The 55,754-nt window shown below is 68.1% G+C and carries 57 protein-coding genes (2 of these 57 only partly in view); 40 read left to right on the forward strand and 17 right to left on the reverse strand.

Going from position 1 to position 55,754, the window contains the following annotated elements:
* A protein-coding gene (pyrF, locus tag ACFTS5_RS03245; RefSeq protein ID WP_378628310.1) for an orotidine-5'-phosphate decarboxylase crosses the window boundary here: on the forward strand, positions 1–424 show its 3' portion. Its footprint begins 398 nt before the window's first position; 424 of the gene's 822 nt are visible here — the last part of the coding sequence; the start codon falls outside the window, past its left edge; the stop codon is at positions 422–424.
* Positions 425–505: 81 nt separating this feature from the next.
* Here pyrF and ACFTS5_RS03250 read toward each other — a convergent pair whose 3' ends face one another.
* Positions 506–1,573, reverse strand: a complete 1,068-nt coding sequence (locus tag ACFTS5_RS03250; protein WP_378627023.1) for a serine hydrolase domain-containing protein — start codon at positions 1,571–1,573, stop codon at positions 506–508.
* A 191-nt stretch (positions 1,574–1,764) separates the two neighbouring features.
* Here ACFTS5_RS03250 and ACFTS5_RS03255 point away from each other — a divergent pair, with 191 nt between their 5' ends.
* The 3 genes from ACFTS5_RS03255 to ACFTS5_RS03265 are packed head-to-tail and all read left to right on the forward strand — an operon-like array spanning position 1,765 to position 4,183.
* Positions 1,765–2,415, forward strand: a complete 651-nt coding sequence (locus tag ACFTS5_RS03255; protein WP_378627024.1) for a DedA family protein — start codon at positions 1,765–1,767, stop codon at positions 2,413–2,415.
* A complete protein-coding gene (locus tag ACFTS5_RS03260; RefSeq protein ID WP_378627025.1) occupies positions 2,412–3,536 on the forward strand; it encodes a sensor histidine kinase in 1,125 nt (374 codons plus the stop codon). The genes ACFTS5_RS03255 and ACFTS5_RS03260 overlap by 4 nt, the downstream gene beginning before the upstream one ends.
* Positions 3,527–4,183, forward strand: coding sequence for a response regulator (locus ACFTS5_RS03265; protein WP_378627026.1), 657 nt, complete (start codon positions 3,527–3,529; stop codon positions 4,181–4,183). Before ACFTS5_RS03260 ends, ACFTS5_RS03265 begins: the two co-directional genes overlap by 10 nt.
* A gap of 4 nt (positions 4,184–4,187) precedes the next feature.
* Here the strand turns inward: ACFTS5_RS03265 and ACFTS5_RS03270 are convergent, their stop codons facing one another.
* Positions 4,188–4,532, reverse strand: a complete 345-nt coding sequence (locus tag ACFTS5_RS03270; RefSeq protein ID WP_378627027.1) for a DUF6463 family protein — start codon at positions 4,530–4,532, stop codon at positions 4,188–4,190.
* 30 nt (positions 4,533–4,562) lie between these two features.
* Between ACFTS5_RS03270 and ACFTS5_RS03275 the strand changes: the two genes are divergently transcribed.
* The 7 genes from ACFTS5_RS03275 to ACFTS5_RS03305 all read left to right on the forward strand — a co-directional run bounded on the left by ACFTS5_RS03275 (position 4,563) and on the right by ACFTS5_RS03305 (position 11,628).
* Complete coding sequence (locus tag ACFTS5_RS03275; protein ID WP_378627029.1) at positions 4,563–5,153, forward strand: TetR/AcrR family transcriptional regulator; 591 nt, start codon at positions 4,563–4,565, stop codon at positions 5,151–5,153.
* A 348-nt stretch (positions 5,154–5,501) separates the two neighbouring features.
* Entirely contained in the window at positions 5,502–5,822 is a 321-nt protein-coding gene (mihF, locus tag ACFTS5_RS03280; protein ID WP_056815410.1) for an integration host factor, actinobacterial type, read from the forward strand.
* 6 nt (positions 5,823–5,828) lie between these two features.
* Positions 5,829–6,413, forward strand: coding sequence for a guanylate kinase (gene gmk / locus ACFTS5_RS03285; protein WP_056810544.1), 585 nt, complete (start codon positions 5,829–5,831; stop codon positions 6,411–6,413).
* Between the two features lie 27 nt (positions 6,414–6,440).
* Positions 6,441–6,719: a DNA-directed RNA polymerase subunit omega gene (rpoZ, locus tag ACFTS5_RS03290; protein ID WP_056810542.1), complete on the forward strand. Its 279-nt coding sequence runs from the start codon at positions 6,441–6,443 to the stop codon at positions 6,717–6,719.
* A 28-nt stretch (positions 6,720–6,747) separates the two neighbouring features.
* On the forward strand, positions 6,748–7,965 hold the full coding sequence (gene coaBC / locus ACFTS5_RS03295) for a bifunctional phosphopantothenoylcysteine decarboxylase/phosphopantothenate--cysteine ligase CoaBC (RefSeq protein WP_378627030.1): 1,218 nt from the start codon (positions 6,748–6,750) through the stop codon (positions 7,963–7,965).
* 214 nt (positions 7,966–8,179) lie between these two features.
* On the forward strand, positions 8,180–9,391 hold the full coding sequence (gene metK / locus ACFTS5_RS03300; protein WP_101467096.1) for a methionine adenosyltransferase: 1,212 nt from the start codon (positions 8,180–8,182) through the stop codon (positions 9,389–9,391).
* 14 nt (positions 9,392–9,405) lie between these two features.
* On the forward strand, positions 9,406–11,628 hold the full coding sequence (locus tag ACFTS5_RS03305) for a primosomal protein N' (protein ID WP_378627031.1): 2,223 nt from the start codon (positions 9,406–9,408) through the stop codon (positions 11,626–11,628).
* 21 nt (positions 11,629–11,649) lie between these two features.
* On the opposite strand, the gene ACFTS5_RS03310 is transcribed toward ACFTS5_RS03305, so the two are convergent.
* Positions 11,650–12,495 carry an SDR family oxidoreductase gene (locus tag ACFTS5_RS03310; RefSeq protein WP_378627033.1) on the reverse strand — a complete coding sequence of 282 codons (846 nt, stop codon included), beginning with the start codon at positions 12,493–12,495 and terminating at the stop codon, positions 11,650–11,652.
* Between the two features lie 84 nt (positions 12,496–12,579).
* On the opposite strand from ACFTS5_RS03310, the gene ACFTS5_RS03315 reads away from it, so the two are divergent.
* A complete protein-coding gene (locus tag ACFTS5_RS03315) occupies positions 12,580–13,173 on the forward strand; it encodes a TetR/AcrR family transcriptional regulator (protein ID WP_378627034.1) in 594 nt (197 codons plus the stop codon).
* Between the two features lie 54 nt (positions 13,174–13,227).
* On the opposite strand, the gene ACFTS5_RS03320 is transcribed toward ACFTS5_RS03315, so the two are convergent.
* Both ACFTS5_RS03320 and ACFTS5_RS03325 read right to left on the reverse strand, forming a co-directional pair.
* On the reverse strand, positions 13,228–13,620 hold the full coding sequence (locus ACFTS5_RS03320) for a nuclear transport factor 2 family protein (protein ID WP_378627036.1): 393 nt from the start codon (positions 13,618–13,620) through the stop codon (positions 13,228–13,230).
* A gap of 42 nt (positions 13,621–13,662) precedes the next feature.
* Positions 13,663–15,240 (reverse strand): HD domain-containing phosphohydrolase, encoded by a 1,578-nt coding sequence (locus tag ACFTS5_RS03325; protein WP_378627038.1) that lies wholly within the window; start codon positions 15,238–15,240, stop codon positions 13,663–13,665.
* Between the two features lie 86 nt (positions 15,241–15,326).
* Between ACFTS5_RS03325 and ACFTS5_RS03330 the strand changes: the two genes are divergently transcribed.
* The 6 genes from ACFTS5_RS03330 (at position 15,327) to ACFTS5_RS03355 (ending at position 21,113) form a co-directional block, all read left to right on the forward strand.
* A complete protein-coding gene (locus ACFTS5_RS03330) occupies positions 15,327–16,004 on the forward strand; it encodes a PadR family transcriptional regulator (RefSeq protein ID WP_378627039.1) in 678 nt (225 codons plus the stop codon).
* Between the two features lie 116 nt (positions 16,005–16,120).
* Positions 16,121–17,086, forward strand: a complete 966-nt coding sequence (locus ACFTS5_RS03335; RefSeq protein ID WP_378628311.1) for an esterase/lipase family protein — start codon at positions 16,121–16,123, stop codon at positions 17,084–17,086.
* A gap of 76 nt (positions 17,087–17,162) precedes the next feature.
* Positions 17,163–17,702 carry a peptide deformylase gene (gene def / locus ACFTS5_RS03340; RefSeq protein WP_378627041.1) on the forward strand — a complete coding sequence of 180 codons (540 nt, stop codon included), beginning with the start codon at positions 17,163–17,165 and terminating at the stop codon, positions 17,700–17,702.
* Positions 17,702–18,625, forward strand: a complete 924-nt coding sequence (fmt, locus tag ACFTS5_RS03345; RefSeq protein WP_378627042.1) for a methionyl-tRNA formyltransferase — start codon at positions 17,702–17,704, stop codon at positions 18,623–18,625. The genes def and fmt overlap by 1 nt, the downstream gene beginning before the upstream one ends.
* A 692-nt stretch (positions 18,626–19,317) precedes the next feature.
* Positions 19,318–20,676, forward strand: coding sequence for an RsmB/NOP family class I SAM-dependent RNA methyltransferase (locus ACFTS5_RS03350; RefSeq protein WP_378628312.1), 1,359 nt, complete (start codon positions 19,318–19,320; stop codon positions 20,674–20,676).
* 92 nt (positions 20,677–20,768) lie between these two features.
* Positions 20,769–21,113, forward strand: a complete 345-nt coding sequence (locus ACFTS5_RS03355; protein ID WP_378627044.1) for an MmcQ/YjbR family DNA-binding protein — start codon at positions 20,769–20,771, stop codon at positions 21,111–21,113.
* A 28-nt stretch (positions 21,114–21,141) separates the two neighbouring features.
* Here the strand turns inward: ACFTS5_RS03355 and ACFTS5_RS03360 are convergent, their stop codons facing one another.
* Positions 21,142–21,897 (reverse strand): RNA polymerase sigma factor SigF, encoded by a 756-nt coding sequence (locus tag ACFTS5_RS03360; RefSeq protein ID WP_266295523.1) that lies wholly within the window; start codon positions 21,895–21,897, stop codon positions 21,142–21,144.
* A gap of 152 nt (positions 21,898–22,049) precedes the next feature.
* On the reverse strand, positions 22,050–22,418 hold the full coding sequence (locus ACFTS5_RS03365) for an anti-sigma factor (protein ID WP_378627045.1): 369 nt from the start codon (positions 22,416–22,418) through the stop codon (positions 22,050–22,052).
* A gap of 153 nt (positions 22,419–22,571) precedes the next feature.
* Here ACFTS5_RS03365 and rpe point away from each other — a divergent pair, with 153 nt between their 5' ends.
* Positions 22,572–23,228: a ribulose-phosphate 3-epimerase gene (rpe, locus tag ACFTS5_RS03370; RefSeq protein ID WP_378628313.1), complete on the forward strand. Its 657-nt coding sequence runs from the start codon at positions 22,572–22,574 to the stop codon at positions 23,226–23,228.
* Here the strand turns inward: rpe and ACFTS5_RS03375 are convergent, their stop codons facing one another.
* Positions 23,229–23,699 (reverse strand): hypothetical protein, encoded by a 471-nt coding sequence (locus tag ACFTS5_RS03375; protein ID WP_378627047.1) that lies wholly within the window; start codon positions 23,697–23,699, stop codon positions 23,229–23,231.
* Between the two features lie 549 nt (positions 23,700–24,248).
* Here ACFTS5_RS03375 and ACFTS5_RS03380 point away from each other — a divergent pair.
* From ACFTS5_RS03380 to ACFTS5_RS03395, 4 genes are all read left to right on the forward strand, one after another.
* Positions 24,249–24,872 (forward strand): riboflavin synthase, encoded by a 624-nt coding sequence (locus ACFTS5_RS03380; RefSeq protein ID WP_378627048.1) that lies wholly within the window; start codon positions 24,249–24,251, stop codon positions 24,870–24,872.
* A 207-nt stretch (positions 24,873–25,079) separates the two neighbouring features.
* Positions 25,080–26,324: a bifunctional 3,4-dihydroxy-2-butanone-4-phosphate synthase/GTP cyclohydrolase II gene (locus ACFTS5_RS03385; RefSeq protein ID WP_378627050.1), complete on the forward strand. Its 1,245-nt coding sequence runs from the start codon at positions 25,080–25,082 to the stop codon at positions 26,322–26,324.
* 25 nt (positions 26,325–26,349) lie between these two features.
* Complete coding sequence (ribH, locus tag ACFTS5_RS03390) at positions 26,350–26,826, forward strand: 6,7-dimethyl-8-ribityllumazine synthase (protein ID WP_378627052.1); 477 nt, start codon at positions 26,350–26,352, stop codon at positions 26,824–26,826.
* Between the two features lie 2 nt (positions 26,827–26,828).
* Complete coding sequence (locus tag ACFTS5_RS03395) at positions 26,829–27,314, forward strand: PH domain-containing protein (RefSeq protein WP_378627053.1); 486 nt, start codon at positions 26,829–26,831, stop codon at positions 27,312–27,314.
* Between the two features lie 90 nt (positions 27,315–27,404).
* Here ACFTS5_RS03395 and ggt read toward each other — a convergent pair whose 3' ends face one another.
* Entirely contained in the window at positions 27,405–29,357 is a 1,953-nt protein-coding gene (ggt, locus tag ACFTS5_RS03400; protein WP_378627054.1) for a gamma-glutamyltransferase, read from the reverse strand.
* Positions 29,358–29,525: 168 nt separating this feature from the next.
* Between ggt and ACFTS5_RS03405 the strand changes: the two genes are divergently transcribed.
* Positions 29,526–30,218 (forward strand): HAD family hydrolase, encoded by a 693-nt coding sequence (locus tag ACFTS5_RS03405; RefSeq protein ID WP_378627056.1) that lies wholly within the window; start codon positions 29,526–29,528, stop codon positions 30,216–30,218.
* A gap of 10 nt (positions 30,219–30,228) precedes the next feature.
* On the opposite strand, the gene ACFTS5_RS03410 is transcribed toward ACFTS5_RS03405, so the two are convergent.
* Complete coding sequence (locus ACFTS5_RS03410) at positions 30,229–30,642, reverse strand: hypothetical protein (RefSeq protein WP_378627058.1); 414 nt, start codon at positions 30,640–30,642, stop codon at positions 30,229–30,231.
* A 234-nt stretch (positions 30,643–30,876) separates the two neighbouring features.
* On the opposite strand from ACFTS5_RS03410, the gene uvrC reads away from it, so the two are divergent.
* The 7 genes from uvrC (at position 30,877) to tpiA (ending at position 39,219) form a co-directional block, all read left to right on the forward strand.
* Entirely contained in the window at positions 30,877–32,862 is a 1,986-nt protein-coding gene (uvrC, locus tag ACFTS5_RS03415; protein ID WP_378627060.1) for an excinuclease ABC subunit UvrC, read from the forward strand.
* A 120-nt stretch (positions 32,863–32,982) separates the two neighbouring features.
* Positions 32,983–33,939 carry an RNase adapter RapZ gene (gene rapZ / locus ACFTS5_RS03420; protein WP_358062678.1) on the forward strand — a complete coding sequence of 319 codons (957 nt, stop codon included), beginning with the start codon at positions 32,983–32,985 and terminating at the stop codon, positions 33,937–33,939.
* Positions 33,936–35,000, forward strand: a complete 1,065-nt coding sequence (gene yvcK, locus ACFTS5_RS03425) for a uridine diphosphate-N-acetylglucosamine-binding protein YvcK (protein ID WP_378627062.1) — start codon at positions 33,936–33,938, stop codon at positions 34,998–35,000. The genes rapZ and yvcK overlap by 4 nt, the downstream gene beginning before the upstream one ends.
* The gene (gene whiA / locus ACFTS5_RS03430; protein ID WP_056810477.1) at positions 34,991–35,974 is read left to right on the forward strand and encodes a DNA-binding protein WhiA; all 984 of its coding nucleotides are present in this window, start codon (positions 34,991–34,993) and stop codon (positions 35,972–35,974) included. Before yvcK ends, whiA begins: the two co-directional genes overlap by 10 nt.
* Positions 35,975–36,190: 216 nt before the next feature.
* Positions 36,191–37,207, forward strand: coding sequence for a type I glyceraldehyde-3-phosphate dehydrogenase (gene gap / locus ACFTS5_RS03435; protein WP_378627065.1), 1,017 nt, complete (start codon positions 36,191–36,193; stop codon positions 37,205–37,207).
* 5 nt (positions 37,208–37,212) lie between these two features.
* Positions 37,213–38,427 (forward strand): phosphoglycerate kinase, encoded by a 1,215-nt coding sequence (locus ACFTS5_RS03440; protein WP_378627067.1) that lies wholly within the window; start codon positions 37,213–37,215, stop codon positions 38,425–38,427.
* Between the two features lie 3 nt (positions 38,428–38,430).
* Positions 38,431–39,219 carry a triose-phosphate isomerase gene (gene tpiA, locus ACFTS5_RS03445; protein ID WP_378627069.1) on the forward strand — a complete coding sequence of 263 codons (789 nt, stop codon included), beginning with the start codon at positions 38,431–38,433 and terminating at the stop codon, positions 39,217–39,219.
* Positions 39,220–39,291: 72 nt separating this feature from the next.
* Here the strand turns inward: tpiA and ACFTS5_RS03450 are convergent, their stop codons facing one another.
* Together ACFTS5_RS03450 and ACFTS5_RS03455 are read right to left on the reverse strand one after the other, a co-directional pair.
* Positions 39,292–40,077 (reverse strand): META domain-containing protein, encoded by a 786-nt coding sequence (locus tag ACFTS5_RS03450; RefSeq protein WP_378627071.1) that lies wholly within the window; start codon positions 40,075–40,077, stop codon positions 39,292–39,294.
* Positions 40,078–40,148: 71 nt separating this feature from the next.
* Positions 40,149–40,679 (reverse strand): MmpS family transport accessory protein, encoded by a 531-nt coding sequence (locus ACFTS5_RS03455; protein WP_378627072.1) that lies wholly within the window; start codon positions 40,677–40,679, stop codon positions 40,149–40,151.
* 236 nt (positions 40,680–40,915) lie between these two features.
* Between ACFTS5_RS03455 and ACFTS5_RS03460 the strand changes: the two genes are divergently transcribed.
* A complete protein-coding gene (locus tag ACFTS5_RS03460) occupies positions 40,916–42,511 on the forward strand; it encodes an MFS transporter (RefSeq protein WP_378627074.1) in 1,596 nt (531 codons plus the stop codon).
* A 34-nt stretch (positions 42,512–42,545) separates the two neighbouring features.
* Positions 42,546–42,779: a preprotein translocase subunit SecG gene (gene secG, locus ACFTS5_RS03465; RefSeq protein WP_101468684.1), complete on the forward strand. Its 234-nt coding sequence runs from the start codon at positions 42,546–42,548 to the stop codon at positions 42,777–42,779.
* A gap of 4 nt (positions 42,780–42,783) precedes the next feature.
* Here secG and ACFTS5_RS03470 read toward each other — a convergent pair whose 3' ends face one another.
* On the reverse strand, positions 42,784–44,907 hold the full coding sequence (locus ACFTS5_RS03470; protein ID WP_378628315.1) for a thiamine pyrophosphate-dependent enzyme: 2,124 nt from the start codon (positions 44,905–44,907) through the stop codon (positions 42,784–42,786).
* A 248-nt stretch (positions 44,908–45,155) separates the two neighbouring features.
* On the opposite strand from ACFTS5_RS03470, the gene ACFTS5_RS03475 reads away from it, so the two are divergent.
* From ACFTS5_RS03475 to ACFTS5_RS03490, 4 genes are all read left to right on the forward strand, one after another.
* Positions 45,156–45,872, forward strand: a complete 717-nt coding sequence (locus tag ACFTS5_RS03475; RefSeq protein ID WP_378627076.1) for a hypothetical protein — start codon at positions 45,156–45,158, stop codon at positions 45,870–45,872.
* Between the two features lie 173 nt (positions 45,873–46,045).
* Complete coding sequence (locus tag ACFTS5_RS03480; protein ID WP_378627078.1) at positions 46,046–47,011, forward strand: alpha/beta hydrolase fold domain-containing protein; 966 nt, start codon at positions 46,046–46,048, stop codon at positions 47,009–47,011.
* Positions 47,012–47,049: 38 nt separating this feature from the next.
* Positions 47,050–48,780, forward strand: coding sequence for an ABC transporter ATP-binding protein (locus ACFTS5_RS03485; protein WP_378627079.1), 1,731 nt, complete (start codon positions 47,050–47,052; stop codon positions 48,778–48,780).
* Positions 48,777–50,486, forward strand: coding sequence for an ABC transporter ATP-binding protein (locus ACFTS5_RS03490; protein ID WP_378627081.1), 1,710 nt, complete (start codon positions 48,777–48,779; stop codon positions 50,484–50,486). Before ACFTS5_RS03485 ends, ACFTS5_RS03490 begins: the two co-directional genes overlap by 4 nt.
* A gap of 20 nt (positions 50,487–50,506) precedes the next feature.
* Here ACFTS5_RS03490 and ACFTS5_RS03495 read toward each other — a convergent pair whose 3' ends face one another.
* Complete coding sequence (locus ACFTS5_RS03495) at positions 50,507–51,409, reverse strand: hypothetical protein (protein ID WP_378627082.1); 903 nt, start codon at positions 51,407–51,409, stop codon at positions 50,507–50,509.
* 130 nt (positions 51,410–51,539) lie between these two features.
* Here ACFTS5_RS03495 and ACFTS5_RS03500 point away from each other — a divergent pair, with 130 nt between their 5' ends.
* From ACFTS5_RS03500 to ACFTS5_RS03510, 3 genes are read left to right on the forward strand one after another with little or no spacing between them, the layout of a single operon-like run.
* Positions 51,540–51,887 (forward strand): hypothetical protein, encoded by a 348-nt coding sequence (locus ACFTS5_RS03500; RefSeq protein ID WP_378627083.1) that lies wholly within the window; start codon positions 51,540–51,542, stop codon positions 51,885–51,887.
* Entirely contained in the window at positions 51,884–52,954 is a 1,071-nt protein-coding gene (locus ACFTS5_RS03505; protein WP_378627084.1) for a hypothetical protein, read from the forward strand. The genes ACFTS5_RS03500 and ACFTS5_RS03505 overlap by 4 nt, the downstream gene beginning before the upstream one ends.
* A 10-nt stretch (positions 52,955–52,964) precedes the next feature.
* Positions 52,965–53,219 (forward strand): hypothetical protein, encoded by a 255-nt coding sequence (locus ACFTS5_RS03510; RefSeq protein ID WP_378627085.1) that lies wholly within the window; start codon positions 52,965–52,967, stop codon positions 53,217–53,219.
* Between the two features lie 120 nt (positions 53,220–53,339).
* On the opposite strand, the gene pgl is transcribed toward ACFTS5_RS03510, so the two are convergent.
* The 3 genes in view from pgl to zwf are tightly spaced (each overlapping or abutting the next) and all read right to left on the reverse strand, a layout consistent with a single transcriptional unit that may run on beyond the window.
* Positions 53,340–54,125 carry a 6-phosphogluconolactonase gene (gene pgl / locus ACFTS5_RS03515; RefSeq protein WP_378627087.1) on the reverse strand — a complete coding sequence of 262 codons (786 nt, stop codon included), beginning with the start codon at positions 54,123–54,125 and terminating at the stop codon, positions 53,340–53,342.
* Complete coding sequence (opcA, locus tag ACFTS5_RS03520) at positions 54,118–55,026, reverse strand: glucose-6-phosphate dehydrogenase assembly protein OpcA (RefSeq protein WP_378628316.1); 909 nt, start codon at positions 55,024–55,026, stop codon at positions 54,118–54,120. The genes pgl and opcA overlap by 8 nt, the downstream gene beginning before the upstream one ends.
* Positions 55,023–55,754 carry the end of a glucose-6-phosphate dehydrogenase gene (gene zwf / locus ACFTS5_RS03525; protein ID WP_378627088.1) on the reverse strand. It continues 840 nt past the right edge of the window, so the window shows 732 of its 1,572 coding nt (coding positions 841–1,572); its start codon lies off the right edge, out of view; it ends in the stop codon at positions 55,023–55,025. Before zwf ends, opcA begins: the two co-directional genes overlap by 4 nt.

Consider the following 55,754-nt stretch of genomic DNA (forward strand, 5'->3'; position numbering starts at 1 on the left):
CCCGGCGCTGAGCCTGGCGAAGGACAATCACCGCGGGGTATTCGTGCTCGCGGCGACCTCGAATCCCGAAGGGGCGCAACTGCAGCGGATCACCGCCGCGGACGGGCGCACCATCGCGCAGACGATGGTCGACGAGGCCGCGGCCCGCAATGCCGGGTCCGGTTTCGGTTCCGTCGGCGTGGTCGTCGGTGCGACGCTCACCGAGGCGCCCGATCTGTCGGGCCTCAACGGCCCGATCCTGATGCCCGGTGTCGGCGCGCAGGGCGGGGGAGCGGACTCCATCCGCGCCCTGGTCACCGAGGCGAATTTCGCCGCCGCCGTGCCCGCGGTGTCGCGCGAGGTTCTCAACGCGGGTCCGTCGGTGACGGCGCTGTGCGACAAGACGGCTCAGTTGCAGGAGGAGTTCGCCTTCCTGCAGCGCTGATGAACGCCATGGCGGGCCGGGGTAGCGACACGCTGCCCCGGCCTCGTCGTCCTCGCGCCCCACTGTGAGGCGAGAACTCCGTCAGGCGAGGCAGTAGGTGGCGGTGACCGTGGCGAACAGCGACAGTGCGTCCGACGACGCCGCCGAGCCGAGAACCATCGTCAGCGACCGGCCGCCGGTCGAACGGAACGCGTACGAGACGTAGCCGAGCAGTTCACCGCCGTGTCCCCACAGGTCGGCGCCACACGGAGGTTCGAAACGCTGCAGGCCGAGGCCGTAGTGGAAACCCATGCCCATCGGGACCGTCTCCCGCATCCGGTCCAACGACGCGGGGCTCAGCAGGCGCCCACCGAGTAGCGCGGCGAAGAACGCGTCGAGATCGGCTGTGGTGGAGATCATTTCGCCTGCGGCCCAGTCCAGTGAGGGGTTCATCTCGGTCACATCCACGCGTCCGGCACCGTCGATGTCGCGGTGCGCGGTGAGGGCGGGCGCGGGGACGCGGGGGTCGTCGCCGGGCACGGTGGTGGCGGTCAACCGCAGCGGCGTGAGGACACGCTCGCGGATCTCGTCGCCGTAGCGGTGGCCGGTCACGTGCTCGATCAGCAGGCCGAGCGCGATGTAGTTGGTGTTCGAGTACCGGAAGCGGGCACCCGGTGCGAAATAGGGGTCGTGGCGCATCGCGGTGGCGAGCAGATCGCGCGGTGCGTGCGCGCGGAAGCGGTCGTCACCGCGCCACCGGTTCGTCGACATGCCCGGTTCCTTCATGTAGTCGTAGAGCCCGCTGGTGTGATTCATCAACTGCCGCACTGTGATCCGGTCACCGCCCGGAATCGGCTCCGGCAGCTGCGCGGCGATCGGGCCGTCGAGCTCGACTCTGCCCTCGTCGACCAGTTGCAGCACCACGGTGGCGACGAAGGTCTTGGTGATGCTGCCGATCCGGAACCTGCTGTGCGGTCCCGGCGTACCCGTCTGCCCGGCGGCGCTGCCTTCGTGGTGCCATTCGCGCTGCCGCTCGCCGTCGGAAACCCGCACCACCACGTCGGTGTCGTTCCAGCGCGCCGTGGCCTCGACCGCATCCCCGACGACCCGCCACCGTGCCGTCACGAGGACGAGAGCGGCCACCACCGTGGCCGTCACAACGGTGCCCACAACGACCACTGTGGCCCGAAAGAGTTTCTGTCGCATAGCTTTCGACGCTAAGTAGCTACTCGGACCGTATCGATGGTGCAGGCCCCGCGACGGGGGTGCGGAAAACCCCACCCTGCGACTGCGGTCGTACCGCGTCGACCGGGTGGTTGACGCTACTGATCACAGCGCCCGGGCTCCCTAGCGTCGAAAGCATGGATACGACAGGGAATTCGACCGAACTGACCGGCATCGCGGGCTGGGCCGTCCAGCTGATGGAACAGCTCGGAGGCTTCGGCGCCGGCCTCGCGATCGCACTCGAGAACCTCTTCCCTCCGCTGCCCAGCGAGGTGATCCTGCCACTGGCGGGCTTCACTGCCGGTCGCGGCCGATTCAGCCTGGCCGAGGTCCTGCTGTGGACCACTCTCGGCTCGGTGGCCGGCGCGCTCGCCCTCTACGGACTCGGCGCCGCGCTCGGGCGAGACCGCCTGCGCCGCATCGTCGACCGGCTACCCCTGGTCCGGCTGTCCGACCTGGACCGCACCGAGGACTGGTTCGCCCGCCACGGCGACAAAGCCGTCTTCTTCGGCCGGATGATCCCCATCTTCCGCAGCCTGATCTCGATTCCCGCCGGTGTCGAACGCATGCCCCTCGGCCGGTTCACGCTGCTGACCACGGCGGGCAGCCTGGTGTGGAACGCGATCTTCGTGTTCGCGGGCTACCTCCTCGGCGAGAACTGGCACGTCGTCGAGACCTATGCGGGCATCCTGCAGAAGGCGGTGATCGCCGCCGTCCTCGTGGCCGCGACCGTGTTCGTCGTGCGGCGCGTGCGTCAGCGGCAGGCGCACGCGAGAATTGGGCGATGAGCACCTCCCCGGCGCGGTCGAAACGCGTCGCCGCACCGGTCGCGGGATATCTGCTCGGCGTGCTCACTGTGCCGCTCGACCTGCTCGGTGTCCTCGCCGCGCCGATCGCGGCGGGCCTCACCGAGCGGATCGCCCGGGGCGAGCACCGGCGCCTCACCCGGTTGCTCGGCGTGCGGTCGAACGGCGTGCCGAGTGGACCGCGCGGCGCGGGGTACCTGGCTGTTCGCGCGCTGGTCGGCGTGCTCGGCGCGCTGGTGCTGGCCCTGTCGGGGTTGGGTGTGGTCGTCGTGGTGGCCCTGGTCTACGGCGCCTCCACCGGCGCCGCGGTGCCGATCATCGACGCGACCGAACCCGGGCAGGTCACTTGGGCGACGGTCACCGTGCTGGCGCTTCCCGGAGCGGTGCTCTGTTTCCTGGCCGTGCAGGGCTTGCTCGGAGTGGTGCGCGCCGAAGCCTGGTGTCTGCGGCGCAGTACGCGCCCAGGACAGGACGAACTGGCGCAGCGGGTCGCCCAGCTCACCACCACCCGCGCCGAGATGGTCGAGGTGATCGACGACGAACGCCGCCGGATCGAACGCGATCTGCACGACGGTGTGCAGCAGCGGGTGGTCGCGTTGTCGATCCTGCTCGGCCGGATGGACCGCGCGTCCGACGAGGACGGGCGCGCCGACCTGCGCCGGCGCGCGATCGCCGAGACCGGGCACATCCTCGACGAACTGCGCGAGGTCTCCTGGCGGATCTACCCGGCGATGCTCGCCCGCGACGGCCTGCGCGCCGCCCTCGAAGCTCTCGCCGACCGCACCCCGATTCCGACTCGACTGACCGTCGACCTCAGCGAACGCGCACCGCGCCCGGTCGAGTCGGCCTGCTACTTCACTGCCAGCGAGGCGATCACCAACGCCATCAAGCATTCCGGCGCCACGGCCGTCGAGGTCGGCGTTCACCGTGTGGGATCGATCGTGCGCCTGCGGGTACACGACGACGGGCAGGGCGGCGCCGACCCCACCGGACACGGCCTGACCGGCATCGCCACCCGCGTCACCGCACTGGACGGCACCATGACGGTGGCCAGCCCGCCGGGCGGCCCGACGATCATCACCGTGGAGGTTCCGTGCGGATAACCCTGGCCGAGGACTCCGCGCTACTGCGCGAGAGCCTGGCCCAGCTGCTCACCGCGGAGGGGCACGAGATCGTGGACTCCGTCGGCACCGGGACCGAACTGCTCGCCGCCGTGCGAGTGCGCCCGCCCGACCTGGTCATCGCCGACGTGCGGATGCCCCCCGACCACGTCGACGAGGGGATCAGAGCGGCCCTGGAAATCCGTCGCGACCAGCCGGGGGTCGCCGTCCTGGTGCTGTCGCAGTACGTCGAGCGCAGGCACGCGGCGGAGTTCCTCACCGGCACCGGCGGCATCGGCTACCTGCTCAAGGACCGGGTCGCCGCGATCGGCTCGTTTCTCGACGCCGTCGATCGGGTGGGTGCGGGCGGCACAGCCTTCGACCCGGAGGTGGTTCGTCAGCTCCTGCTGCACAATCGTGCCGACTCGCCACTGCACCGGCTCACCGAGCGCGAACGCGAGGTGCTCGAACTCATGGCGCAGGGTCTGAGCAACGCGGCGATCTGCGGACAGCTCTACGTCACCCGCAGCGCCGTCGAGAAACACATCAACGCGATCTTCACCAAGCTGGATCTGCCGGTCGGTGAGGCGCACAACCGGCGGGTACTCGCCATCCTGCAACACCTGCGGGCGGGTGCGGCGCAGGGCTGACCGCTCAGGCCGTGGCCCGCGCGTTCCTGGCCCGCCACCAGCCGAAGACGCCGACGCCGAGCGGCAGCAGCACCGTGATGAACCCCGACAGCGGCATGAACGCGAGACCGAACACCGTCGCGACGCCGAGCACGAGCAGCACTGTGCCGGGCACGTACCCCAGTGCGCGCTCCAGCGCGATCATCGCGAGGCCGAAACCGACGCTGACCACGCCGAACTCGGTGAACCAGAAGGTGAGCTCGACGTCCTGATCGCCGGCGGCGAACACAGCGACGCCGAGCGCGGTGTGCACCGTGCCGATGAATGTCAGGAGGGTTCCGGCGAGGGGAAATCTTGTTCTTGAATCCATATTCATAAACTGTGCCACTAGGCTGATCCGGTGGCAAGACCCCGCCTTTTCACCGATGAGCAGGTGCTCGACGCGGCGCGCGACCTGCTCGCCGACCCCGCCATCACCCGGCCCACCGTCACGGCGATCACCAGGGCCGCCGGCGTGCACGCCGGGTCGATCTATGTGCGTTTCGCCTCACGTGACGAACTGCTCGCCCGCCTGTGGCTGCGGTCGATCCGCCGATTCCACGAGGGCTTCATCACGGCACTGACCGGCCCCGCGCCGCTGCTGGCCGCGGCCACGTTTCTGCCGCGCTATTGTCGCGCGCACCCGACCGAGGCGCGGGCGATGAAGATGTTCCATCGCGACGAACTGCTCGAGGTCGGTGCCGAGGATCTGCGGGCCGCGATCGCCGGTGTCAACGACGAGATGAACGCCGCGCTGCTGACTGCCGTGGTGACCGAATTCGGGGTCGCCGACGACCGCTCGCTGGCCATCGCGGGCGCCGCGGTGAAGGCGATTCCGTACGGTCTGGTCCGTGATTACATCGCCCGTGCCGCCCCGATTCCGGACTGGATCGACGACGTCGTAGCGACCGCATCGGGCGCGGTTCTCGACCAGTTTCGGGCCCGATCGTGACGACACGCTGTGCGAAATCGGGCGACACGCGGGCTTTTTCAGGAAACCCGCTGGTCGCGCGCCACCGGGTTTGCCGGGGCGGCACCCGGCACTCACGCTACCTGGTGGCTATCATCGCCCATATCGGTATAACCGCAGGTGAGGGTATATTTTAGGAATTCGACTGTACGATCGGGACAGCGGAATCAGCCGTCACCGCATCGGGTCCGCGCGCGCCATACGGCATGCGTAATCCTGCCCTGACCTGGGGGTCGGGTTCGCAATCGGCGCGCACCGTGGGTACGGTCGCACAGACCGTCCGGGTAACCGGCGGTAGATCTGGCAATGAACGATGAGACGGAGGAACCCGTGGCCCTTCCCCAGCTGACTGATGAGCAGCGCGCCGCTGCTCTGGAGAAGGCGGCTGCCGCTCGCCGCGCTCGGGCAGAGCTCAAGGAGCGCCTGAAGCGCGGTGGAACGAACCTGAAGCAGGTCCTCACCGATGCCGAGTCCGATGAGATTCTCGGCAAGATGAAGGTTTCTGCGCTGCTCGAGGCTCTGCCGAAGGTGGGCAAGGTCAAGGCGGCGGAGATCATGACCGAGCTGGAGATCGCGCCTACGCGTCGTCTCCGTGGTCTCGGTGCCCGGCAGCGCGCAGCGCTGCTCACCCGCTTCGACTTCGACGCCTAAAGTCTGGTGGACAAAAACACGCGGAAGGGCCGGCTGGTAGTACTGGTCGGCCCCTCGGCCGTGGGTAAATCCACGGTCGTTCGGTGCGTGCGGGAACGCCTGCCCGAACTGGTTTTCAGTGTGTCGGCCACCACCAGGGACCCCCGTCCCGGCGAGGTCGACGGTCTCGATTACCGCTTCGTTTCCCGAGTCGAGTTCGACGCCATGATCGCGGCGGACGAACTGCTCGAATGGGCAGACATCCATGGGGGGTTGCAGCGATCGGGCACCCCCGCCGCCCCGGTGCGAGAAGCGCTGGCGAGCGGACTTTCAGTACTGATCGAAGTCGACCTGGCCGGTGCACGGTCGGTCCGGCAGGCGATGCCGGAAGCACTGCTGGTGTTTCTCGCGCCGCCCAGCTGGGAAGAACTGGTCTCGCGGTTGCGTTCGCGCGGCACCGAGACGCCCGAGGTGATCGAGCGCAGGCTCGAGACGGCTCGGGTCGAATTGGCGGCCTGTGACGAGTTCGACACGGTCATCGTGAACAGCGAGGTAACGACCGCTTGTGAGCAGTTGGTATCGTTGTTCGTTAGCACAAATTCGAGTTCTTGACCCACTAACCCGCAGGAGCCACCCCTAGTGAGCACGGACATCACCGCAGTACCCGCGTACGACACTCCGATCGGCCTCACCAACCCCCCGATCGACGAGCTGCTCGAGCGCACGTCCTCCAAGTACGCCCTGGTGATCTACGCGGCCAAGCGCGCCCGTCAGATCAACGATTACTACAACCAGCTCGGTGACGGCATCCTCGAGTACGTCGGCCCGCTCGTCGAGCCGGGTCTGCAGGAGAAGCCGCTGTCGGTCGCCATGCGCGAAATCCACTCCGACCTGCTCGAACACACCGAGGGCGAGTGACAATCTCTAGTCCGGAGGCGTAAAGACCATGCGGATCGTCGTCGGGGTCGGCGGGGGCATCGCCGCCTACAAGGCGTGTGCCCTCGTTCGCCGTTTCACCGAGACCGGACACCAGGTGCGGGTGATTCCCACCGAGTCGGCTCTCCAGTTCATCGGTAAGGCGACCTTCGAGGCGCTGTCCGGTCAGCCGGTGCACACCACGGTGTTCGCCGACGTGCCCGAGGTGCCGCATGTCCGGATCGGCCAGGAGGCCGATCTCGTCGTCATCGCCCCCGCCACCGCGGATCTGATGGCGCGCGCCGCACAGGGGCGCGCCGACGATCTGCTCACCGCCACCTTGCTGACGGCTCGATGTCCGGTGCTGTTCGCGCCCGCGATGCACACCGAGATGTGGGAGCATCCGGCGACGGTGGCCAATGTCGCGACGCTGCGCGCGCACGGCGCCAACGTGATGGAACCCGCGTCGGGCCGGCTCACCGGCACCGATACGGGTCCGGGACGGCTGCCCGAGCCGGAGGAGATCTTCGGTCTGGCCTCGCTGCTGCTCGAACGTGCCGACGCGCTGCCGCGCGACCTGACCGGTCGCCGCGTGGTGATCACCGCCGGCGGCACGAGGGAACCCCTCGACCCGGTGCGCTTCCTCGGCAACCGCAGCTCCGGCAAGCAGGGCTACGCCCTGGCCCGGGTCGCCGCCCAGCGCGGCGCCCAGGTGACGCTGATCGCGGGCAACACGATCGAGCTCGCGCCGCCCGCCGCGGTCGAACTCGTCCACATCACCACCGCCGACCAGCTCAAGACCGCGGTCGACAAGCACGCGCTCGGCGCGGACGCGGTGATCATGGCGGCCGCGGTCGCCGATTTCCGTCCGACCCACGTGGCCGCAGCGAAGATCAAGAAGGGCGCCGACGAACCCGACGTGATCCCGCTGACCAAGAACGAGGACATCCTCGCCGGCTTGGTCGACGCCCGCACCGAGGGACGGCTCGCCGGTACCGCGATCGTCGGCTTCGCCGCCGAGACCGGTGACGACAACGGCGACGTGCTCACCCACGCCCGCGCGAAACTGGCCCGCAAGGGCTGCGATCTGCTCGTGGTCAACGCGGTCGGGGAGGGCAAGGCGTTCGAGGTCGACACCAACGACGGCTGGTTGCTCGGTGCCGACGGCACCGAGGCTGCTCTCGATCACGGTTCGAAGGCGCTGCTGGCCAGCCGGGTGCTCGACGCGCTGGTACCGCTGCTGCGCTGACCGGGAGTTCGCGTCGATGTCGCGCGAAAACGGTTGCGCGGCAACGAGGGTCGTGCAGTCTACCGCGCGTGCAGGTGTTCGCGGTGTGGCTTGGTACTTACTCGCCACCATGTCGGTGGTTTGGAATAGTCTTGATGAGAAGGGTTGCGCGGTAGCACCGAGAAGTTACCGTCACAAGCCGAACGAGTAACCCGTTGAGGGAGAGGGAATAACTGTGCGTACGACAGGTAGTCGGCTATTCACCAGTGAGTCCGTGACCGAGGGGCATCCGGACAAGATCTGTGACGCGATCAGCGATTCCATCCTCGACGCCTTGCTCGCGGAGGACCCGAGCAGCCGGGTCGCGGTGGAAACCATGGTCACCACCGGGCAGGTCCATGTCGCGGGCGAGGTCACCACCTCCGCCTACGCCGACATCCCGCGGATCGTGCGCGAGAAGGTCCTCGAGATCGGATACGACTCCTCCGCAAAGGGATTCGACGGCAACTCCTGCGGTGTCAACATCGCGATCGGTGCCCAGTCGCCCGATATCGCCCAGGGTGTCGACACCTCGCACGAGGCGCGCGTCGGCGGTTCCGACGATGCGATCGAGCGCCAGGGCGCCGGCGACCAGGGCCTGATGTTCGGCTACGCGACGACCGACACGCCCGAGCTGATGCCGCTGCCGATCGCGCTCGCGCACCGGCTCTCGCGCAAGCTCACCGAGGTCCGCAAGTCGGGTGTGCTGCCCTACCTGCGTCCCGACGGCAAGACCCAGGTCACCATCGAATACGACGGCGACCGTCCGGTTCGCCTCGACACGGTGGTCATCTCCACCCAGCACGCCGCCGATATCGACCTGGACAACCTCCTGGCACCCGATATCCGCGAGAAGGTCGTCGACGCCGTCATCGGCGACCTGAACCTGCCCAGCCTCGACACCTCCGACATCCGCCTGCTGGTGAACCCCACCGGCAAGTTCGTCCTCGGTGGCCCGATGGGTGACGCGGGCCTGACCGGCCGCAAGATCATCGTCGACACCTACGGCGGCATGGCCCGCCACGGTGGCGGCGCGTTCTCCGGCAAGGATCCGTCGAAGGTCGACCGCTCGGCCGCCTACGCCATGCGCTGGGTCGCCAAGAACGTCGTGGCCGCCGGTCTGGCCGACCGTGTCGAGGTGCAGGTCGCGTACGCGATCGGCAAGTCGGCCCCGGTCGGTCTGTTCGTCGAGACCTTCGGCACCGAGAAGGTCGACCCGACCCGCATCTCCACCGCCATCTCCGAGGTCTTCGACCTGCGTCCGGGCGCGATCATCCGCGATCTCGACCTGCTGCGCCCGATCTACGCGCCGACCGCCGCCTACGGGCACTTCGGCCGCACCGATGTCGACCTGCCCTGGGAGCACACGGACCGCGCCGACAAGCTGCGCGCGGCCGTCGGCCTGTAATACCCACGGACCGCGTGGCAGCGGGCGAAACATCGACAGCAGCGGGACACCCCATCGCGAGGGTGCTCCCGCTGCTGTCGCCTGCCCACCTCGACCGCGACTTCGACTACCTCGTCCCCGCTGACCTGGACGAGATCGCGCAGCCCGGCGTGCGCGTGCGCGTGCGTTTCGCCGGTCGCCTCGTCGACGGATACCTGCTCGAACGTCTTCCGCGCAGCGACCACAACGGCAAGATGATGCCGCTCGAACGAGTGGTCTCCGCCGAACGCGTCCTCACCCCGGACATTCTGCGCCTGGCCACCGCTGTCGCCGCCCGCTATGCGGGAACTCGCGCTGATGTCCTGCGTCTTGCCATCCCGCCGCGCCACGCCCGCACCGAAACCGGCGGTGCGAAGAAGTCCGATGGCGTGAAGAAATCGACGCGTTCGGCGGCTGGAGCTGGTGACACCGCCGATGATTCGACGTCTCCGCCGGAAGACCCGCCCCTCGCCGAAGCGCAAGGTGCGGGTGCCGTGGGCGACTCGGCACCGGAAGCTGTTGATGGTGAGCATCTTTCGCGCTCGGCCGACACGGACAGCTCCACTGGTATGGACGGCTCCACCGGTGCGAACATCTCGGCCGCGGCGCAATCGCACATCGGGGTCGACGCGTCGGCCTGGGGCCGGTATGCGCACGGTTTGGGGTTCGTCGGCGCGCTGGCACAGGGGAAGGGTGTGCGGGCGGCGTGGCAGGCGTTGCCGGGGGAGGACTGGGCGGCGCGGCTGGCGGAATTGGCGGCGACGGTGGTGGCCGCCGGTCGCAGTGCGGTGCTGATGGTGCCGGACCAGCGGGACCTCGATCGGTTGCTGGCCGAATGTGTTGCGCTGGTGGGTGATTCGGCTGTCGGGCTGTCGGCCGGGCTGGGGCCTGCGGCGCGGTATCGGCGGTGGCTGGCGGTGTTGCGTGGGCAGGCGCGGATTGTGGTGGGGACCCGCGCGGCCGTCTTCGCGCCGGCACGTGACCTCGGGCTCATCGCGATCTGGGACGACGGCGACGACACCTACGCCGAGCCGCGTTCCCCGTATCCGCACGCTCGCGAAGTGGCGATGTTGCGGGCGCACGAGACAGGCGCCGCGTTCGTCGCCGCCGGTTTCGCGCGGACAGCCGAAATCCAGGCGGTGGTCGAATCCGGGTGGGCGCGTGACCTTCTCGCCGATCGTCAGACGCTGCGTGAGGTGACGCCCCGGATCAGCGCGCCCGGCGACAGTGACTACGCCCTGGAACGTGACGCGCTGGCCCGCTCGGTGCGGATGCCCGGCGTCGCGTTCGCGGCCGCCCGCTCCGCGATCAAGGAGAACGCGGCGGTGCTCGTCCAGGTGCCGCGGCGAGGATACGTTCCGTCGCTGGCCTGTGCGAAATGCCGTACCCCCGCGCGCTGCCGGCACTGCAACGGACCGTTGGCGTTACCGCATTCCGGCAATGGCGAAGCGGCGAGCCCGCAGTGCAAATGGTGTGGCATCACCGAAGCCGCGTTCCGCTGCCAGGCCTGCGGTGCGCGAGCGCTGCGGGCGACGGTGATCGGCGCGGCCCGCACCGCCGAAGAGCTCGGGCGTGCGTTCTCGGGCGTCCCGATCCGTGCTTCCGGTGGTGGGGAAGTGCTCGACACGGTCGAACCCGGCGCCCAGGTGGTCGTCGCCACCGTCGGAGCGGAACCCCTCGTTCGCGGTGGCTACGGCGTCGCGCTCTTGCTCGACGGCTGGGCGCTGCTCGGTCGCGCCGACCTGCGCGCGAGCGAGGACACCCTGCGCCGGTGGATGGGGGCGGCCGCCCTGGTCCGCCCCCGTGGCCAGGTCATCGTCATGGCCGAGCCGTCCCTCGCCACCGTCCAGGCGCTGGTCCGGTGGGACCCCGTCAACCATGCCGCCGCCGAGCTGGAGGCCCGCGCGGAGGTCGGCTTTCCGCCTGCGGTCCGGCTCGCCGCCATCGACGGCACCACCGCGTCGATCGCGGAATTACTCGACGCCACCACACTTCCCGACGGTACCGAGATCCTCGGTCCGGTACCGCTTCCGCCGACGGCCCGCAAACCGTTCTCCGGCACCGATTCTCCCGCCGAGGTCGAACGCATGCTGCTGCGGGTGGCCCGCTCGGACGGCGCTCCCTTGGCCCGCGCCCTCACCGCCGCCCAGGCCGTCCGCAGTTCGCACCGCTCCGACGCGCCCTTGCGGGTGCAGATCGACCCGGTCGATATCGGCTGACGAGGGCGCCCGGCGTTCCGGTCAGGCGTACATCGCCCGATGGCGCCTCGCCCACTGCGCATAGGTTGTGGCCGGTCGACCGAGTACCTCCTCGATATCAGGGCTGACCTGCTGTTCGTCCGCTGTGGGCATGCCCAGGATGGTGAGTGTGTGGTCGGCGACCGGCTCGGGCATGAAGCGCAGCATGTTCTGCTTGGCCTCGTCCACGGTGAGCTCGACGAAGGTGATCGGGGCGTCGATCGCTTCGGCCACCGCCGCGGCTTGGTCGCGCGGGGTGATCACGGCGGGCCCGGTCAGGGTGTAGGCGCGGCCGTGATGGCCCTCTTCGCGCAGTGCCACGGCGGCAACGGCGGCGATGTCGGCGGGGTCTACCGCCGGCAAACCGATGTCGCCGAACGGTGCGGGGACGACCCGCTGGGTGCGCACCGGTTCGATCCACGCGAAGGTGTTGGAGAAGAACGCACCAGGGCGCAGGGCCGTCCACTCCAGGCCGGATTCGGCGAGGGCCTGTTCGAACGCGATGGTCCGGGCGTAGCCGTCGGACTGTGGGCGGGTGACCGCGCCCTGCGAGGAGACGAAGACGACCCGGCGGATGCCGGCGTCCGCGGCGGTTTTCAGCAGCAGGGCCGGCTCGGGGCCGGTCATCAGCTGCTCGCCGGTGATCAGCAGGAACAGCGCGTCAGCGCCCTGTAGTGCGGGGGAGAGGCTGTCGAGATCGCCCAGGTCGGCGACCGTGTGCTCGACACCTGCCGGCAGGTCGGCGGGGCGCATGCCGCGGGATACCGCCCTGACCTGTGCTCCCGCGTCGACGAGTAGTCCGACCAGGGTGCTGCCGATATTGCCGGTTGCTCCGGTGACGACGATCATCTGAATCCTTAGTTAGTTAGTTGGCTGACTGGCTGCTGGACGCAAAGGTATCCCATCGACCGCGCTCTGTCTATAGTTAGTTGTATGACTAAATCGGACGCGCAGCTCAGCCCGAAGATCGGGAAGCGGGAACGCCTGGTGCAAGCGGCGATGCGCGTGTTCTACGAGCAGGGCATCGAGAAGACGACGATCGCCGATATCGCACGTGAGGCCGACGTCCCCGTCGGCAACGTCTACTACTACTTCAAGACCAAGGATCAGTTCATCGCCGCGGTCATCGAGTTGCACGCGCAGGTGCTGTCGGGCGCCGTCACCGAACTCGCCGAACTGCCGGGGCCTGCCGAGAAGCTGAAGGCCATGGTGCGCAGCTGGGTCGAACAACGTGAGATGGCGGCGCGTTTCGGCTGTCCGACCGGTTCACTCGCCGCCGAACTCGACAAGCGCGAGGACGCCTTCGGGGGACAGCCCGCACGCGTGATCGGGCTGCTGGTGGAGTGGGCGCGCGAACAGTTCGCCGGCCTCGGTCGCACCGACGCCGCCGAGCTCGCCGTTGCCTTCGTGGCCGCCTATCAGGGAATCTCGTTGCTCACCAACACGTTCCGCGACCCGCAACTGATGGTCACCGAGGGCGCCCGGCTGGAACGATGGATCGACGAGCTGGCGCGGGAGTCCGGATAGCACCCGCGCGGGCTCGGTGTCGTCCGTCGGCGCGGTACTGCGCGTGGCTGGAGGTCAATCGGTGGGCTGCCAACCCGAGCACAGCAGGTCGATGGCGGTGATCGCGTCGTCGGTGGTGGTCAGGAAGACGCGCTGGTCGGCGACGCGAGGCGTGCCGGTGGCCGGGCACATGCGGACCAGCCAGTGCATCGCGAGCTTGTCGCCGATGCGTTCGCGGCCGGAGTCGACGACGGCGAAGTCGTCGGGTCCGCCGAACCAGCCGCGGAAGCGCGCGATCGCCGGATCGGGGCCGACCGCGGTGAACGGGCCGGGTGGGATCAGGCCACGCAGCGTGACCTCGGGGGCGAGGTAGGACGCCATCGCGGCGAAGTCGCGCCGGATCAGCGCGGCGAGAAACAGGTCGGCGACCGAGGAGGTCGTCTGCGGGGTGAGGGTCGAAGTAGTCATGGGGAAAGTCTGCGACCTGCGTCGATGTCTAACATCGGGTGATCACCCGATCTTTGCCGGTTGGTCCTCGTCGGGCAGTAGACCGTGGCGCATCGCGAACACCGCGGCCGAACCACGGCTGTGGACACCGATTTTGGTGTAGATGTGCTCGACGTGGCTGCCCGCGGTGCGCGGGCTGATCCCGAGGGCCTGGGCGATCTCGCGGGTCGACCGGCCGCGGACCAGCAGGGCGAGGACGTCGAGTTCGCGGGCGGTGAGTCCGGCGATCTGCGCGCGCTTGCGTGGTCTTCGGCCCTGGGCCGCGGCCAGTACGGCGGCAACGGCGTCGCCGTCGAGTCGTCCCGCTGTCACCTCGGCGCGCAGGGTCCTGGCTCGCTCGCCGGGATCGATGGCCGGTCGGTGCGGCCGTTGCTCGCCGAGTGCGCGAAACATCTGGGCGGCGGCCAGAATTCGCGCGGTGGGCGGCAGCATCGAGCCGGTGAGCCCGCGCGGATAGCCGGACCCGTCGAGTCGTTCGTACACCATCGAAGCCGGTCCGGCGAGCGCGGCCAGGTGCGGACTGCGCGCCAGCACTCGCTCGGTGAGATACGGAACCATCCGCACCCGTTCGCGTTCGGAGGCGGTCAGCGGACCCGGTTTGTTCCAGATGCCCGTCGAGACGCCGATGGTGCCGAGGCGACACACCAGGGCTGCCCGCCGCACGGTCTCCGCCTGATCGGCGGGCAGGCCGTACTCGCGGGCCGCGGCGGCGGCCAAGTCGGCCACGGCCCGGGAATGACCGAGGAACCAGGTCGCTTTCGCGTCGGAGTAGTCGGCGAAGACGGTGAGGACGTCGGTGAGTTCGTCGTCGGCGATCAGCCTGTCGAGCGCCGCGCAGCCGTCGATCACCTGCTGCCAGGCGTCGACCCGGTCGAGCCCGTCCAGCAACGCGCCGTCGCCCCGGGTGCACAGGTCCACCAGGTCGGGATCGAACTCGGTGCCACTGCGCGACAGCAGCATTCGCACCGCCGCGTCGACACCGCCCACCCGGGCATGGACCTCGGCGTCGTCGGCGATGTGCACGACACGCATCACCGGAATGATCGCCTCGCCACGCAATCCGCCGGGTACGCCGTGGCCGTCCCACCGTTCGAAGGCCTGCGGCAGCGCTGCCTGGACGGCGTCCGGCAGGTCGAGGCGGTCGGCGATATCGGCCGCGGTGCGGCAGTGGGTGAGGAACGAGTCCATCGTGTCGCGCACCCCACCCGCGAGGAACCGGCCGGTCATCGAGATCCGCCGCAGCGACGACCCGCCTTCGGCGAGGTGCCCGAGCAGGAAGGCCATCATCGGCAATCCGGTTTTGTCGACGTTGTAGCTGTCGGCCCGGATCCGCAGGTCGTCACCGAACCAGCGCGCCATCTCGGGGGAGTCGGCGACGCAGCCGACCCACGCCAGCAGCGAGACGTAGTAGGCCGCGGCGCGATCGGCCTCGGACAACCCCGCGGCCTCGGCGAGCCGGACAGCGAGAACGGTCTGGCGCAGCACATGTTCCTGCGGCTGGCCGAGCCCGAGGTCGGTGGCCAGTGACAGCGAGGCGACGAGTTCGGCGAGCCGAAGGGGTCGTCGGGACGGGTCCGTCACGAATTCAGATTACTCCTTGCGCTCGATGCATTGCCGATATATCGTCGATAGTGTCAAGAACAACGAGAGAGCCTGAGGAGGCTGTCATGCAGAACCAAGAACAACGAGAATTCGGACACTTCCGGCGCGGTCGCGGACCGGGCCCCCGGGAATTCGGCCCCGACCGGCAGCAGTTCCGCCACGGCGGGCGTCATGGCCACGGCCCCGACTTCGGACCGGGCTTCGGCCCAGGTTTCGGACCGGGCTTCGGTCCCGGTTTCGGTCGCGGACGCGGCCGCGGCGGGCGCGGCAGGCGCGGTGACGTGCGCGCCGCGGTGCTGCTGCTGCTCGTCGAGCGCCCGATGCACGGCTACGAATTGATCCAGCAGATCCGCGACCGCAGCGACGATGTCTGGCGCCCCAGCCCGGGGTCCATCTACCCGGCATTGGCCCAGCTCGAGGACGAGGGCCTGGTGCTCATCGAGAAGGTGGCCGGTCGCAAGACCGCGCAGCTCACCGACGAGGGCAAGGCCTATGTCGAGACCCATCGTGAGGATCTCGGCGACCCGTGGGCCGAGGTCAAACAGGACGTCGGCGCCCAGGCGCTGGACCTGCGCGGACTGGTCGGACAGGTGATGGGCGCGGTCGGTCAGGTGGCCCAGGTCGGCACGGCGCAGCAGGCGGCGAAGGCGGCCGAGGTGCTCGCCGAGACCCGGCGGGCGCTGTATCGAATCCTCGCCGAGGACGATGTTTCCTCCGAGGGTGACGCAACCCCCGAGAAGTGAGGGCGTCGTGAACGCCCTGCCCGGCGTGCGGTTGTCGGTCCCATGGAGTAAATGTTTGGGGCATGGAACAACTGGGAATGTTGTGGGGTTGGGGAACATCACGATTGCGCGGCGCGATGTCGGTCTCGGCACTCGCCTGCACGGCGGTGATCGGTGTGTCCTTCGCGCCGATCGCCGCCGCTGAACCGGCGGGCTATCGGCCCGCCGTCATTCCGATGCAAGCGGGTCCGGCGCAGGCCGATCACCTGGATGCCGCCCATTACATCAAGGCCAACCCGAACTCGGTTCCGGTGGGGCTCAACAACTTCGGGTGTACGCCCACCGCCGAGCACCCGCGGCCGATCGTGTTGGTGCACGGCACCGACTCGAGCGCGTACTCCGACTGGGCGGGAATCGGGCCGCAGCTGGTGTCGGCCGGCTACTGCGTGTTCGCGCTGAACTACGGCGGGGCGCCGGGCGCCGACACCTACGGCACCGAGGACATGCGGATCAGTTTCGCCCAGCTCGGCCAATTCGTCGACGAAGTCCTCGTCGCGACCAAGGCGACCAAGGTCGATCTGGTCGGGTTCTCGCAGGGGGCGAACGTCAGCCGGTTCTATGTCAACAAGCTCGGGGGCGCGCCGAAGGTCGGGACCTGGGTCGGCCTGGCCTCACCCAGCTACGGCGGGGTCATGTACGGACTGGTCCCGGTGGGGCAGGCCGTTCCCGGCATGATGGATGTCTTCGCGAAGGTCACCTCGACCGCTGCGGTCCAGCAGGCTCAGGGCGAACCTCTCATGGTGGAGCTCAACGCGGGCGGCGACACCGTGGCCGGTGTCCGGTACGTCACCGTCGGCAGCCGCGTCGACGAGATGATCCAGCCGTTCTCGAACATCGCGCTGCGCGGTGCGGGCGCCGAGAACCTCGTCCTGCAAGACCTCTGCGCCGACGATCTGACCGGGCACTTCCACCTGGTCTACGACCCCTTCGTGCAGCAGTTGCTCCAGCGCGTCCTCGACCCGGTCCGGGCACCGGCACCGGTCTGCGCGCCCGTCCCGCTCGGCACCGGCATCCCCGAGGTGATCATCGCGGGCAACTCCTGACAGCCGGGCTGGACGGAAGCGCCTCGCGGGGTCACTAGACTGGGACGACCGCAATTCGTCCTCCCCGGGAGCCGCCGTGACCATTCAGCCTGTTCGCCTGTTCGGCGACCCGATCCTGCGTTCTCGTGCCGACGCGGTCACCGAGTTCGGTCCCGACCTCGCCACGTTGGTCGCCGATCTCACCGAGACCATGCACGACGACGGTGGGGTCGGGATGGCCGCGCCGCAGATCGGTGTCGGCCTGCGGGTGTTCGTCTACGACACCGGCGACGCCGCGGGGCATGTGGTGAATCCGGAGTGGTCGGCCGTCGGGGCCGACGAACAGGTCGGTCCCGAGGGCTGCCTGTCGATCCCCGGCGTGCGTTACGACGTGCGCCGGGCAGCGCGCGTGCGGGTCAGCGGGGTCGACGTCACCGGTGCGCCGGTCGAATTCGAGGCCGACGGTCTGCTCGCGCGCTGTGTGCAGCACGAGTACGACCACCTCGACGGCGTGCTGTTCATCAACCGGCTCGAACCGGCCGACCGCAAGGACGCGATGCGTACCATCCGCGAATCCGACTGGTTCCGCGGCGGGATCACCGTGCGCGAATCCAGCGGTGTCGGCGGTGGTCGCTGATGCGCGTAGTTTTCGCGGGCACGCCCGAGCCCGCTGTGCCGTCGCTGCGCCGGTTGATCGAGAGCGAAGGCCACGAGGTCGTCGCGGTGGTCACGCGACCCGACGCGGTCGCGGGCCGTGGTCGCAAGCTCCTGCGCTCGCCGGTCGGGCAGCTCGCCGACGAACACGGCATTCCGGTGTTCACGCCACGCAAGCCGTCCGAGCCCGAGTTCGTCGCCGCGCTCACCGAGCTCGCACCGGACTGCTGCCCGGTCGTGGCCTACGGTGCGCTGCTGCCCCAGCAGGTGCTCGACATCCCCGCCCACGGCTGGATCAACCTGCACTTCTCGCTGCTGCCCGCCTGGCGCGGGGCGGCTCCCGTGCAGGCGGCCATCGACGCCGGTGACGACATGACCGGCGCGTCGACGTTCCTGATCGAAGCAGGCCTCGATACGGGTCCGGTGTACGGGGTGATGACCGAGAAGATCGGGCTCACCGACACCGCGGGCGAACTGCTGGCCCGGCTCGCCGAAGCAGGTGCCGTGCTGCTCGAGAAGACCCTGGACGGCGTGGAAGACGGTTCGCTGCAAGCGATTCCGCAATCCAATGACGGCGTGACCTACGCACCGAAGGTGACCGTGGAAGCCGGGCGGATCGGGTTCGACGAACCCGCGCTCGCCATCCACCGCCACATTCGCGCCGTCACCCCGGCGCCCGGCGCGTGGACCGAGGTGAACGGGCTGCGCCTCAAACTCGGCCCGGTGGAAATGGTGGAGGAAACCTTGCCCGAACGCGAGATCCAGGTGCGCAAATCCGGCGTCTTCGTCGGAACATCGACCACAGCGGTCCGCCTGGGGCAGGTCCAGCCGCCCGGCAAGAAGATGATGAACGCCCTGGACTGGGCGCGCGGCGCCCGCCTCGCGCCCGGCACGGTGATCGGATGAGTGCCTCGGACCGTCGCCGTCGCCGTGAAGCCGATGCCGCGAAGGGCGTGAGTCCCCGCGAGGACCGTAAACCCACCGGAAAGTCCGGCGAGCCGCGCGGAGGCAGCCCCCGCGACGACCGCAAGATCACCGGCAAGAACGTCGACGGCGGCTGGGCCGCCCGCGCTGCGAAGGGCACCACCACCCCGCGCGCGGACGGCGACCGCTGGACGGATCGCTCCGACCGACCTCGCCGCGACGACCGCCCCGGTTTCGCTCGCGGCGCGCAGGGTCGCGACGCGGGCAATCGACGTGACGACGGTCCGCGCTCCGGCGTGCCCCGCCGCGAAGACGACCGCCCCGGTTTCGGTCGCGGCGCGAGTGACCGGGCGCACGGACGTGACGTAGGTGGCCGACGCGACGCCGCCCCGCGCTCCGAGGCACCTCGTCGTGCCGACGACCGCCCTGGCTTCGGCGGCGCGGACGACCGTGCTCAGGGCCGTGACTCGGCTGACCAGCGCGATGATCGTGGCAACGCGGGACGCACGGGCGCGGCACGGTCCGGTGCGGGACGATCCGACCGTGGCGCGTCGCGTCCCGATCGTGGTGCGCGCGCAGGAGACTCGCGTGGCCGTGGTGCCGGCAACCGGGATGCTGGTGCGCCGGCGGGCAAAGCGCCCGCTCAGCGTCGTCCCGAGCGTCCCGATCCCAGCGTGCCCAGTCCGCGCAAGCGCCGCGGCGAGCCCGTGGATCCCGCGCGCGAAGTCGCCCTCGATGTGCTGCGGGCCGTGCGTGAGCGCGACGCCTATGCCAATCTCGCGCTGCCGAAACTGTTGCGTGAGCGCAAGATCAGTGGGCGCGATGCCGCGTTCGCGACCGAGCTCACCTACGGCGCCAGCCGTTCGCAAGGGCAGCTCGACGCGGTGATCTCGGCGTGCGCCGGCCGCACGGTCGACGAGATCGATGGCCCCATCCTCGACATCCTGCGCCTCGGCGTCTACCAGCTGCTGCGGACCCGTACCAGCGCGCACGCCGCCGTCGACACCTCCGTCGACTTGGCCAGTGCCGAATTCGGCCAGGGCCGTGCCGGTTTCGTCAACGCGGTGCTGCGGCGGGCGGGAGAGAAGACCGCCGAGGAGTGGATCGCCGAGCTGGCCCCCGCCGACCCGGTCGGCAAGCTCGCCTTCGAGCACGCGCATCCGAAATGGATCGCCCAGTCCTTCGCCGACGCACTCGGAGCGCAGGCGGGTGAGCTGGACGCACTCCTGAAGGCCGATGACGAGCGCCCGGTCGTGCACCTGGTCGCCCGGCCCGGCGAGATCACCTCGGAAGAGCTCGCGCTGGTCACCGGCGGTGAGGAGGGCCGCTGGTCCCCGTACGCGGTGTATCTCGACGGTGGCGATCCCGGTCTGCTGGAACCGGTCCGTGACGGCATCGCCTCCGTCCAGGACGAGGGCAGCCAGCTGGTCGCGCTCGCTCTCACCCGTGCGCCGCTGGAAGGCCCCGACAAGGGGCGCTGGCTCGATCTCTGCGCAGGTCCCGGCGGTAAAGCGGCCTTGCTCGGCGCGCTCGCCGCCATCGACCTGTTCACCGTCGACGCTGTCGAACCGGCCGAGCACCGTGCCGAACTGGTTCGCAAATCCACCCGGAATCTGCCCGTCACCGTGCATGTCGCGGACGGTCGCGACAGTGGCCTGACCCCCGGCTACGACCGCGTCCTCGTCGACGCGCCGTGCACGGGCCTCGGCGCGCTGCGTCGCCGCCCCGAGGCGCGCTGGCGTCGCACTCCGGCCGACGTGGCGGAGCTGGTGACCCTGCAGCGTGAACTTCTCACCGCCGCATGGGATCTGGTGCGCCCCGGTGGTGTCGTCGTGTATTCGACCTGCTCGCCGCATCTCGCCGAAACAGTGTCGGTGGTCGCCGATTTCGTCCGCCGCAGCGGCGCCGAGGAACTCGACAGCCGCGAGTTCCTGCCCGGTGTCACCGATCTCGGCGACGGCCCCTCCGCGCAGCTGTGGCCGCATCGCCACGGCACCGACGCCATGTTCCTGGCGACGCTGCGCAAGAAGTAGCCGCGACAGCACGACGGCGCCGTCCCCGCACGGGGGCGGCGCCGTTCCATTTGTCCAAGCGAGGAGCGAGCGCCGAGGAGGAGAATCGGCGTATGGCGATGACATGGGATCAGGTGGTCGCGATGGCGACGGCACTGCCGGGTGTGGCGGAAGGCACCTGGTGGCGCAGTCCCGGCCTTAATGTCGGCGGCAAGAGCTTCGCTCGACTGCGTGATGAAGCCGAAGGCGGCCTCGTGCTGCTCTGTGAGCCCACGGAGAAGGAAGCGCTGCTGGCCTCCGGCGACCCAGCTTTCTACACGACCCCACACTATGACGGGTACCCGTACATCCTCATCGATCTCGACGCGGTCGACCCGCAGCAGCTCGTCGAGCTACTAGACAGTGCCTGGTGGCTGCGCGCTCCCGCGAAGCTGCGGCGCGCGAGGCAAGGTGCATAGGAGAGGACGCCGTTGTCCTGTCCCCGAGTCAGTCCCGTTCGGACAATTCGCGCAGGCGTGCCAGGGTTTTCGCGAGAATCCGGGACACGTGCATCTGCGAGATCCCCAGCTGCGAGGCGATCTGGGTCTGCGTCATCGACTCGAAGAACCTCATGGTCAGAATGCGGCGCTCACGTTCGGGCAGGCCCGCCAGCAGTGGCCGCACCGCGATGTACTCCTCGACCCGGTCGAACTGCGACTCTTCCTCGCCGAGCGTGTCGAGCAGCGACGCGTCGCTGTCGCGCCCGATCGAGGCCGCGTCGATCGACGTCGGCTGATAGGCATTGCCCGCGATGACGGCCTGGGTGACCTCGTCGGGGTCCACATCGAGTTCGGCGGCGATCTCCTTGGCGGTGGGGGAGCGCCCCAATCGCTGCGAGAGCTGATCCACGGCCGCGCCGATGCGCAGGTGGGTTTCCTTGACACGCCGCGGGACCCGCATCGCCCAGGTGTTGTCCCGGAAGTACCGCCGGACCTCACCCATGATCGTCGGTACCGCGAAGGACAGGAAGTTCGAGCCGCGACTCAGGTCGAACCGGTCCACCGCGTGCACCAGACCGACACGCGCCACCTGCGACAGATCGTCGAACGGCTCGCCGCGCCCGCTGAATTTGCGGGCGATGTGGTCGGCCAGCGGAATGCAGCGGTTGATCAGCGCGTCCCGCGCGACCGCGTGCGCGACACTGCCCGGCTCGGTCGCCGCGAGACGCTCGAACAGGGCGCTGACGTCGTCGTACCCGGACACCGGTTCCGGGGTTTCGGTCTCCTCCTCGAGAGTTTCCTGCTCGAGGGATTCCTTGTCCGGTTCTGCGCCGTTCTCCGACTCCGCGGCAGGGGAGTCGGTTTTATCGGGTTCGCTGAGATCGTGCTGGTCGGGCTGGTTGTCCTCGCCGTGCACTATGCCTTCCCCCGGACCCTGCGGAATCGGACCGTCGTCGGATACCCGGACACGCCTCCGTCGAAATCCTGCTGCTCGGCGATGACCTCGTCGCAGAGCGTGCGCAGCACATGCCACCCGAAGCTGCGCTGATCCGGCATGCCCTGCGCCGCAGCGACACCGTCGACGCGCACCTGGAGTTCGAAGTCGCCGACGAGGAATTCGCAGGTGAGCAGCGTATTCGGGCCGGCGATCGCGATGATCGTCGAGCACACCTCATCCACGGCGAGGCGCACGTCGGCTACCTCGTCGAGGGTGAAATCACTGAGTAGTACCAGTGTTTCGGCCAGTCCGCGCACGATTGGCAGCTGCGTCAGCTGTGCTGCCACACGAATCTCCACCGGGGCGCCGAAGGGCCCATGTTCCGCCGAAAAATTGGTCACCCTGAGAAGGCTACCCATATCCCGGCAGGGCAATCACCATCGCCGTCGCTACACTGGCGCGCTGTGTCCACTCCGACGTTCTCCCGTCCGTCCCAGCCGATGATCGCCCCGTCAATCCTGTCCGCGGACTTCGCGAATCTGGCCGCCGAGGCCGCCGCGGTCGAAGGATGCGATTGGCTGCACGTCGACGTCATGGACGGGCACTTCGTACCGAACCTCACGCTGGGTCTGCCGATCGTGCAGAGCCTGCTGAAGGCGACCGATATTCCGTTCGATTGCCACCTGATGATCGACGATCCGGGCCGCTGGGCCCCGAGCTACGCCGAGGCGGGCGCCTACAACGTCACCATCCACGCCGAGGCGACCGATGATCCGATCGCGGTGGCGCGCGATATCCGCGCCGCGGGCGGGCGGGCCGGGCTGTCGGTGAAGCCGAACACCCCGATCGAGCCGTACCTGGAAATCCTGCGCGAATTCGACACCCTGCTGGTGATGAGCGTGGAACCCGGTTTCGGCGGGCAGTCGTTCATCCCCGGCGTGCTGGAGAAGGCGCGGATCGTGCGCAATCTGGTCGATTCGGGCGAGCTGCACCTGGTCGTCGAAATCGACGGCGGCATCAACGACGACACCATCGAGCAGGCGGCAGCGGCCGGAATCGATTGCTTCGTGGCCGGGTCGGCCGTCTACAACACGGCCGACCCGGGCGCTGCCGTGCAGAAGCTGCGCAACCTGGCCACCTCGGCCTGGCTGCCGTAACTACAGCGCGCGGAGCTTGCGGGTGCCCAGCGCCCGCGCCGCGTCGATGACGGCCTGCACCGGCGGCCGCTGGTCGCCGGATTCGGGTTCCTGCACCCAGGTGCGGTAGCCGGTGCGCTCGTCGTCGGGGGAGGGCAGCACGATCTGGCTGCCCGCGCAGGCGACGGTCGCGTACAGGCGGAACAGTTCGGCCGACGCGGTCGCGGTGACGGCGTCCGGGCGGCAGGGGCCGGTGAGGAACGTCCAGCGCCGCGCGCGGGGGTGATCGACCACCGGACCCGCGATCGCGGCCTCGCGCAATCGGGCCTGGACGCGTTCGCCCAGATCGCCGGGCATGGTGACCGCGCCGTAGTGCGCGCCGATCTGGAGCAGAATGCGGCGGGAATCGAAATCGATCTTGGCCGGCAGGTGCAGTTCTCGCCGATAACGCACGCAGCGCATTTCCAGCGTCGAATCGATCAATGTGCTCACGCGGCACCCCCACATATAGCGAACCTGTTGTGACCCACAGTGTTGTCTTCCTGGAGTGGTGGACTATCCCTGGGGCGAACTCCCGGTAGCCGCTGTGCTCCGGGCGATGATGTCGGGAGAACCTGCAGTTCCAGGGCCCGACATCTGGCTGAACAGCAGGAATCGTTGACGTAACAATATTGCGTCAACGGCGCGGCGGGCGCAAGCATTACACTCACCGTGTTTCCAGTTCGTAGTGGCGGGTAATGCCAGGCTAAGGCAGCCTGATGAATGCCGGGGATCGGTTCGCCGAAAATTGGATTGAACGACAACCGCCGTATTGATTAACGGCGGTGTTGCTTCATGTCGATACACGTTTGCGACCGGATCGATGCGCTATCGATCGCTTTCGGTGATCAAGTGCTGCGTGCGGTCGGGTTCGGCCCCCGACCCGGGCTCACGGGCCGCGCTACTAGGCTGTGCGACGAGCTGGGTGGCCTCGCGGGAATAGCGGCCACCCACCTGCTGTTGGGCCCAACGGGTACGGATGACGCGACAAGGGAGTCAGGCATGTTCACAGGGATCGTCGAGGAGCTTGGCGAGATCGTGGCCACCGAAGCGCTGACCGACGCCGCCCGGTTGACGATCCGCGGCAAGCTGGTGACTTCCGATGCCGGGCACGGCGATTCGATCGCCGTCAACGGCGTCTGCCTCACCGTCGTCGACGTGATCGACGGCGACAGCTTCACCGTCGACGTCATGGACGAGACGTTGAAGCGCTCGAGCATCGGCGGCTTGGTCCCCGGATCGCCGGTCAACCTCGAGCGCGCGGCCGCGTTGAACAGCCGCCTCGGTGGCCACCTCGTGCAGGGGCATGTAGACGGCACCGGCACCGTGCTGCGGCGCACCCCTTCGGAGAACTGGGAGGTCGTGCGGATCTCGCTGCCGGATTCCATCGCGCGCTATGTGGTGGAGAAGGGCTCGATCACCGTCGACGGCGTTTCCCTCACCGTCTCCGCGCTCGGCATCGACGACGAGCCGAACGCCGACGGATCCCGCGATTGGTTCGAGGTCTCCCTGATCCCGACCACCCTCGCCCTGACCGTCCTCGGCACCGCCCCCGTCGGGGCCACCGTGAACCTCGAGGTGGACGTCATCGCCAAGTACGTGGAACGTCTCGCCCAGCGAGGCTGACACCGATCGGCGCCGGGCCTCACCGAACACCCCGAGGCCACGCCGTAATGTAGGAAGTCATTGCCATCCCCAGGGCAGTTTCTCGGCCGCCTCGATCTGGACTGATCAGAGGGTGCGACGAAGGAGTGCCCGCCGGGAGGGAAGATCGAGGCCCACCGGGCCGAGAAACCCGCGGCCCCGGCCGCCAAATATACGGAGCAAGCAGACGTGACCAGGTTGGACAGCATCGAGCGCGCGGTCGCCGATATCGCGGCCGGCAAGGCTGTTGTCGTCATCGACGACGAGGACCGGGAGAACGAAGGCGACCTCATCTTCGCGGCCGAGAAGGCCACCCCGGAGCTGGTCGCGTTCATGATCCGCTACACCTCCGGCTACATCTGCGTGCCGTTGACCGCCGACGACTGTGACCGGCTCGGCCTGCCGCCCGCGTACGCGATGAACCAGGACAAGCACGGCACCGCCTACACCGTCTCGGTGGACGCGCGCGAGGGCATCACCACCGGCATCTCCGGCGCCGACCGGGCCGTCACCATGCGCCTGCTGGCCAGCGCGCAGGCCAAGGCCGACGAGTTCACCCGCCCCGGCCATGTGGTGCCGCTGCGCGCCAAGGACGGCGGCGTGCTGCGCAGGCCCGGCCACACCGAGGCCGCGGTCGATCTGGCCCGGATGGCCGGATTGCGTCCCGCGGGCGTGATCTGCGAGATCGTCAGCCAGAAGGACGACGGGCACATGGCCCGTACCGACGAGCTGCGCGTGTTCGCCGACGAGCACAACCTGGCGATGATCTCGATCGCCGACATGATCGCCTGGCGGCGCAAGCACGAGAAGCATGTAGTGCGGGTGGCCGAGGCCCGTATTCCGACCGCGCACGGCGATTTCAAGGCCGTGGGCTACCAGAGCATCTTCGACGATGCCGAGCACGTCGCGCTGGTGCGCGGCGACATCGGTGACGGCGAGGACGTGCTGGTGCGGGTGCACTCGGAATGCCTGACCGGTGACGTCTTCGGCTCGCTGCGCTGCGATTGCGGCCCGCAGCTGGACGCGGCACTGGAGATGGTCGATCAGGAGGGTCGCGGTGTCGTCCTCTACATGCGCGGGCACGAGGGCCGTGGCATCGGCCTGATGCACAAGCTGCAGGCCTACCAGTTGCAGGACACCGGTCGCGATACCGTCGACGCCAATCTCGATCTCGGTCTGCCCGCCGACGCCCGTGACTACGGCACCGGCGCGCAGATCCTGGTCGATCTCGGCATCCGCTCGATGCGCCTGCTCACCAACAATCCGGCCAAGCGGGTCGGCCTCGACGGTTACGGTCTCGCGATCACCGAGCGCGTCCCGATGCCGTTGCGCGCCAATGCCGAGAACCTGCACTACCTGCGCACCAAGCGGGATCGGATGGGCCACGACCTGGTCGGCCTCGACGATCTCGACCTCGGCGAAACCGCGCAGTGATCACTTCGTACGAAAGGCGGCAACGATGAGCGGTACAGGTGTCCCGAGCTTCGCTCTGGCGCAGGCCAAAGACGTCAAACTCGGCATCGTCGCCTCGCGCTGGCACACCGAGATCTGTGACACCCTCGTGGCGAATGCCGAACGGGTGGCCAAGGAAGCCGGCGTCGAACATGTGACCGTGGTGCGCTGCGCCGGTGCGATGGAGCTGCCGGTCGTCGCGCAGGAACTGGCGCGCACGCACGACGCCGTCGTGGCTCTGGGTGTCGTGATCCGGGGTGGCACACCGCATTTCGAGTACGTGTGCGATGCGGTGACGGCCGGGCTGACCCGGGTGTCGCTCGATGCGGCCACCCCCGTCACCAACGGTGTGCTCACCACGAACGACGAGGAGCAGGCGCGCGATCGGGCCGGGCTGCCCGGTTCGGCGGAGGACAAGGGCGAACAGGCCTGCGCCGCCGCTCTCGATGCCGCGCTCACCTTGCGCGCGCTGCGATCGGTGTGACCGTGCCGGTGGTGCGGACCTGGCGTCGTAGCGCTCCCCAGCCCGACGCGGGCTGGGAGTTCCAGGTGCGTCCGCGCCGGGCGACTCGCACCGCCATCGTGGTCGCGATCGTCATCCTCGTCGCGTTCACCGCGGGTGGGCTGCTGCTGCGCACCGGGTCGACCGGAGTGAACTTCCGGGTCGCCGATCAGATCGCGATGATCCTGATCGGGGTGGTCGGGGCGGGCGCGGTACTGATGCTCACCCGTCCGCGAGTGCGCGTGGGCAGCCAGGGTGTCGCGGTGCGCAACATCCTGGGCGAGCAGGTGTACCCGTGGACCTACATCCGTGGCGCGTCCTTCCCGGACCGCAAGGCATGGGCCCGCCTCGAACTGGCCGACGACGATTACGTCCCGATGCTGGCGATCCGTTCCAACGACAAGACCCACGCCGCCGACGCCATCGAGCGCGTCCGCGAACTCGGCGCCCGCTACGCCCCGCAGAACTGACTTCGCTGAGCGGTTGGCACCTGGAGCCGACTGATTGCCGGCAACGCTGCTGTCTGTGCGCCACCGAGTAGTGACGCACAGACCAGCGCATCAGCGGGTATCGCCGAGGACCGCTCCCTCGCGGCGCGGATCCGCACCGCCGATCCAGCCGTCCTTGCCGTTGTGCTGCAGGGCGCTGAGCCCGCTGGACTGCGGTGCCACCGACACCTGATGGCCCATTGCCCGCAGCTTCTCGACCAGGGGATCGTGGTCGCCGTTGTCGGTCGCATTGATATCGGGGTGCTCACCGCCGACGCCGGTGACCGGCGTATTGCCCGCGCCGAACGACACCCCGGAGACCGCCTGTTGCGGGTCGAGACCCCAATCCAGCGCATTGACCAGCGTTTTCACGACGAACTGGATGATCACCGAACCACCGGGTGAACCCGTGACGAGCTTCAGCTCGCCACGGTCGCCCTGATCGTCACGATCGAACACCAGGGTCGGGGCCATCGAACTGCGCGGGCGCTTGTTGGGCTGGAGCCGGTTGGCCACGGGTGTCCCGTCGGGGTCGACCGGGTCGGCAGCGAAGTCGGTGAGCTGATTGTTGAGCACGAACCCGTCGACGAGATGGAAAGACCCGAACGCCGATTCGACCGTCGTGGTCATGGCGGCGGCGTTGCCGTACTTGTCGATGACGGAGATGTGGCTGGTGCCGTGCTCGGGCGGCTGTGGACCGTTGCCGAGGGGGACCGGCCCGAGGTTGCCGGGTTTGGCGGTACCCATGCTGCGCTGCGGGTCGATCAGCGTCGACCGTTCCTTGAGGTACTGCGGGTGCACGAGCGAGAGCGCCGAATTGCCCGGCAGCGGAACGAAATCCGGGTCGGCGACGTACTTGTTGCGGTCGGCGTAGGCCAGTCGCTCCGCTTCGGAGATCAGGTGCACGGCCTGCGCGTCGGGACGCCCGCCGTTGGCATCGAGCTCCTGTGGGCGCAGCGCCGGGAGATCGAAATTGGCGAGAATGCCCAGCGTCGCCGCGACGGTGCTGCCGCCCGAGGACGGCGCGGGCATGCCGCACAGTTCGTACTTGCGATACCCGGTGCACAGCGCCGTGCGCTTCTTCGCCTCGTAATTCGCCAGGTCGGTGGTGGTCAGCGCGCTGGGGGTACGACCGCCCGCCGTGCTGCCCGCCGCCTCGACGATATCCTGGGCGATGGCGCCGCTGTAGAAGGCCTTCGCGCCGTCGGTCGCGATCGCCGAGAGCGTTTTCGCCAGTGCCGGATTGGTGAGGACGGTGCCCGACTTCTTGGGCGAGCCGTCGGCTTCGAGGAAGTAGCCACGCGCGGCCTCGTCGGCGGCCAGGTCTTTCGCGGATTCGGCGATCTGGCCTGCCAGCCGCGGACTGATCTCGAAACCGTTGTCGGACAGGCTGATCGCGGGATCGAACAGTTCCTTCCAAGCGCTCATCCCGTGTTCGGAATGTGCGAGTTCGAGCATCCGCAGCACTCCGGGCACGCCGATGGAACGACCGCTGGCGCGGGTGTTCGGCGCGGGTTCGGTGCGGTCGGTGTCGCTGACCCAGCGCAGATAGTTCTCGGTCGCCGCGGCAGGAGCGGTCTCGCGGCCGTCGTAGGTGTCGACCGTGCGCGACTTCGCGTCGTAGTGCACGAGGAACGCGCCACCGCCGATGCCGGAGGCCTGCGGTTCGACCAGCCCGAGTACCGCCTGCGCGGTGACCAGCGCGTCGGCGGCGGTGCCACCCGCGCGCAGCACCCGGCACGCGGCCTCGGTGGCGATCGGATTGGCGGTCGACACCGCGTAGGTGCTGGTGCGCACCGCGGTCATATCCGAGCGGTATCCGGACGAGATCTCAGGATTGGTGCTGAGGTTCTGCGAGGTCGGCGCACCGCCACCCGTCGCGGGCGCCGCGGACACCGGAGTGCCGTTGGGTGTGCTCGTACATTCGGCAGCCGTCTTCTCATCTGTCGAACAACCGGCCAGTACCCCCACCGCGAGCACTGCGGCCGTCGTGGCCCCGATCCACGTCCGTCGCCTTGGCGTCATGTAGGCAGCGTAACTCGCCGGTCCGACACCCTTCGAGCTTTTTCCGCCGGGGCGCATGCCACGGACCACCTCGACGATCTCGACGCCCGGATGACGAGTTCGCGAATCCTGGACTCCCCGGCCGGTTTCCGCCGGAGCCGCAGTCGCCGGCTGGCTACCCTGGCTGATATGGACATCGACGCGGTGCTGTTCGACTACTCGGGCACGGTCTTCCGTTTGGAAGACGACCGGACCTGGGCCGACGAACTCGTCGGCGACGACGGAACACCCTTCGACATCGCGGCGAAAGCCGAAGTGCTGCGGCGGATGACGGCCCCGGTCGAGCAGTTCATGACCTTCGACGCGGCGGGCCAACACGCCTGGGACAACCGCGACCTCGACCCCGCCCTGCACCGCCACGCCTACCTGGAGGTGCTGCGCGGCTCCGGCGTTCCCGGCATTCAGGCGACCCGCCTCTACGAACGCCTCATCGACCCACTCACCTGGACTCCGTACCCCGACACCGGGACGGTCCTGAAATCCCTTGCCGCACAAGGAATTCCGGTCGGCATCGTCAGCAACATCGCCTTCGACATCCGCCCCGCCTTCGCGAAGCACGGCTGGACGGACCTGATCGGTGCGATGACCCTGTCCTACGAAGTAGGCGCCATCAAACCGAACGCCCAGATCTTCCGCGACGCCACCGACCGCCTCGGCGTCGACCCCGAACGTGTCCTCATGATCGGCGACAGCACCGAAGCAGACGGTGGCGCCACCACCCTCGGCGCCCGCTTCGCCCTCGTCGACGCGGTCCCCACCATCGATCGCCCTCGCGCCCTCATCGACGCACTCGCCGAACACGGCATCCGAACTGCCGACTGACCGCAGCAGGTCAGCGTTCGCGGGTGAACCAGGTCCGGGCGGAGGGCCGAAGGAGCATCCCCGCGACCGCGCCATTGGCGACGACCCCGACCACACCCGGCGGCAGCCCGGTGAGAATGCCCGTCGACGACACCAGACACGCCAGCACCGCGACGCCGATCGTCGCCTTGCGCAACAGATCACCGCCCTGCCGGAACAGCAGCACCAGCGGAACCAGCGCGAAGGACGGCAGATACCCGGCGAGCAGTGCGCCGAGCGAGCCGCCCAGCGCCACCGTGATCGCGATCAGCACCACACCGACGGCGGTGGCGACCGCGGCGATCAGCCGCGCTCCGCGCACCGTCCCCGGCATGACTCCGTGCGGGGACACCTCGTCGTCGTACAGGTCGTCGCCGGTTCGGGGCAGGGCGGGGGCATTGCTCATCGGACGTCCTTTCGGGCACATAATCCGAGCACTCACGCTACACAGGCGGGCGCACAGCCCACCCCAGCGACCTCGCTCGCTCCCTCGACCGACGCCGGGGCGGCCACTATCGAGCTGGTTGCCGACCGCGCCGGCCATCGCATCGATGTAGGCCGAAGGTTGTCCGTAGGGCTGCTGCGCCGGTTGACACCTCGGCGGTGCGGACCTGTCGGGGCCCCTCGCTAGGCTGGATGGGTGGCAGATCCCGCGACGTACCGGCCGGCGCCGGGCACGATTCCCGTCGAACCCGGTGTGTACAAGTTCCGGGACGTGCACGGGCGGGTCATCTATGTGGGTAAGGCGAAGAGTCTGCGGAGCCGGCTGAACTCCTACTTCGCCGATGTGTACTCGTTGCATCCGCGCACCAAGCAGATGGTCACCACGGCGGCCGCTGTCGAGTGGACGGTGGTCTCCACCGAGGTGGAGGCGCTGCAGCTCGAGTACAACTGGATCAAGGAATTCGATCCGCGATTCAACGTCCGATACCGCGACGACAAGACCTATCCGGTGCTCGCGGTGACCCTCAACGAGGAGTATCCGCGACTGTTCGTCTACCGGGGCGCGCGCAAGAAGGGTGTGCGCTACTTCGGTCCCTACGCGCACGCCTGGGCCATCCGCGAGACCCTCGACCTGTTGCTGCGGGTGTTCCCCGCGCGAACCTGCTCCAACGGAGTCTTCAAGCGGCACAGCCAGATCGGGCGTCCGTGCCTGCTCGGCTACATCGACAAGTGTTCCGCGCCGTGCGTGGGCCGGGTCAGCGCCGACGAGCACCGCCAGATCGTCGAGGACTTCTGCGACTTCCTGTCCGGCAAGACCGACAAGATGGTGCGCGCGCTCGAACGCCGCATGCACGAGGCCGCCGAAGACCTCGACTTCGAGAACGCCGCCCGCCTGCGCGACGACGTGCAGGCGCTACGGCGGGCCCTCGAGAAGCAGGCCGTGGTGCTCGGCACCGGCACCGACGCCGATGTGATCGCCTTCGCCACCGACGAACTGGAAGCCGCGGTCCAGATCTTCCACGTCCGCGACGGACGCGTCCGCGGCCAGCGTGGCTGGGTCGTCGACAAATCCGGCGACGCGCTCGACGTCGCGGAATCGGGAACCGAGATGGCTGCCCTGGTCGAACAGTTCCTCACCCAGTTCTACGGCGAGCAGGCCGCCATGGCGGACCAGAACGGTGACGCCGCCATCGTCGTCCCGCGGGAAGTGCTGGTCCCCGAACTACCCGCCGACGCCGAGGAGATCGGGGAGTGGCTCAGCAAGATGCGCGGCTCCGCGGTCTCGCTGCGCATCCCGCAGCGCGGCGACAAGAAGGCACTCGCCGAGACGGTGCAGCGCAACGCCGCCGAGGCGCTGGCTCAGCACAAGCTCCGCCGGGCCGGTGATCTCACGTCGAGATCGCAAGCGCTGCAAGATATTCAGGACGCACTCGAACTCGACAGCGCCCCGCTGCGGATCGAATGCGTCGACATCAGCCATGTGCAGGGCACCGACGTCGTCGCCTCGCTGGTGGTCTTCGAAGACGGCCTGGCCCGCAAGTCCGACTACCGCCACTACGCGATCAAGGAAGCCGCGGGCGACGGCCGCTCCGACGATGTCGGCAGCATCGCCGAGGTGACCCGCCGCCGCTTCGCCCGGCTGGCCCGCGACCGCGAACAACCCGTCGAGATCGAACCCGACGAGGTCGACGAGCCCGCCTCACGCCCCGGCATCGATCCCACCACCGGCCGACCGCGCCGCTTCGCCTACCCGCCCAACCTCTATGTCGTCGACGGCGGCGCACCCCAGGTCGCCGCCGCGGCCGAGGTCCTCGACGAACTCGGCATCACCGATGTCGCGGTGATCGGCCTGGCCAAACGACTCGAAGAGGTCTGGGTGCCCGGCGAAGCCGACCCCGTGATCATGCCGCGCAACAGCGAGGCGCTGTTCCTGCTGCAACGCGTGCGCGACGAAGCCCACCGCTTCGCCATCACCTTCCACCGCAGCAAACGCTCACGCCGGATGACGGCGTCGGCGCTGGATTCGGTGCCGGGCCTCGGCGAGACTCGGCGCACCGCCTTGGTCACCCACTTCGGCTCGGTCGCCAGAATCAAGGACGCGACTGTCGAGGAAATCACCTCGGTGCCCGGAATCGGGGTCTCGACGGCGAAAGCGGTGCTCGCGGCACTCAACAGTCCGTAGCCGCCGACGGCCGGTATCGCAGGACGCAACATTGCGTGTGCCGTACGTTGTGTGTCTGCGCCCGATACCCGAACCGGTGCGGGATGATCGAAAGGCACCCAGAAACGGATCCGGTAGGACATGACACGCGTCGAATCGAATAACAATGCGGGGGCGGCACCCGGGCAATCCGGGACGGTCACCGACACACAGCAACCAGTAGAAGTGGTTATCGTGACCGGCTTGTCCGGCGCGGGCCGCGGCACTGCCGCGCGCGTGCTGGAGGATCTCGGCTGGTACGTGACCGACAACCTACCGCCCGAGCTGATCGGGCGAATGATCGAGCTGGGCGCCGCGGCCGACCCGCCGATCCGGCGACTCGCGCTGGTCATGGACGTGCGCAGCCGGTTCTTCACCGGCGAGCTCTCCGGTGTCACCGAGCAGTTGCGCGGCGCGGGCATCCGTACCAGAGTGCTGTTCCTCGAGGCCTCCGACGACGTGCTGATCCGGCGGTTCGGCTTCGCCCGGCGCCGTCATCCGCTGCAGAGCGACAGCCCCGACGGGACGCTCTCGGCCGGTCTGACCGCCGAACGAGCCAGGCTCGCCCCGGTCAAGGGGGCCGCCGACCTCGTCATCGACACCACCGAGCTCTCGATCCACCAGCTGCACCGCAAGCTGGAGGAGGCATACGGCGCGGGCGCGCCAGCCGCACTGCAACTGACTGTGCAGTCGTTCGGCTTCAAGTACGGTGTTCCCCTCGACGCCGACATGGTGTTGGACGTGCGATTCCTGCCCAACCCGCATTGGATTCCGGAATTGCGGGAACACACAGGACAGGAGTCGGTGGTCAGCGACTACGTGCTGTCCAGGCCGGGTGCGCGGGACTACCTGCAGACCGGCAAACACCTGGTCGACCTGACGACGACCGGATACCGCCAAGAGGGGAAGCGATACATGACCGTGGCAGTGGGGTGCACCGGCGGCAAACATCGCAGCGTCGCTATCGCCGAGGCACTGGGTGAGCGCATCGGCGCCGATACCGGGCACGTGGCGGTGGACGTCGTGCGCGTCGTCCACCGGGATCTGGGGCGCGAATGAGTGGAATCGAAGCCGACCCAGCCGTCGTCGCGCTGGGCGGCGGACATGGGCTGTACTCGACATTGACGGCCGTGCGCAGGCTGACGAGGCGAATCACCGCCGTTGTCACCGTCGCCGACGACGGCGGGTCCTCCGGTCGGCTGCGCGCCGAGCTGGGCATGCTCCCGCCGGGTGATCTGCGGATGGCCCTGGCCGCGCTGTCCGACGACGCCGACGGTGTGTGGACCACGACGGTGCAGCACCGCTTCGGCGGCACCGGCGCGCTCGCCGGGCACTCGGTGGGCAATCTGATCCTGGCCGGACTCACCGACATCCTCGGTGATCCGGTGGCCGCGCTCGACGAGGTGGGCAGGCTGCTGCGGATCACCGGCCGGGTGCTGCCGATGTCGCCGATTCCGCTCGACATCGAGGCCGAAGTATCGGGCCTGGAGTCGGATCCGCGGATCGGCCGGTGCGTGCGCGGTCAGGTTGCGGTAGCGACCACGCCGGGTAAGGTCCGGCGGGTGCGGCTGATTCCGTCCGATCCGCCTGCCAGCCCCGAGGCGACCTCGGCTATCGACGACGCGGATGTTGTTGTGCTGGGACCTGGTTCGTGGTTCACCAGCGTCATTCCGCATGTCCTGGTGCCGCAATTGCACGCGGCGCTGGTGCGCACGCGGGCCCGCAAGGTGCTCGTTCTGAATCTGGCGGCGGAGCCCGGCGAGACAGCCGGCTTTTCCGCGGAGCGTCATCTGCATGTATTGTCCCAGCACGCACCGGATTTCACGGTCGACGATGTGCTCGTCGACTCGGCGTCGGTGCCGGAGGGGCGGCAACGGGAACATGTGGCAAGAGCCGCCGAACAGTTGCGGGCACGGGTAACGTTCTGCGATGTCGCCGAGCCGGGAACGGATCGGCATCATCCCGGAAAACTTGCCGCCGCACTGGATCAGCTGATCCGGTCGCCGCGGCCGCAACTGACTGGGCTTCGATTCGAGAGACGGCACAGTGCCTCAGATGTGCACAGTGTTCCAGATGAGCGTTCGGGGTCGGTGGGAAAGGAGCGCGTCTCGTGGCGATGACAGCCGAGGTGAAGGACGAGCTGAGCAGGCTCGTGGTGTCGCAGGTCAGCTCGCGTAAAGCGGAGCTGTCGGCGCTGCTGCGGTTTGCGGGCGGTCTGCACATCGTGGGGGGCAGGGTGATCGTGGAAGCCGAGGTGGACATGGGGTCCATCGCCCGGCGACTGCGCAGAGAGATTTTCGAGCTGTACGGATACGGCTCCGACGTGCATGTGCTCGGCGCGGGTGGGCTACGCAAGACCTCCCGGTACGTGGTGCGGGTGTCGAAGGAAGGCGAGGCGCTGGCGCGTCAGACCGGACTGCTCGATGTACGCGGCCGCCCCGTGCGCGGGCTACCCGCGCAGGTGGTCGGCGGCAGCATCGGTGACGCCGAAGCGGCATGGCGTGGCGCGTTTCTCGCGCACGGCTCGCTCACCGAACCGGGTCGTTCCTCGGCGCTCGAGGTGAGCTGCCCCGGTCCGGAGGCGGCATTGGCACTGGTCGGCGCGGCGCGCAGGCTCGGCATCACCGCGAAGGCGCGGGAGGTGCGCGGCACGGACCGGGTCGTGGTGCGTGACGGCGAGGCGATCGGTGCCCTGCTCACCCGGATGGGCGCGCAGGACACCAGGCTCACCTGGGAAGAACGTCGGATGCGCCGCGAGGTGCGGGCCACCGCCAACCGGCTCGCCAACTTCGACGACGCGAACCTGCGTCGTTCGGCGCGCGCGGCCGTCGCGGCGGCGGCTCGGGTCGAACGGGCGCTCGAGATCCTCGCCGACGATGTTCCCGAGCATCTCGCCGCGGCGGGCAGGTTGCGGGTACAGCATCGGCAGGCTTCCCTGGAGGAACTCGGTCAGCTGGCCGAGCCGCCGATGACCAAGGACGCTGTCGCGGGCCGGATCCGGCGATTGCTGTCGATGGCCGATCGGCGCGCCAAGGACCTCGGCATCCCCGATACCGAGTCCGCGGTGACCGCGGAACTGCTCGACGACGCGTAGTAGGAACCGCAACAGACTCCGCACGCCGAAAGGTGTGGCGAATCCGACGATTAGGGCAGAGCGGTCATACATGACCGCTCTGCCCTCTATTCTGGGGTCTCCGCAGGCCTGAGGCCGGGGAGCTCACAACTCACAGGTGGCTGTCGTGAAGGCTGGCGCGGCTACTACTGTGGTTACCGTCGGAATGAATCCGCTTGAAAGCTGAGGAGCGATAACGTGACTGTCCGGGTAGGTATCAACGGCTTCGGTCGTATCGGACGTAATTTCTTCCGTGCGGTGGAGGCGCTGAAGGCCGTCGGCGAGACCGATATCGAGATCGTCGCGGTCAACGACCTCACCGACATCAACACCCTCGCCACCCTGCTGAAGTACGACTCGATCCTGGGTCGTCTGCCGCAGGACGTCTCCGTCGAGGGCGACACCATCGTGGTCGGCGAGCAGCGCATCAAGGCGCTCGCGATCAAGGAAGGCCCCTCGGCACTGCCGTGGGCCGACCTGAACGTCGACGTGGTCGTCGAGTCGACCGGCATCTTCACCGCCGCGGAGAAGGCCAAGGGCCACCTGTCCGCCGGCGCCAAGAAGGTCATCATCTCCGCGCCTGCCACCGGCGACGACATCACCATCGTGATGGGCGTCAACGACGACAAGTACGACGGCAGCCAGAACATCATCTCCAACGCGTCGTGCACCACGAACTGCCTGGGCCCGATCGCCAAGGTGCTCAACGACTCGTTCGGCATCGTGAACGGTCTGATGACCACCATCCACGCTTACACCCAGGACCAGAACCTGCAGGACGCGCCGCACAAGGACCTGCGTCGCGCCCGCGCCGCCGCCCTGAACATCGTGCCCACCGGAACCGGTGCCGCCAAGGCCATCGGCCTGGTGCTGCCCGAACTGCAGGGCAAGCTCGACGGCTACGCGCTGCGCGTTCCGGTCCCGACGGGCTCGGTCACCGACCTCACCGCCACCCTGGCGAAGCCGGCCACCATCGACGAGATCAACGCCGCGATGAAGGCCGCCGCCGAGGGCCCGATGAAGGGCATCCTCAAGTACAACGAGGACCCGATCGTGTCCAGTGACATCGTCACCGACCCGCACTCGTCGATCTACGACGCGCCGCTGACCAAGGTCATCGACAACCAGGTCAAGGTCGTCTCCTGGTACGACAACGAGTGGGGCTACTCGAACCGTCTGGCCAACCTGGTCGATCTCGTCGGCAAGTCGCTCTGAACGCGATGACTGTTCAGACACTGCAGGATCTCCTGGCCGAGGGTGTCGAAGGTCGGGGCGTGCTCGTGCGCTCCGACCTGAACGTTCCCCTCGACGACAATGGTCAGATCACCGATCCGGGCCGCATCATCGCCTCGGTGCCCACCATTCAGGCGCTGGTCGAGGCCGGCGCCAAGGTGGTCGTGATGGCACACCTGGGCCGCCCCAAGGGCGAGCCCGACGCCAAGTTCTCGCTCGCCCCCGTGGCGGCGAAACTGGCCGAGCTGCTGGGGCGCAATGTCCAGCTGGCCGGTGACGTGGTGGGCTACGACGCGCTCTCGCGCTCGGAGGGCCTCACCGACGGCGACGTGCTGCTGCTGGAGAACGTGCGCTTCGATCCGCGCGAGACCAGCAAGGACGAGTCGGAGCGGGCCAAGCTCGCCGCGGCGTTCGTCGAGCTGGTCGGCGACGACGGTGCGTTCGTCTCCGACGGTTTCGGCGTGGTGCACCGCAAGCAGGCGTCGGTCTACGACGTCGCCCAGCAGCTCCCGCACTACGCGGGCACGCTGGTCGCGGCCGAGGTCGAGGTGCTGCAGAAGCTCACCCAGGACCCGGCCCGTCCCTACGCGGTGGTGCTCGGTGGCTCCAAGGTCTCCGACAAACTCGCGGTGATCGAGGCGCTGGCCCCCAAGGTCGACACTCTGGTGATCGGCGGCGGCATGTGCTTCACCTTCCTTGCCGCGCAGGGTCTTCCGGTCGGCGGCTCGCTGCTGCAGGCCGAGATGATCGACACCTGCAAGGATCTGCTCGAGCGCTTCGGCGACGTGCTGCACCTGCCGGTCGACATCGTGGTGGCCGACAAGTTCGCGGCCGACGCCGACACCAAGACCGTCGCGTCGACCGAGATCCCCGACGGCTGGCTCGGCCTGGACATCGGCCCCGAGTCGGTGTCGCGGTTCGCAGCTCTGCTGACCGAGGCCAAGACGGTGTTCTGGAACGGCCCGATGGGCGTGTTCGAGTTCGAGAAGTTCGCCGCGGGTACCCGCGGTGTCGCCGAAGCCATCGTGACCGCTACCTCCAAGGGCGCGTTCACGGTCGTCGGCGGCGGCGACTCGGCGGCCGCCGTGCGGGCGCTCGGCCTGCCCGATGACGGCTTCTCGCACATCTCCACCGGTGGCGGCGCTTCCCTGGAATACCTGGAAGGCAAAGAGCTGCCCGGTATTTCGGTGTTGGAGGGCTGAGCGATGGCAGCACGTAAACCGCTCATCGCGGGCAACTGGAAGATGAACCTCAATCACCTCGAGGCCATCTCGCTGGTGCAGAAGGTGGCGTTCGCGCTGCCCGAGAAGTACTTCGCGAAGGTCGACGTGACGGTGATCCCGCCGTTCACCGATCTGCGCAGTGTGCAGTCGATCGTCGACGGCGACAAGCTCCTGATCACCTACGGCGCCCAGGATGTCTCGGCGCACGACTCCGGTGCCTACACCGGCGAGATCAGCGGGTCGATGCTGGCGAAGCTCGGCTGCACCTTCGTGGTGGTCGGGCACTCGGAACGTCGTCAGTACCACCACGAGGACGACGCGACCGTGCTGGCCAAGGCCAAGCAGGCGCTGAAGAACGAGATCACCCCGATCGTCTGCATCGGTGAGGGTCTCGGTGTCCGCGAGGCGGGCACGCACGTCGAGTACAACCTCGAGCAGCTGCGTGGATCGCTCAAAGGCTTGACGGCGGAACAGATTTCGCAGGTCGTCATCGCCTACGAGCCGGTCTGGGCCATCGGCACCGGCAAGGTCGCCTCGGCGGCCGACGCGCAGGAAGTATGCGGTGCTATCCGCGGCGAGCTGGAGAAGCTGGCTTCTCCGGAGGTCGCCGCCGGTGTGCGCGTGCTCTACGGCGGCTCGGTGAACGCCAAGAACATCGGCGAGCTGATCCGGCAGACCGATATCGACGGCGCGCTGGTCGGCGGTGCTTCGCTCAAGGGTGACGAGTTCGCCACCCTGTCGGCGATCGCCGCGGGCGGTCCGCTGCCCTGATCAGGCACTGAACACCGAAGGGCCGGAAACCGAGTGGTTTCCGGCCCTTCGCTTTTCGTGAACGGGGTGCGGCTACCGCGCGTGCAGGATGAGGCCGTAGCCGTTGTCGTTGCGCAGCGTGAGGGTGTCGGCGTCGATAGTGGCGCTGGTTCGGCCCTCCAGCGCGCGCAGCACGTTCTGCTCGACCTCCATCACCTCCGGCGCGCACATCATCTTGGTGGTGGCGACGGCGAAGTTCACCGCGTCGCCGGGACCGACGCCCGCGGTGCCGGTGATCCGGTTGCAGCCCGCCGAGCCGTTGACGGTGCCGCCGTCACCGATGGTGAGATTCGGGCTGACCTCGTCGAGCGTGGTCGAGCGGATCTGCGCGTCCGGGGTGAGCATGGTGGTGACCACCCACGCGGTCCCGGTCAGCGGCTTGTCGGGAGTCACGATCTTCTTGTCGGTGAGATGGATGGTGACGGACTTGCCCGTCAGCGTCAGCCGATCACCGTCGAGGCGCCAGGTGGGGTCGGATTCCAGAAAATCGCTCTGCCAGGCGTCGGCGCGTTCGCGGTCGCCGGGACAGGCCATCAGGGTGCTCGCCAGTGGCGAGGTGTGCAGGATGTGGTTGCTCAGGTCGACGGTGCCGCCCGCGGAGTTGCAGCCCGAGTTCGCCGAGATCCGTCCGTCGGTGAAGCCGAGCGTCATCGGACCGCCGCCCGGGATCTCGTCGCCGACGACCTCGGTGGAGACGTAGGTGTGGCCCATGGGCGTGGCGGTGTCGTCCACCGGTTCCTCCCCGGTCGATCCGCACCCGGCCGCCACCAGGCCGACCAGGGCGAGCGAGGCGGCCAGAGGACGAGGTGATATCCGCATGGAGCCGATGGTACGGACCGCCCCGAGCACTGCTCATCGATGTTCGGGGCGGGTCGCGATCCGGCGGGGAACTACTTACCCGCGTCGCCCGTGCAGCTGGCGCTGGCGAGCTGACCGGTGGCCTGATCCTCGGCGATCACCTTGCCGCCGACCGTGATCTTGCAGGACACCGTTCCGCCGTCGATGCCCGACATGACGCTCAGCGACACGAACTTCACCAGCCCGGTGATCGTCACGTCCTTGGACCACGGCAGCGCGGTATCGGACTCGGTGACCACGTCCAGGCTGCCATCGGTGTAGATGACCGTGGAGGTACCGGTTCCGCCGGCCTGATAGGAGACGGTGACCTCCCGGCTCACCTCGTTCTCGATCTCATTGGCGACCGTGCCGACCAGCGCGACACATCCGCCGACGACCAGCAGCAGGACCACCAGCACCCCGCCGAGCACCCATGGCCACACCTTCTTCTTGCGCGGCGGCTGCGGGTAACCACCCTGGGGCGGGTAGCCACCTTGCTGCGGGTAGCCACCCGAGGGCTGCTGGCCGTAAGGCGGCGGTTGCTGGCCATAGGGCTGCTGCGGATGGCCGGGTGGGACAGTCATGCGATTTTCCTCCGTGTCGTGCAGGCCCGCCGAACGAAACGGGAGCTCTGTACTGATCGCTCGAAAGCGACCAGAAGATAACACCGCATCGACGATTCGCTCTTCTATTGTCTTGCACCACAGTATTTCTGACCGATCACGGGGATCTGTCGCGGAAGCCGTCGCCACTGTCGTCCCGCTGCCTCGGCACGGAGTGCTGGCCGGGGATCTGCGGTCGCCAGGGATATGCTCGACCGGTGAGCACAGTGGCGGCGGAGCGGATCTCGACCTGGGCCCCGTTGCGTTCACCGGTGTTCCGGGCGCTGTGGATCGCCCAGCTCGTGTCGAATCTGGGCACGTGGATGCAGACGGTCGGCGCGCAGTGGATCCTCGTGGATCAACCGAACGCCGCGGCGCTGGTGTCGTTCGTGCAGACCGCGCTCGCCCTGCCGGTGATGTTGCTGTCGATCCCGTCCGGCGTGCTGGCCGACCTGGTCGACCGGCGCAGGCTGCTGATCGGCGCGCAGACCGGGATGGCGGTCGCCTCGCTCACCCTCACCGTCTTCACCGCCACAGGCCACACCACGCCCGCGGTGCTGCTCAGCCTGCTGTTCCTGCTCGGCTGTGGGCAGGCGCTCACCGCGCCCGCCTGGCAGGCGGTACAGCCCGAGCTGGTGCCGCGCGACCAGATCACCTCGGCGGCGGCGCTGGGCAGCATGAGCGTCAATATCGGCCGAGCCGTCGGGCCCGCCGTGGCGGGTGTGATCGTCTCGATCGCCGGGCCGACCGTGGTGTTCGGGTTCAACACGGTGTCGTTCGTCGGCATCGTCGCGGTGCTGCTGGTGTCGAAGTGGCCGACGCGAACGAGTCCGCTGCCCAGCGAGCGGCCCCTCGCGGCGCTGCAGGCGGGCACCCGCTTCATTCGGGCCGCGCCCGCGATCCGGCGGGTGCTGTTCCGTGCGATCCTGTTCATCGCTCCCGCCAGCGCGGTGTGGTCGCTGCTGCCGGTGATCGCCCACGACCGACTCGGCCTGTCGTCCTCCGGCTACGGTCTGCTGCTCGGCGCGCTCGGGCTCGGCGCGGTGTGTGGCGCGCTCGGATTGTCACGCCTGCGGGTCCTGTTCACCCCCACCCAGCGGCTCGCGCTCGCCGCGGTCCTGTTCGGCTTGGGTGCGGTCGCGACCGCACTGGTCCACCACGTGGTGGTGGTGCTCGTGTTGCTGGTGGGATCCGGCCTCGCCTGGTTGCTGGCGATGGCGACGCTGAACTCGACCATGCAGTTGCTGCTGCCCGCCTGGGTGCGCGCCCGTGGGCTGTCGGTGTACATGCTGGTGTTCATGGGTGGGCAGGCCATCGGTTCCCTGCTCTGGGGCCTGGTCGCCGGTGCCTACGGTGCCGTGACGGCACTGTTGATCGCGGCCGCGCTGCTGGCGTGCTGTGCCGTGAGCACCCTGTGGTGGCCGATCCGGCACAACGTCGAGGAGATCGACCTCTCCCCGGCGGCGTACTGGCCAGAACCGCAACTCGTCGTCGAGCCCGAACCCGAGGACGGCCCCGTCCTGGTGATGCGCGGCTACGACGTGCCACCCGCCGACGTCGCCGCCTTCACCGACTCGATGGCGCTGGTCGGGCGATCGAGGCAGCGCACAGGCGCGATGGAATGGCGGCTCTACCGCGATGTCGGCACCGTCGACCGGTTCGTCGAGGCCTTCGTCGTGCGGTCATGGGCCGAGCACATGCACCAGCACCAGGTGCGCCTGACCGCCCGTGACCGGGAAATCGAAGAGACCGTCGCCCAGTACTCCGCAGGCCCCCACACGGTCTCACACCTGGTCGCAGTCGAGCCTGGTTAGACCAGTCGGTCCCACACCACCTAGGATGAACCTCATGTCGCTGTTCCTCGATATCCTCCTTGTGATCACCAGCTTGCTGTTGGTGCTGCTGGTGCTGCTGCACCGCGCCAAGGGTGGCGGCTTGTCCAGCCTCTTCGGCGGCGGCGTCCAGTCGAGTCTGTCCGGCTCCACCGTCGTCGAGAAGAACCTCGACCGCATCACCATCTTCGTCGGCATCGTCTGGTTCATCGCGATCCTCGGCATCGGCCTCGAGATCAAGTTCGCCTGACGCGTCAGCTCGACGACACGATTCGTCGGGCCGCTGCTTCGATCGCTGATTCACCGAGCAGGACTGTGTCCGCGGCCGGTCCCAGCGGGATGAAGCTGTCCGCGCTGGTGACCCGCGCGAGCGCGCCGTGGTAACCGCCGTCGATGAGCGCCGCGAAAACCGACTCGGAGACGCCTCCGCTGCGCCGGGTCTCGTCCGCAACCAAGACCCGGCCGGTGGCTTCGGCGTGGTGGAGCAGGTCGGCGGCCGGTAGGGGATTGAGCCAGCGGAGGTCGAGTACTCGCGTGTGAATTCCTTGGGCGGCAAGGCGATTCGCGGTGCGCAGGCTCATCGGGACGCCGTTGCCGAACGTGACGATGGTGAGGTCGGTGCCGTCGCCGTAGGTGCGTGCTGCGCCGATCGGGATGTGGTCGGTGGTGGGGGAGGCCAGCCAGGCTTCGTCGCCTGGATGGAGATCTCTGGTGTGGTACAGGGCGATCGGTTCGACGAACACGCATACCCGGCCGTCGACGCGGGCCGCTGAGACGCAGGTGCGCAGCATGGCTGCGGCGTCGTCGGCGCGCGCGGGCACCGCTACGACAACGCCGGGGATATCGCGCAGCGCGGCCAGGGAATCGTCGTTGTGGAAGTGGCCGCCGAAGCCCTTCTGATAGGCGAGGCCCGCGATGCGTACCACCATCGGATTGCGGTACTGCCCGTTGGAGAAGAATTGGAGAGTGGCCGCTTCGCCACGGATCTGATCGGCCGCGTTGTGGATGTAGGCCAGATACTGGACCTCGGGGATCGGGATGAATCCGGCCAACCCGGTACCGAGCGCGGTGCCGAGGATGGACTGTTCGTCGAGGAGGGTGTCGAAGACCCGACGTGTTCCGAAGTGTTTTCTGAGGCCCTTCGTGACACCGTAGACGCCGCCTTTTCGGCCGACATCCTCGCCGAATACCAGCACATCGGCGTCTCTGGTGAGGAGTTCGCCGAGTGTGTGGTTGATCGCTCGAGCCAGTGTCATCCGGGAGTCAGGCGCCTGTGGTGCGGGAGTCGACGGGCTGCAGCGGGTGACGTCCTCGCGGATCGAGGTGGGGTGAGTCGGCGCGAGCGGCGCGATCACGGCCGCCGCGGAATCGAGGCGAGCCTCGTGAACCACCTTGTCGGCGGTCTCCCGCACACGGGCACCGATCCGCTCGTAGCGCTCGAGCAGGTCGCCGGCGTCAGCGGCACCCGCCGCGATCAGGTAGCGGGCGGTGCCGAGGAGGGGATCTCGGGCTAGGTCAGCGGCGATATCGGCCGGACCACGGTAGGCGGACTCGACATCGGACCCGGCGTGTCCACCGAGCCGGACAGTGCGCACGTGCAGGAAGACCGGCACCCGCCAGGTCCGTGCCAGATTCACCGCGTCTTCGGTGGCGCCGAGAACATCGGGCAGATCGCAGCCGTCGGCGGCGAGGTAGGTGAGACCCGGCCGTGGACCGTAGGCACGCTCGATCCAGTCCGGCGCGGTGGGCACACTGATGCCGAGCCCGTTGTCCTCGCAGACGAACACCAGCGGCATCGGCACACCCTGATGGGCGGCATGCAGGGCGGCGTTGACCGCCCCGACCGCCGTCGAATGATTGGCCGACGCGTCCCCGAAACTGCACACCACCACCGCATCGGCAGGCCATGGACACGAAATCCCTTGCTTCGCAGCACGATCCAACGCGAATGCCAGCCCCACGGCTCGCGGCAGATGTGAGGCGATGGTCGAGGTCTGCGGAATGATCGATGCCGCCGCGCTGCCGATCACCTTGTGCCGACCACCGGAAATCGGATCGGTGGCCGCCGCGACAACCCCCAGCAGCACATCCCGAATCGGATCCAGCCCCGGAATCTGGCGGCATCGCTGCACGAAGAACGCTGCCGACCGATAGTGCAACAACGCCGGATCATCGACGCGCAGCGCGGCCGCCACTGCCGCGTTTCCCTCATGTCCCGAAGACCCGATGCTGTAGTAGCCCTGCCCAGCGGCCCCCAACCGCCGCGCCACCAGATCGAGATGCCTGCTGGCAGCCTGGGATTCGAACAACTCCACCCCGAACGTGGCATCGATGCTCCCGACCGCGTCGATCCGATCGGACACGACGAGACCGTCCATCGCGGCCCGAAACGCCCCATCCAGGTCAAGCGAACCCAGCGCCACCGCAACACTCCTCGCCCGCAGTCGAGTCGACGTCCGAACCGTCGGCATGCCAAGAACCCGATGCTAGTGCCTGTCCGGCCGGATCCAGGGAGAACCAGAAAGGGGGAAGAATCCCGCAACCGAGAGAGTCGTAGCTGGAGTGTTGGGGTGGTTCGGGCAGCCGGTAGTGTCCGGTGTTCAGGTGGGACGGTGAAAGAGGGGCTATGACGACGCCAGGTGGGCCGGGCGGTCCGTGGGGGTATCAGCAGCAGTCGGGGCCTTTCGGGGCGCCGCCGCAGCAGCCGTATGCGCAGCAGCCGTACGGGCAGCCGAACTTTCCGCCGCAGCAACCGCAATACCAGCAGCCTCCTGCTCACTACAGTGCACCGCAGGCGAATTACGCTGCGCCGCAGCAATCCTCGCCGCCGGGTGGTCCGCGGGAGAGCGCGGCGGTGCAGGCCTATCTGGCGGCGGTTGCCCACCACATGACGATGGGTGGGCTCCAGGTGAGCCGGAGTTGGGTCGGTCCGGTGCTGTCGCTGATCGGCGTCGGGGCGGTGATCAAGAGTTCGCTGAATCCGATCGAACTGGCCGTGTGTGTCGGCCATGCGGGCGAGATCTCACCCGCCACCGTCGCCGGATTCACCAGGCAGGTCGATGAATTCGCCCGCTCGATTCGGCGCCCGAGCGCCTTCGCGATGAAGGGTGGCGCGTGCGCCGTCGCCGCGCTGATATCCGATCGTGTACACCCGGCCAGCTTCGGCGCCGTCACCAACAAGGCGATGAGCTTCGGCACCGTCGTCGTACCCGCGGTGATCGACCTGAGTAACCGGCAGATGATGATCGCCCAGAACACTCCGGTGATGGGATTCGCGATGTGGAGTACCGTGCGCGGCAAAGCCGGTATGTACCTTCCGGATCCACGCGCGGTCCTGGGCTGACAGCCGGCAATGGGCCCCGCGAATCGGTGATCGCGCGAATGGCGTAAGGGCTGCGGCAGCACCTGCTCGCGAGGGTGACCGCATGTTTCCGAAAGCGCAGTGGTGGTCGCGGCTGTCAGGGTTGCGCTACGCCGCCGGGAGGCGGGCGGTGAGTGAGCGCCAGGAGGCAGATCATGCGAGGCAGAGTTCCTGTTCGGATGCGGGTGTTGGCCGCACTGAAGAGTGGGCCGGATTGGGATTCGATCACCCCGGCGGAGGTTGTCGAGGGGCGTGCGGCGCAGGAGCAGTTGCGTCGGTCGGCTTTCGGGACGTTCATCACCGGTCGGTCGCATCGCGGTGCGCTCGGTACCGATCACACGCTCGAACTGGCCGGTCGCACGCTGCGTGTTCGCGTGCATCGGCCGGTGGGCGGTGGTTCGGGGTTGCCGTTGATCGTCGCGTTTCACGGTGGTGGGTTCATCACGGGAGTTCCTGAGCAGGACGATTGGCTGCTGAGTCACCTGGCTGCCGAGTGTCCGGCGGTGGTCGCCTCGGTGGACTACCGGCTGGCGCCCGAGCATCCGATTCCCGCCGCTGTCGAGGATGCCCGCGACGCGGTACCGCTTCTTGTCGCGCGGGCGGGGGAGTGGGGTGCGGACGGTATTCGGGTCGCGCTGCTCGGTAGTAGCGCGGGTGCCACCCTCGCGGCGTTGACCGCCTTCGACATTCGTGACCTGCGGACGCAGGTACTGATCAACCCCCAACTCGATTGGACCGACGGGGTCTTCGACTATCCCTCGTTCACCGAGAACGCGGACAGCCCCACCGCGACCCCCGCGAACTGCCGTGCGGTGCAACGCATCGCGCTCCCCGAGGGATTCGACGCGCGACAGATATCGCCGATGTTCCACGACGATCTCGCCGGTGGCGCCCCCACCCTCATCCAGTCCGCCGGTCTCGATCCGCTGGAAGATCAATCGCCCGCCTACGCCGATCGTCTGCGGCAGGCGGGGGTCGAGGTAACGCTGACCCGCTATCCCGAGGCGACACACGGTTTCCTGAGCATGCGGGGGCTGATCCCGGCCGCTGGACCCGCCCGCGCGGAGATCCTCGACCATCTGCGAAGCCACCTGGCTGTGCGCTCGGGAGTGCGTCGATGACCACCGTCGACGAACAGCCCACTCGGGCAACGAGTCTCATGAGCTTGCTTCGACCGTATCTCGGCGGTTTCGGCGCGGTGGTGATCCTGCAGGTCGTCGGGGCCGTGGCCGGGTTGGCTCCTTTGCTGGCGGTGGTCGAGCTGGGCCGAATCCTGTTGTCGCCCGGCGAGGTCGACCACGCTCATGCGTGGCTCGTCGTGCTGGCCGGTGCGGTGGGGCTGCTCGTCCGATTGCTGTGTACCGCAGGCTCTTCGGCGATCGGTCACCTCCTCGACGATCGTGTCCAGCTGTCGTTGCGGCGGCAACTGGCCGATCAGCTGGGTCGGGTGCCGATCGGCTGGTTCGCGCGGCGACGCACCGGTGAGCTGGCGAAGATCGTCGGTGACGACGTGAGCGCGGTGCATCCTTTCATCGCGCACGCGCCTGGCGAACTGGTGTCGGCGTTCGTGGTGCCGTCGGTCTCGCTGATCTACCTGTTCACCGTCGACTGGCGGCTCACGCTCATCACCCTGATTCCGGTGGTGCTGGCGATCGCGCTCGTCCCCTTGATGATGACCCCCACCCGGCTGCGCGAACAGCAGGATTTCGACACTGCCATGGGTGGTATCGCCAGCTCGGTCGTCGAGTTCGTGCAGGGCATCGCAGTGGTGAAGGCCTTCGGCGGGTCCGAACGCGCCCATCGCCGATTCCGCACCGCCACTGATGATTTCGCCGACATCTTCCTGCGGATGGTGCGTGGCCTGGCGGGCATCGCGGCGGGCATGCAGGTGGCGCTGTCGCCGCCGTTCGTACTGCTGGTGGTGCTGATCAGCGGCACGGTGCTGATCACGAACGGCGGAATGGCCCCGGCCGATCTGCTGCCGTTCCTGCTGCTCGGCATCGGGCTCACCGCCCCCGTGGCGGCGCTCGGACACGGTTTCGACGACCTCCAGGCCGCGCGGCGCGCGGTAGGCCGGATACGCGACGTACTCGACGAGGCGCCGCTGCCCGAGCCGACCCGACCGAGGATGCCGCAGGGGCATCGCGTGCGGTTGGCGGACGTCCGGTTCGGCTACGACGCCGAACACGAAGTGCTGCGCGGGATCGACCTGGTACTGGAGCCCGGCACTGTCACCGCACTCGTCGGACCGTCGGGCAGCGGCAAATCCACCCTGGTTCAGCTACTGCCGCGGTTCTTCGACCCGACCCGCGGCACGGTCTCCCTCGGCGGCGTCGACCTGCGCGAACTCGGTAGCCGCGAGCTCTATCGGACGGTCTCGTTCGTCTTCCAGGACGTGCGGCTGCTGCGGGCCTCGGTCGCGGACAATATCGCCCTCGCCGTTCCCTCTGCCGACCGTAACGCCGTGGTACGCGCGGCCCGCCTGGCCAACATCCACGACCGCGTCCTCGAACTGCCGCACGGCTACGACACGGTGATCGGCGACGATGCGGTCTTGTCCGGCGGTGAGGCACAGCGGATTTCGCTGGCTCGTGCCCTGCTCGCCGATACTCCGGTACTGGTCCTCGATGAAGCGACCGCCTTCGCCGACCCGCAGACCGAGCAGGCCGTCCGGCAGGCGCTGGCATCGCTGGGACGTGACCGGACCATCCTGGTCATCGCCCACCGGCTGGAAACGATCGCCGACGCCGACACCGTCGTGATGCTCGACAACGGCACGATCGTCGAACAGGGCAGACCCGCGGATCTGCTTGCCCGACCGGGAAAATTCGCCGACTTCTGGCACGCGCACCGAACGGTGACCGCGGAACTACAGGGAGACCCACGATGATTCGCATGCTGTTGCGCGTGCTCGGAGCCGACTACGCAGGTCCGGTTCGGCGCACGGTCGCGCTGATGACGGTCACCGCGGTCGCCGAGGGCCTGTCCTATGCGCTGCTGGTTCCGGTACTGCGGGAGCTGTTCGGTGACGACCCCGCCGCTGCCCGACCCTGGCTGATCGCACTGGGTGGTGCAGTCGCCGTCTATGCCGTCCTGCGCTACCGCAGTGACCTTTCCGGATTCCGCGTCGGCACCACGCTGCTGCGCGGGGTGTACTACCGGCTCGGCGACCACCTGGCCCGACTGCCCATCGGTTGGTACACGGCCGGTCGGGTGGGTGAGGTGTCGGTGCTCGCCAGTCGCGGTGTGCTGCAGGCGTTGAGCGTGCTCGCACACCTGCTGGCGCCGCTCATCTCGGCTGCCGTGACGCCGCTGACGATCATCGTCGTGATGTTCGCGTTCAATTGGCAGCTGGGGTTGGCCGCGGCCGCCGCCGTGCCGCTCGTGGCGGCTATCCAGGTCCGGTCGGGGCGTGCGATGGCGGCCGGTGACGCGCAGCGACACGAACGCGACCACGACGCCGCGCAGCGGGTGATCGAATATCTGCAGGCCCAGCCTGTTCTGCGGGCCGGAGGGCGTACCGCGCAACGGTTCGACCTGCTCGACGGTTCGCTCCAGGAAGTCGCGCGCACCTCGCGCCGCCGAGCCTTCACGGCGCTGCCCGGAATCCTCGGTCTCTCGCTCGCGGTGCAAGCGGTGTTCACCGGTTTGCTCGCCCTCGGCACGTATCTGGCTCTCGGCGGAGACATCGGTGCGGCGGAATTCCTGGCGATCCTGATTCTGGCCGCTCGGTGCGCCGACCCGCTGCTGTCCCTCGCTGATATCGGCGGCCGGCTGCGCGGTGCCCGATCCGAGCTGGTGCGCCTCGAGGCGCTGCTGCGGACCGAAACCTTGCCGGAACCCGGCACGCCCCTGGAACCGCGGGCTCATGACCTGACCTTCGATGCCGTCACCTTCCGGCACGGCACCCGCACGGTGCTCGACGAGGTCTCGCTGACGATTCCCCGCGGACAACGGCTGGCCGTGGTCGGGCCGTCCGGCGCGGGCAAAACTACTCTCCTGCAACTGATCGCCCGCTTCTACGATGTCGACGCGGGCACCGTCAGCATCGGCGGCGTCGACGTGCGCTCCATCAGCACCGAAACACTGATGGCCCAGTTCGCCATCGTCTTCCAGGACGTCTACCTGTTCGACGGGACGATCGAGGACAACATCCGCCTCGGCCACCCCGACGCCACCGACGACGAGGTGCGAACCGCCGCCACCGCGGCCCGCCTCGACGAGGTGATCGACCGGCTCCCCGGCGGCTGGACAACGAACGTCGGCGAAGGCGGCACCCTCCTGTCCGGTGGTGAGCGCCAACGCGTTTCGATCGCCCGAGCCCTGCTGAAAGACGCCCCGATCGTCTTGCTCGACGAGGTGACCTCCGCCCTCGACCCGCTGAACGAGGCCGCGGTCCACGAGGGCATCGAACGCCTGATGTCCGGCCGAACCGTGGTCATGGTGGCCCATCGCCTGCGCACCGTCCACCGCGCCGACCGCATCATCTTCCTCGACAACGCCCACATCGCGGAAGACGGCACCCACGAAGAACTCCTCCACCGAGCAGGCCGCTACGCCGACTTCTGGACGAGCTCCTTCACCCCGGTCACCTGACCCGTTCTCTGGTACTGCCGCTATCGTGGCCAGTCCCACCAGTCATCGGACAGCAGTAGATTGTCGTCGGGAAGCCAACTCCCCGGGGCGATTCCGGTGCCGTCACCGGGATCGCCCCACGGGGCGAACGGATCGGCGGGGACGAAGTCGGACTTCGCCGGATTCAGCTCGGCACTCGGTGATCCGCTCGCCGGTTCGGTGTCGCCGCAGACGGGATCCGGGGCGTCGCCACGGATCGGTTCCGGGATATCGCGCGAGTCGTGGGTAATCGATCGGTTGGGGGGCGCGTCAGTAGTCGTGTTGCCTGGATGGGGTGCGATGGGCCGCTGATTCGGCGGCGCGGGGCGTTTGGCCCTCGGCAGCGGTGCGAAGGTGACCGGATCGAATTCCGAGAGGTTCGGCGGCGCGGTGGATTGCCGGGGCGGTGTCGGACGGGTTGTCGTTCTCCCGCGCTCCGCGGGTTGACGTGAGGTCGACCGACTCAGCGGTTCGGCCGACGGCGAGTTGCTCCGCAGGCGTGGAGCACTCCCACCTTCTCTGCTCGTCGTAGAGGGACGCGTCGGCGGCGGGGAACTCTTCGGTGCCGCAACAGTTTCAGGCTCGATGCGGGGCCGGGAAAGTTTGTCGACGACCTCCTGGCGTTCGTCGTGTAGCCGCGGGTCGCTGGTCAGCGCCGCAACCGCTGCCCGCATGGTCGCGGTAGCCTCGGTAACCGCTTCGCGATGCAGATCGGCAATCAGCGAAACAACCACCGCCGCACTGAGCTCGGCGCCACCCTCGCCCAGTTCGATGCTGTGGATCGTGCCGTTCGCGCCGGCTTCGAGGCGAAGGCTCCCGTCGGCACTGACCGCCCGGCCCCTCGCATCGGTGAGCGCGCGTTGGAGCTGTTCGATATGACCCGAGACCGGGTCGATGTCCCCCATGGGTTGAGCCTTCTGTCCGACTTTGCCGCCCGCCGTCGGCGTCACAGTGCTGTTTCGTTCGCGTGACCCGGCAGCCACTGGATCACCTGCTGAGGGTATCGGGTCGGAGCGGGCACGTCGATGCGCTACGGTGACGGCCGAAGGGAACGACGGGAAATGGGGAATCATGGCTGGCGCATCGGATTTGGATCTTGATCCGACACGAACACAGGAGCTCGCTACCACGCTCGGTAAGGCCGAGTCCGAGATGGTGGGAGTATTTACCGGCGAGACCGGTGATTCCGCAGTGATGTTGCCGGGAACGAAGGTTCCCGATGTGTCGACAGCGGCGATCGCGAAGGTCGCCGAGGCAGCGAAGACGTTGATCTCGGAATATGACGCGTTGTCTAAGGCGACATCGACCGCAGTATCCGAGTTCCAGGGCAAGGACACCCAGAACGCGGGATACATCGGTGCTCAGCAGGCGGCGCTGGCATGAGCACGGTCGGGACCACCGAGCAGGAGTCGGTCGCGGCGGCGGAAATCAGCACGCTCACTCTGGCGCACGTGCTGGCGTGGGAACCTGCGACATTGACCGCGCGGGGTGATGCGTGGTCATCGCAGGCGCAGAAGCTGACAGCGTTCGATGACACGCAGTACCGCGCGGTTGATGCCGGTCGTGATTTCTGGACAGGTAGTGCGGCGGACGCCATGCGGACCAAGCATGAGGAGATCCGTACCACGACGAGGACCTTCGCTACGGCGTTACAGGATGGCGCGGCTGCGGCGCATTCTGGCGCGAGCACGTTGGATGCTGCGAAAATTGCTGTGGTGAATGCCGTGAAGTCGGCGGAGTCCAGCGGCTACGAGGTCGGTGACGACGGCACGGTCGATATCTCGACGAGTACCCATCAAACGCTGTTGTCGCAGTTGCCAGACGCGTCATCGTATTCGGTCGCAGCGGGGTCGCTTCAGGTGGGCGCAGACGCGTCTACGACCGCAGTAAAAGCGGCATTGGAGAATGCGCGAACGGCGGCTGCGACCGTGCAGTCTGCGATCGAGAACGCGTTCGCCAACCTGCCGGAGGGGAATTCGGGCCTTTCATACGGTCTGCCGCAAAACACGGGGGGATACGGCAGCTATACGAAGGAATATCCTTTCACTGCGCCGGCCGGGTATTCTGCGGCCGAGATCCATGCTGAGATCGCAAAGAATTTCGATAAGTATTTCCCGTTCAGCGGCTGTGGTCCATCCGTCGAGACCGGTAAAGTATGTTCGCTGGACTCTCCGGTCGGTGGGCAGCCTGTTCTTATCGAATATGCGGGCCCCGATGGGATCGTTATCAAATCCTTGGATGGCCATGTCGAGGGTTCCGGGCGAACAATTACCTTTCAAGCGCTGCCAACGACCGGAAATCTATGGGAACTCAAGGTGGATGCCTGGGGCCCGGTTGGTGGTGCGTCGGTGATTCCAGGCGGTGCAGAGACGAGCGGGACTGTCTGGCAAAGGTTTGCCAACAACCTGACGAACGGACTTCCGCCTTCACCTGGCCCGATGACGGCCTGAAATGCAAATTATGAAAGCTGTTATCATGCTGCTGTGCGGCGCGGCCAGTGCGTGGCTGATTTCACTCGTGCTCCTCTACGCACTCTATCTATTCTCTGCTGTTGGCGTCGGCCATCGGACGATAAGCGGCTTGGTTGTCGTGTCATTGATCGGGTTGTCGATCTTCGGAATGAGTAGATTTCGTAAAGATAGTCGAATCGCATTCGGTGCGGGAGTTGTGGGATACGGGATAGCGGTATTGTCGGCTGCGATTATTCTCGGGTGAATAGTGCGCCTTCGCGCAGATTGCAGTGGATATAGGGGCCGACGATTTGTACCGAATTGGCTGGCTTCTGACATGCCGATGGGCCGGGCCCGCAATATACGGCCCGGCCCATCGGCGCTTCTATTCGTCGTCGAGCAGCAGGCCTGTTGCCGCGGCCTCGTCGATCACCCAGGTGGTCGATTCGATGCCGACCGCGCCGGCCGACGGGATGTCGTCGGGGGAGGCGCCGTTGACGGCGGCGGCCACCGCGGCGGCCTTGCCTTCGCCGCTGACCACGAGCATCACGTGGCGGGAGCGGTGGATCGCGGGCAGGGTCATGGTGACCCGCGTAGGCGGGGGCTTCGGGCAATTGTGTACGGCGACAACATAATCCGTTGTCTCCTGGACCGCGGGTGAGTGCGGGAACAGGGAGTCGATGTGGCCTTCGGGCCCCATGCCGAGGACCGTGAGGTCGAACTCGCCGCGCTCGTCGAGCTCGGTGTGCACGACCTGGGCGTAGGCGGCCGCGGCTTCCTCCGGGGTGCTGTAGGGGCCGTCGGAGGGGCCGATCGGGAACACGTGGGCCGGGTTCAGCGCGACGAAGTCCAGCAGCGCCTCGCGGGCCTGGAGTTCGTTGCGGTCCTTGTCGCCCGCGGGGACGAAACGCTCGTCGCCCCAGTAGACGTAGAGGGCGGACCAGTCGATGTCGCCGGGGGACTGGCGCACGCGTTGGAGCAGGCGGATGCCGTCGCTGCCGCCGGTGAGCGAGACCGAGGCGTGGCCGCGTTCGGCCTGGGCGGAGACGATCACGTCGACGAAGCGTTCGGCGGCCGCGTCGGCGAGCAGCTCGGCGTCGTCGTGGATCTCGATCGTGTTGGCGGGGAATTCGGCACCGAGGTCGTCGTGCACGTCTATGTGGTCACTCATAGGTCACCTTCTCGATTCCGGCGAGCGCTTCGGCGTAGATCTCGTCGGCGTCGAGCCGGCGCAGTTCTTCGGCGAGGCAGTCGCGAGTTTCCCGGCGTGCCAGCGCGATCCGCTGGTCGGGTTCGCCGGTGCGGGTCAGCGTGGCCGTCCTTCCTAGTTGCGGGCGTTCGATGGCGATCGAATCGGTGGCGCGCTGGATTTCCACCTTCAGCTCCCCGGTCTTGCGGATCACCGGGCAGTGCAGGCGGGAGGCCAGCCAACCGGCCAGGGTGTCGAGTGCGGGTTCGGAGGCCAGGCCCGACACGGTCACCGAGGTGACCTGTTCGAACGGCGGCTCGTCCAGCGCGGCGGCCAGCAGCGCCCGCCAGTAGGTGATGCGGCTCCACGCCAGATCGGTATCACCGGTGGCGTAGGAGAAGCGGCGCTTCTTGATCGCGGCCTGCGGATCAGGGGCGTAGGTGGCGTCGGTGATGCGGCGCTTGGCCAGCTTGCCCACCGAGTCCATCGACGGGTACTCCGGCGCGCCACGCGGCCACCACGCCACCACGGGGGTGTCGGGCAGCAGGAACGGGGTGACGACGCTGCTTTCGTGGTTCACCAGCGCGCCCTGCAGGCGCAGCACGATCACCTCGGCCGCACCGGCGTCACCGCCGACGCGGATCTGCGCGTCGAGCCGGGTGTCGGCGTCGCGGTCACCGCGGGCCAGCACGATGACCCGGCAGGGATGTTCGCGGCTGGCGTCGTTGGCGGCGTCGATCGCGTCCTCGGCTTCGGAGGAGTCCAGCGTGCACACCACCAGGGTGAGCACCCGGCCCTGGGTGATCACGCCGTTGGTCTCGCGCAACTGGACCATCCGCTTACCGACATCGACGGTGTTGGTGTCGGGCATGTCGACGATCACGGACGCCGCCATTCCCGCCCGCTGCGCGCGAGCATCTCATCGGCCGAGCCGGGACCCCAGGTCCCGGCCTCGTAGGGTTCGGGTTTGCCGCCCGCGGCCCAGTGCGCGAGCACGGGATCGAGGATGCGCCAGGACAATTCGACCTCCGCGTTGACCGGGAACAGCGACGGCACGCCGAGCAGCACGTCGAGGATGAGCCGTTCGTAGGCTTCGGGGGAGGACTCGGTGAACGCCTCGCCGTAGCTGAAGTCCATGTTCACATCGCGCACTTCCATGCCCGAGCCGGGGACCTTGGAGCCGAAGCGCAAGGTGATGCCCTCGTCCGGCTGCACCCGGATGACCAGGGCGTTCTGACCGAGCTCCTCGGTCATGGTCTGGTCGAAGGGCAGGTGTGGCGCGCGCTTGAACACCACCGCGATCTCGGTCACCCGGCGGCCCAGGCGTTTTCCGGTGCGCAGATAGAACGGCACACCCGCCCAGCGCCGGTTCTCCACGTGCAGGGTGAGCGCGGCGTAGGTCTCGGTCCGTGACTGCGGATCGAAGCCCTCTTCCTGGTGCAGGCCGACGACGTGTTCGCTGCCCTGCCAGCCCTCGGTGTACTGCCCGCGCGCGGTCGTCTCGTCCAGTGGCGCAACGAGTTTGGTGGCCGAGAGGGCCTTGATCTTCTCGGTGGTGAGCTGCATCGGCTCGAAGGAGGTCGGCTCCTCCATCGCGGTCAGCGCGAGCAA

The sequence above is a fragment of the Nocardia sp. NPDC056952 genome (assembly GCF_042674185.1).
Classification (GTDB): Bacteria; Actinomycetota; Actinomycetes; order Mycobacteriales; family Mycobacteriaceae; genus Nocardia.

Coding starts and splice junctions, on each gene's coding strand:
- ACFTS5_RS03255 (WP_378627024.1), top strand. CDS start 1,765: ATGGATACGACAGGGAATTCGACCGAACTGACCGGCATCGCGGGCTGG.
- ACFTS5_RS03260 (WP_378627025.1), top strand. CDS start 2,412: ATGAGCACCTCCCCGGCGCGGTCGAAACGCGTCGCCGCACCGGTCGCG.
- ACFTS5_RS03270 (WP_378627027.1), bottom strand. CDS start 4,532: ATGGATTCAAGAACAAGATTTCCCCTCGCCGGAACCCTCCTGACATTC.
- coaBC (WP_378627030.1), top strand. CDS start 6,748: ATGCGGATCGTCGTCGGGGTCGGCGGGGGCATCGCCGCCTACAAGGCG.
- ACFTS5_RS03310 (WP_378627033.1), bottom strand. CDS start 12,495: ATGATCGTCGTCACCGGAGCAACCGGCAATATCGGCAGCACCCTGGTC.
- ACFTS5_RS03315 (WP_378627034.1), top strand. CDS start 12,580: ATGACTAAATCGGACGCGCAGCTCAGCCCGAAGATCGGGAAGCGGGAA.
- ACFTS5_RS03320 (WP_378627036.1), bottom strand. CDS start 13,620: ATGACTACTTCGACCCTCACCCCGCAGACGACCTCCTCGGTCGCCGAC.
- ACFTS5_RS03330 (WP_378627039.1), top strand. CDS start 15,327: ATGCAGAACCAAGAACAACGAGAATTCGGACACTTCCGGCGCGGTCGC.
- ACFTS5_RS03335 (WP_378628311.1), top strand. CDS start 16,121: ATGTCGGTCTCGGCACTCGCCTGCACGGCGGTGATCGGTGTGTCCTTC.
- fmt (WP_378627042.1), top strand. CDS start 17,702: ATGCGCGTAGTTTTCGCGGGCACGCCCGAGCCCGCTGTGCCGTCGCTG.
- ACFTS5_RS03355 (WP_378627044.1), top strand. CDS start 20,769: ATGGCGATGACATGGGATCAGGTGGTCGCGATGGCGACGGCACTGCCG.
- rpe (WP_378628313.1), top strand. CDS start 22,572: ATGATCGCCCCGTCAATCCTGTCCGCGGACTTCGCGAATCTGGCCGCC.
- ACFTS5_RS03380 (WP_378627048.1), top strand. CDS start 24,249: ATGTTCACAGGGATCGTCGAGGAGCTTGGCGAGATCGTGGCCACCGAA.
- ribH (WP_378627052.1), top strand. CDS start 26,350: ATGAGCGGTACAGGTGTCCCGAGCTTCGCTCTGGCGCAGGCCAAAGAC.
- ggt (WP_378627054.1), bottom strand. CDS start 29,357: ATGACGCCAAGGCGACGGACGTGGATCGGGGCCACGACGGCCGCAGTG.
- ACFTS5_RS03405 (WP_378627056.1), top strand. CDS start 29,526: ATGGACATCGACGCGGTGCTGTTCGACTACTCGGGCACGGTCTTCCGT.
- ACFTS5_RS03410 (WP_378627058.1), bottom strand. CDS start 30,642: ATGAGCAATGCCCCCGCCCTGCCCCGAACCGGCGACGACCTGTACGAC.
- rapZ (WP_358062678.1), top strand. CDS start 32,983: ATGACACGCGTCGAATCGAATAACAATGCGGGGGCGGCACCCGGGCAA.
- yvcK (WP_378627062.1), top strand. CDS start 33,936: ATGAGTGGAATCGAAGCCGACCCAGCCGTCGTCGCGCTGGGCGGCGGA.
- ACFTS5_RS03440 (WP_378627067.1), top strand. CDS start 37,213: ATGACTGTTCAGACACTGCAGGATCTCCTGGCCGAGGGTGTCGAAGGT.
- tpiA (WP_378627069.1), top strand. CDS start 38,431: ATGGCAGCACGTAAACCGCTCATCGCGGGCAACTGGAAGATGAACCTC.
- ACFTS5_RS03450 (WP_378627071.1), bottom strand. CDS start 40,077: ATGCGGATATCACCTCGTCCTCTGGCCGCCTCGCTCGCCCTGGTCGGC.
- ACFTS5_RS03455 (WP_378627072.1), bottom strand. CDS start 40,679: ATGACTGTCCCACCCGGCCATCCGCAGCAGCCCTATGGCCAGCAACCG.
- secG (WP_101468684.1), top strand. CDS start 42,546: ATGTCGCTGTTCCTCGATATCCTCCTTGTGATCACCAGCTTGCTGTTG.
- ACFTS5_RS03470 (WP_378628315.1), bottom strand. CDS start 44,907: ATGGACGGTCTCGTCGTGTCCGATCGGATCGACGCGGTCGGGAGCATC.
- ACFTS5_RS03475 (WP_378627076.1), top strand. CDS start 45,156: ATGACGACGCCAGGTGGGCCGGGCGGTCCGTGGGGGTATCAGCAGCAG.
- ACFTS5_RS03480 (WP_378627078.1), top strand. CDS start 46,046: ATGCGAGGCAGAGTTCCTGTTCGGATGCGGGTGTTGGCCGCACTGAAG.
- ACFTS5_RS03485 (WP_378627079.1), top strand. CDS start 47,050: ATGAGCTTGCTTCGACCGTATCTCGGCGGTTTCGGCGCGGTGGTGATC.
- ACFTS5_RS03490 (WP_378627081.1), top strand. CDS start 48,777: ATGATTCGCATGCTGTTGCGCGTGCTCGGAGCCGACTACGCAGGTCCG.
- ACFTS5_RS03495 (WP_378627082.1), bottom strand. CDS start 51,409: ATGGGGGACATCGACCCGGTCTCGGGTCATATCGAACAGCTCCAACGC.
- ACFTS5_RS03505 (WP_378627084.1), top strand. CDS start 51,884: ATGAGCACGGTCGGGACCACCGAGCAGGAGTCGGTCGCGGCGGCGGAA.
- ACFTS5_RS03510 (WP_378627085.1), top strand. CDS start 52,965: ATGAAAGCTGTTATCATGCTGCTGTGCGGCGCGGCCAGTGCGTGGCTG.
- pgl (WP_378627087.1), bottom strand. CDS start 54,125: ATGAGTGACCACATAGACGTGCACGACGACCTCGGTGCCGAATTCCCC.